Annotated in this window: 39 protein-coding genes (2 of these 39 only partly in view); 21 read left to right on the top strand and 18 right to left on the bottom strand. The window is 63.5% G+C overall.

Annotated elements, in window-relative coordinates; translation table 11 throughout:
* Positions 1-999, bottom strand: the 5' end (the start) of a protein-coding gene (locus MTP16_RS22130) for a two-component regulator propeller domain-containing protein (RefSeq protein ID WP_243514085.1). It extends 3,030 nt beyond the left edge of the window; the window shows 999 of its 4,029 coding nt (coding positions 1-999); its start codon is at positions 997-999; its stop codon lies off the left edge, out of view.
* A 255-nt stretch (positions 1,000-1,254) separates the two neighbouring features.
* On the opposite strand from MTP16_RS22130, the gene clpX reads away from it, so the two are divergent.
* A complete protein-coding gene (gene clpX / locus MTP16_RS22135) occupies positions 1,255-2,478 on the top strand; it encodes an ATP-dependent Clp protease ATP-binding subunit ClpX (RefSeq protein WP_243514088.1) in 1,224 nt (407 codons plus the stop codon).
* A 64-nt stretch (positions 2,479-2,542) separates the two neighbouring features.
* Here the strand turns inward: clpX and MTP16_RS22140 are convergent, their stop codons facing one another.
* The 6 genes from MTP16_RS22140 to MTP16_RS22165 form a co-directional block, all read right to left on the bottom strand.
* The gene (locus MTP16_RS22140; RefSeq protein WP_243514090.1) at positions 2,543-3,094 is read right to left on the bottom strand and encodes a hypothetical protein; all 552 of its coding nucleotides are present in this window, start codon (positions 3,092-3,094) and stop codon (positions 2,543-2,545) included.
* Between the two features lie 134 nt (positions 3,095-3,228).
* Entirely contained in the window at positions 3,229-6,954 is a 3,726-nt protein-coding gene (locus MTP16_RS22145; RefSeq protein WP_243520112.1) for an IPT/TIG domain-containing protein, read from the bottom strand.
* A 245-nt stretch (positions 6,955-7,199) separates the two neighbouring features.
* Positions 7,200-8,312 carry a lipid-A-disaccharide synthase gene (gene lpxB, locus MTP16_RS22150; RefSeq protein WP_243514092.1) on the bottom strand — a complete coding sequence of 371 codons (1,113 nt, stop codon included), beginning with the start codon at positions 8,310-8,312 and terminating at the stop codon, positions 7,200-7,202.
* A 130-nt stretch (positions 8,313-8,442) separates the two neighbouring features.
* Positions 8,443-8,859: a 6-pyruvoyl trahydropterin synthase family protein gene (locus tag MTP16_RS22155; RefSeq protein ID WP_243514094.1), complete on the bottom strand. Its 417-nt coding sequence runs from the start codon at positions 8,857-8,859 to the stop codon at positions 8,443-8,445.
* Positions 8,860-8,954: 95 nt separating this feature from the next.
* Positions 8,955-9,956: a FecCD family ABC transporter permease gene (locus MTP16_RS22160; RefSeq protein WP_243514096.1), complete on the bottom strand. Its 1,002-nt coding sequence runs from the start codon at positions 9,954-9,956 to the stop codon at positions 8,955-8,957.
* Positions 9,956-10,867, bottom strand: a complete 912-nt coding sequence (locus MTP16_RS22165; protein WP_243514107.1) for an ABC transporter substrate-binding protein — start codon at positions 10,865-10,867, stop codon at positions 9,956-9,958. The genes MTP16_RS22160 and MTP16_RS22165 overlap by 1 nt, the downstream gene beginning before the upstream one ends.
* Positions 10,868-11,027: 160 nt before the next feature.
* Here MTP16_RS22165 and rfaD point away from each other — a divergent pair, with 160 nt between their 5' ends.
* Positions 11,028-11,996, top strand: a complete 969-nt coding sequence (gene rfaD, locus MTP16_RS22170) for an ADP-glyceromanno-heptose 6-epimerase (protein WP_243514110.1) — start codon at positions 11,028-11,030, stop codon at positions 11,994-11,996.
* Between the two features lie 97 nt (positions 11,997-12,093).
* Positions 12,094-13,482, top strand: a complete 1,389-nt coding sequence (locus MTP16_RS22175; RefSeq protein WP_243514113.1) for an FAD/NAD(P)-binding protein — start codon at positions 12,094-12,096, stop codon at positions 13,480-13,482.
* Between the two features lie 112 nt (positions 13,483-13,594).
* On the opposite strand, the gene MTP16_RS22180 is transcribed toward MTP16_RS22175, so the two are convergent.
* Both MTP16_RS22180 and MTP16_RS22185 read right to left on the bottom strand, forming a co-directional pair.
* Positions 13,595-13,870 carry a hypothetical protein gene (locus MTP16_RS22180; protein WP_243514116.1) on the bottom strand — a complete coding sequence of 92 codons (276 nt, stop codon included), beginning with the start codon at positions 13,868-13,870 and terminating at the stop codon, positions 13,595-13,597.
* Between the two features lie 144 nt (positions 13,871-14,014).
* Positions 14,015-15,022: a zinc-binding dehydrogenase gene (locus MTP16_RS22185; protein WP_243514117.1), complete on the bottom strand. Its 1,008-nt coding sequence runs from the start codon at positions 15,020-15,022 to the stop codon at positions 14,015-14,017.
* Positions 15,023-15,244: 222 nt separating this feature from the next.
* On the opposite strand from MTP16_RS22185, the gene MTP16_RS22190 reads away from it, so the two are divergent.
* A complete protein-coding gene (locus MTP16_RS22190) occupies positions 15,245-15,661 on the top strand; it encodes a TerB family tellurite resistance protein (RefSeq protein ID WP_243514120.1) in 417 nt (138 codons plus the stop codon).
* Positions 15,662-15,673: 12 nt separating this feature from the next.
* On the opposite strand, the gene MTP16_RS22195 is transcribed toward MTP16_RS22190, so the two are convergent.
* Both MTP16_RS22195 and MTP16_RS22200 read right to left on the bottom strand, forming a co-directional pair.
* A complete protein-coding gene (locus MTP16_RS22195) occupies positions 15,674-16,534 on the bottom strand; it encodes a rhomboid family intramembrane serine protease (RefSeq protein ID WP_243514123.1) in 861 nt (286 codons plus the stop codon).
* 229 nt (positions 16,535-16,763) lie between these two features.
* A complete protein-coding gene (locus MTP16_RS22200) occupies positions 16,764-17,606 on the bottom strand; it encodes a hypothetical protein (protein ID WP_243514126.1) in 843 nt (280 codons plus the stop codon).
* A 147-nt stretch (positions 17,607-17,753) separates the two neighbouring features.
* On the opposite strand from MTP16_RS22200, the gene MTP16_RS22205 reads away from it, so the two are divergent.
* From MTP16_RS22205 to MTP16_RS22215, 3 genes are all read left to right on the top strand, one after another.
* On the top strand, positions 17,754-18,053 hold the full coding sequence (locus MTP16_RS22205; RefSeq protein WP_243514129.1) for a hypothetical protein: 300 nt from the start codon (positions 17,754-17,756) through the stop codon (positions 18,051-18,053).
* A gap of 168 nt (positions 18,054-18,221) precedes the next feature.
* Positions 18,222-20,030: a glycoside hydrolase family 10 protein gene (locus MTP16_RS22210; protein ID WP_243514131.1), complete on the top strand. Its 1,809-nt coding sequence runs from the start codon at positions 18,222-18,224 to the stop codon at positions 20,028-20,030.
* 155 nt (positions 20,031-20,185) lie between these two features.
* Complete coding sequence (locus MTP16_RS22215; protein WP_243514133.1) at positions 20,186-21,859, top strand: T9SS type A sorting domain-containing protein; 1,674 nt, start codon at positions 20,186-20,188, stop codon at positions 21,857-21,859.
* A gap of 164 nt (positions 21,860-22,023) precedes the next feature.
* On the opposite strand, the gene MTP16_RS22220 is transcribed toward MTP16_RS22215, so the two are convergent.
* The 3 genes from MTP16_RS22220 to MTP16_RS22230 are packed head-to-tail and all read right to left on the bottom strand — an operon-like array spanning position 22,024 to position 28,138.
* Positions 22,024-23,316 carry a hypothetical protein gene (locus MTP16_RS22220; protein WP_243514135.1) on the bottom strand — a complete coding sequence of 431 codons (1,293 nt, stop codon included), beginning with the start codon at positions 23,314-23,316 and terminating at the stop codon, positions 22,024-22,026.
* Positions 23,317-23,358: 42 nt separating this feature from the next.
* A complete protein-coding gene (locus MTP16_RS22225) occupies positions 23,359-24,930 on the bottom strand; it encodes a SusD/RagB family nutrient-binding outer membrane lipoprotein (RefSeq protein WP_243514136.1) in 1,572 nt (523 codons plus the stop codon).
* Between the two features lie 34 nt (positions 24,931-24,964).
* Entirely contained in the window at positions 24,965-28,138 is a 3,174-nt protein-coding gene (locus MTP16_RS22230; RefSeq protein WP_243514138.1) for a SusC/RagA family TonB-linked outer membrane protein, read from the bottom strand.
* A 383-nt stretch (positions 28,139-28,521) separates the two neighbouring features.
* On the opposite strand from MTP16_RS22230, the gene nagB reads away from it, so the two are divergent.
* The 6 genes from nagB (at position 28,522) to proC (ending at position 38,666) form a co-directional block, all read left to right on the top strand.
* Positions 28,522-30,459: a glucosamine-6-phosphate deaminase gene (nagB, locus tag MTP16_RS22235; protein WP_243514140.1), complete on the top strand. Its 1,938-nt coding sequence runs from the start codon at positions 28,522-28,524 to the stop codon at positions 30,457-30,459.
* A 96-nt stretch (positions 30,460-30,555) separates the two neighbouring features.
* Complete coding sequence (locus MTP16_RS22240; protein WP_243514143.1) at positions 30,556-33,750, top strand: SusC/RagA family TonB-linked outer membrane protein; 3,195 nt, start codon at positions 30,556-30,558, stop codon at positions 33,748-33,750.
* Between the two features lie 107 nt (positions 33,751-33,857).
* A complete protein-coding gene (locus MTP16_RS22245; protein WP_243514146.1) occupies positions 33,858-35,156 on the top strand; it encodes a RagB/SusD family nutrient uptake outer membrane protein in 1,299 nt (432 codons plus the stop codon).
* A 214-nt stretch (positions 35,157-35,370) separates the two neighbouring features.
* Positions 35,371-36,582 carry an anhydro-N-acetylmuramic acid kinase gene (locus MTP16_RS22250; RefSeq protein WP_243514150.1) on the top strand — a complete coding sequence of 404 codons (1,212 nt, stop codon included), beginning with the start codon at positions 35,371-35,373 and terminating at the stop codon, positions 36,580-36,582.
* Between the two features lie 47 nt (positions 36,583-36,629).
* Entirely contained in the window at positions 36,630-37,811 is a 1,182-nt protein-coding gene (locus MTP16_RS22255; protein WP_243514153.1) for an acyltransferase family protein, read from the top strand.
* Positions 37,812-37,865: 54 nt separating this feature from the next.
* On the top strand, positions 37,866-38,666 hold the full coding sequence (proC, locus tag MTP16_RS22260) for a pyrroline-5-carboxylate reductase (protein ID WP_243514162.1): 801 nt from the start codon (positions 37,866-37,868) through the stop codon (positions 38,664-38,666).
* 76 nt (positions 38,667-38,742) lie between these two features.
* Here the strand turns inward: proC and MTP16_RS22265 are convergent, their stop codons facing one another.
* Positions 38,743-39,345: an REP-associated tyrosine transposase gene (locus MTP16_RS22265; protein WP_243514168.1), complete on the bottom strand. Its 603-nt coding sequence runs from the start codon at positions 39,343-39,345 to the stop codon at positions 38,743-38,745.
* 91 nt (positions 39,346-39,436) lie between these two features.
* Complete coding sequence (locus tag MTP16_RS22270; protein ID WP_243514171.1) at positions 39,437-41,062, bottom strand: 3-(methylthio)propionyl-CoA ligase; 1,626 nt, start codon at positions 41,060-41,062, stop codon at positions 39,437-39,439.
* A gap of 154 nt (positions 41,063-41,216) precedes the next feature.
* Here MTP16_RS22270 and MTP16_RS22275 point away from each other — a divergent pair, with 154 nt between their 5' ends.
* Positions 41,217-42,422: a redoxin domain-containing protein gene (locus MTP16_RS22275; protein WP_243514174.1), complete on the top strand. Its 1,206-nt coding sequence runs from the start codon at positions 41,217-41,219 to the stop codon at positions 42,420-42,422.
* A gap of 14 nt (positions 42,423-42,436) precedes the next feature.
* Here MTP16_RS22275 and MTP16_RS22280 read toward each other — a convergent pair whose 3' ends face one another.
* Positions 42,437-43,120, bottom strand: a complete 684-nt coding sequence (locus MTP16_RS22280) for a hypothetical protein (protein WP_243514177.1) — start codon at positions 43,118-43,120, stop codon at positions 42,437-42,439.
* Positions 43,121-43,201: 81 nt separating this feature from the next.
* A complete protein-coding gene (locus MTP16_RS22285; protein ID WP_243514179.1) occupies positions 43,202-46,186 on the bottom strand; it encodes a glycoside hydrolase family 3 N-terminal domain-containing protein in 2,985 nt (994 codons plus the stop codon).
* Between the two features lie 458 nt (positions 46,187-46,644).
* Between MTP16_RS22285 and MTP16_RS22290 the strand changes: the two genes are divergently transcribed.
* From MTP16_RS22290 to MTP16_RS22320, 7 genes are all read left to right on the top strand, one after another.
* Complete coding sequence (locus tag MTP16_RS22290) at positions 46,645-48,045, top strand: T9SS type A sorting domain-containing protein (protein WP_243514182.1); 1,401 nt, start codon at positions 46,645-46,647, stop codon at positions 48,043-48,045.
* A gap of 120 nt (positions 48,046-48,165) precedes the next feature.
* Positions 48,166-48,732 (top strand): hypothetical protein, encoded by a 567-nt coding sequence (locus MTP16_RS22295; RefSeq protein ID WP_243514186.1) that lies wholly within the window; start codon positions 48,166-48,168, stop codon positions 48,730-48,732.
* A gap of 63 nt (positions 48,733-48,795) precedes the next feature.
* Positions 48,796-50,610, top strand: a complete 1,815-nt coding sequence (locus tag MTP16_RS22300; RefSeq protein ID WP_243514193.1) for a DUF885 domain-containing protein — start codon at positions 48,796-48,798, stop codon at positions 50,608-50,610.
* 269 nt (positions 50,611-50,879) lie between these two features.
* Complete coding sequence (locus MTP16_RS22305; protein WP_243514196.1) at positions 50,880-52,670, top strand: DUF885 domain-containing protein; 1,791 nt, start codon at positions 50,880-50,882, stop codon at positions 52,668-52,670.
* 105 nt (positions 52,671-52,775) lie between these two features.
* Complete coding sequence (locus MTP16_RS22310) at positions 52,776-54,398, top strand: serine hydrolase (RefSeq protein ID WP_243514199.1); 1,623 nt, start codon at positions 52,776-52,778, stop codon at positions 54,396-54,398.
* 133 nt (positions 54,399-54,531) lie between these two features.
* On the top strand, positions 54,532-56,727 hold the full coding sequence (locus tag MTP16_RS22315) for a M3 family metallopeptidase (RefSeq protein ID WP_243514200.1): 2,196 nt from the start codon (positions 54,532-54,534) through the stop codon (positions 56,725-56,727).
* 124 nt (positions 56,728-56,851) lie between these two features.
* A protein-coding gene (locus MTP16_RS22320) for a DUF885 domain-containing protein (protein ID WP_243514203.1) crosses the window boundary here: on the top strand, positions 56,852-57,671 show its 5' end (the start). It continues 1,037 nt past the right edge of the window; only the first 820 of its 1,857 coding nucleotides appear in the window; its start codon is at positions 56,852-56,854; its stop codon lies off the right edge, out of view.

The raw sequence follows: 57,671 nt of genomic DNA on the forward strand, positions 1-57,671 counted from the left end.
CGTCACCTCGTTGTCGGGCAGGCCTTCGGGCTTGCCGTATTGCTGAAACCGCTCATCAGCCGGGTGCTGGGAAATGCCGTCGTCGTACACAAACCAGATGTTGCCTTCCCGGTCTTCCAGCAGGTCGTTGTTCACGTTGCTGTCGAGAAAGCCGCGGCTGGCCCGGCAGCGGAAGCGGCTGGCCCCGGCCGGCAGCTGAGCCAGGCCCGCGGCGGTGGTGGCCCACACGTTGCCGGCGTGGTCCTGCACCACGCGCATGGCCGGGGCCGCGCACAGCCCCTCGGCCGGGCCGTAGCGGCGCACGCGCCAGGGCTGAGCGGCCGTTCCGGCCCCACTCAGGCGCACCAGCCCGTTGGGGGTGGCGCACCAAGTCAGGGTGTCGCTCACGCGCTGCACGTGGTTGATGGCCACATTTTGCACGTCGGGGGGCAGCGCCGGCGCGGAACCGCCGCGCGGGTCGAGCAGCATCAGGCCGACGGCGGTGCCTACCCACACCCGGCCGCCGGGCCCCGGCGCCACGCGTTGCACGGCGCGCGAGGGCAGTCCTTGGGCGGTGCCGTAGTGCGTCACGGTGGTATCGGCAGGGCCGCAGACGAGGCGAAACAGGCCGTCGCCGGGCGTGCCCACCCACACCACCTGGTTGCTGGCGGGCCACACGCAGGCCACGCTGGCCGGAATGCCCAGCCCGCGTGGGCGGCAGCGCCGCACCTGCCCGTCGGGCCGAATGAAGGACACGCCGCCGTAGCTGTGGCCCATCCACAGGGTGCCGTCGGGGGCCGCGGCCACGGCGCGCACATGGTTGTCGGGCAGGCCCTGGGCAGTGGTGCGGGTACGGAATTTCTGGCCGTCGAACACGCACACGCCGCCCTGGGTGCCAGCCCACAGGCGGCCCTGCCCGTCTTGGCAGATGGCGTACACCATGCTCTGCGGCAGGCCGTTGTCGAGGGTGTAGTCGCGCAGGGCCAGGGTTTGGGCCGCGGCCGCGTGGGCGCCAAGCAACCAAACGCTTAGCCCCAGTATCCTCCAGTGCGTGCGTTCCATATCCGACCGGCGTGTTGACGACCTAAGAATTTCACTACAAGGCATTACCTTGCCTATCCTGCAGCTTTAAATCTCTCGCAATATAGAGGCAACCACCTATTCAAACCTTTTGGTGATGGCACCATTTTTCTGGCTGCTGACGTTGGGCGTGTCGTATCTTTGAACTTGCTTGGGCGCAAGCCAGCCCCTCCCACCCTATTCTATTCTCTCTCCGTGGCCGAAATATCCTGTTCCTTTTGCAATAAGAGCAAGCGCGAAGTCGCCGTTATGATTTCGGGCATCAACGCCCACATTTGCGAAAAATGCGTGGGCCAGGCCCAGCACATCCTCGACGAAGAGGCCAAAGCCCAGGACGCCAGCCGCCAGCCCAAGTTCAACCTCATCAAGCCGCGCGCCATCAAGGAGCACCTCGACCAGTACGTGGTGGGCCAGGACGAAGCCAAGCGCGTGATGGCCGTGGCCGTGTACAACCACTACAAGCGCCTGATGCAGAAGCCCTCCGACGACGAGGTGCAGATTGAGAAGTCGAACATCATCATGGTGGGCGAAACCGGCACCGGCAAAACCTTCCTGGCCCGCATGCTGGCCAAAATCCTGCAGGTGCCCTTCTGCATCGCCGACGCTACCGTTCTCACCGAGGCCGGCTACGTGGGCGAAGACGTGGAAAGCATCCTCACCCGCCTGCTGCAAGCCGCCGACTACAACCTCGAAGCCGCCGAGCGCGGCATCGTGTACATCGACGAAATCGACAAGATTGCCCGCAAGAGCGACAACCCCAGCATCACGCGCGACGTGAGCGGCGAGGGCGTGCAACAGGCCCTGCTCAAGCTGCTGGAAGGCACTAACATCAACGTGCCCCCGCAAGGCGGACGCAAGCACCCCGAGCAAAAGATGATTTCGGTGAACACTGAGAACATCCTCTTCATCTGCGGCGGCGCCTTCTCGGGCATCGACCGCATCATCAAGAGCCGCCTGAACACCAAGCCCCTGGGCTTCGCCAAAACCAACCTCGAAGAGCAGGTCGACACGCAGAACTTCCTGCGCTACGTGTCGGCCCAGGACATCAAGAGCTTCGGCCTCATCCCCGAGCTCATTGGCCGCCTGCCCGTGCTCACCCACCTCAACCCCCTGGACAAAGACACGCTGCGCATGATTCTGACCGAGCCCAAAAACTCGCTCGTGCGCCAGTACAAGCGCCTGTTCGGCATGGAAAACATCGAACTCAGCTTCACCGAAGACGCCCTGGAGTACATCGTGGAGAAAGCCGACGAGTACCGCCTCGGCGCGCGCGGCCTGCGCTCCATCTGCGAGAGCATCATGACCGATGCCATGTTCGAAATGCCTTCGGAAGAAGACGCCAGCCACCTGCAAATCAACTTGAGCTACTGCCGTAGCAAGTTCGAGAAGTCGACCCTGCGCCACATGCGGGCGGCGTAGCAGCACTTCACCTTTTAGCCAAAGCAAAAGAGCGGCCCACCTGTGGGCCGCTCTTTTGCTTTGGCTAATATCCCCTGATTTTTAGCCAGGTAATCATTCGTTGGCTGGGACTGATAAAGCGGCCGGCTTTGTTTAGCCGCTTCACCATGTCTTGGTTGTCACAGGAACGAATCAGGAAATAATCATCCGTCAGGACACCGTCGCAAAAGTCCTGCTTGGCTCTCGACCAAGTTGCGAACTCAGTTTGGTCGATGAGCTTTTTGTCTTTAGTGTAAGTCCTGATTTGGAAAAAGTATTCCCGGTCCCCACCCGGTGTGTTGCTCAACACGTTGTCATACATCAGCACCAGCTTGGCAGAAAAGTTTTGCGTCACGATTAGCGAATCGTCATAAACGACATAGTCCCGAGCCCGCCACGTCCATTTTCTTTTTGTTTCCCGGTTGTAGTACTCAGTGGTGTCCATTGCTACCCGGTATTCCGCCGGACTGAGCAACTCCCGGAGCTGACGGGGGTTGGTAATTGGCAATAAGTTAGAATCTTCCACCAAATCCACAAGGCCCCGGTCGGGGCTGCAATCGATGGCAAGCAGATGCCCAGCACTGAAATATGCCCGCACAAGGCAAGCGCTGCAAAATAGCCCTACTCCCCAAAGCACGAGTCCTTTCCTACGCATAGCTTTGATAATAACTCATAAAAAAGCCCGTCAATTGACGGGCTTTTTTATTGAGCTGAAATGAATCAACGCGATTTCTACTCTACCACCACGCGCTGGATGCTGGGCGCGCGGCCCGGCGTCTGCACGCTCAACAGGTAAGTGCCCGAGGCCAGGCCGGCCGTGGGTACCTCGGTGCCGCTGCCGCCGAAGCTACGGGTGCTCACCACCTGGCCCAGCACGTTGTAGAGCGTGAGGGTGGCCGAAGCGGCCGGCACGGCCAGCTTCACGTGCAGGGCGCCTTTGCCCGCCACGGGGTTGGGCCACACGCTGAACTCGCTCTTGGCGGCGTTGGCGGTGGACGAAATCACCGTTACGGTGAACAGCGTGCCGTTGCTGGCGCCGCCGGGCGTGGTCACCACCACGTTGCCGGTGCTGGCGTTGGTGGGCACGGTGAAGGTGATGGTGGTGGCGTTTACCACGACCAGGTTGCTCACGTTCTGACCGTTGATGGTAACGGAAGTAGCGTTGGAGAAGTCCGTACCCGTTACAGTGACCGTGGTGCCCACCGGGCCGCTCACCGGGCTCAGGCTGGTAACAACCGGCGCGGGCGGCACGCAGCTCACATTCAGCGCGAACGCGCCGGTAGCCGTGCCGTAGCCGCCCACCATGACGTAATAGGTGGTGCCCAAGGTCGAGTTGAACGTAACGGCCGATGCAGTCGCACGGGCAGCGCAGTTGGCATCGTCGTTAGAACCCACGCAGATGAAGGTACCGCAGGCACCGCGATACACAAAGAGCTTGGTATCGAACCGGGTGGCCGTCGCGCAAGTCGAAACCGTGATGGCGCGGCCCGTTCCCACAATGCTGTAGAACACCCCGCCGCCGTCGACGGTCTCGCCGCCGCAGCTACCGGTCGGGTCGCTGGCGGTGGTGGCCCCTACGGTGGTACCGGTCACAGTCTGGCCGCAAGTGACGGCAATGGCATCGGCGCAGAGGTCGTTGGCCAGCACGGGCACCGTGAAGACAGTTGTCGAAGTACCGGGGCCGCCCAGAGCGGTTACGCCGATGAAGCCCGTAGTAGCGCCGGCGGGCACCGTCACTGTAATCTGCGTAGCTGAAACGACGGTGAACGTCGTCGCTGCTGTGCCGTTGAACGTCACCTGCGTGGCGCCCGTGAAGTTGGTGCCCGTAATGGTCACCACCGTGCCGGGTCGGCCGAAGGCGGGCGTGAACGAAGTAATGGTCGGCGCCGGAATCACCGTAAATACGGCGGTGGAAGCAGTCGTGCCCGTAGGCGCCGTCAGGCCAATGACGCCGGTAGTGGCACCGGCGGGCACGGTCACGGTAACCTGCGTAGCCGAGTTAACAGTTAAGGTCGTCGCTATCGTGCCGTTGAACGTCACCTGCGTAGCGCCCGTGAAGTTGGTGCCCGTGATGACCACCGTGCTACCCACCGCGCCGCTGGTGGGCGTGAAGCTGGTGATGGTGGGCGGGGCACCCACAATGAACGGCATGGCCGAAGTGGCCGTGCCCACCGGCGTGGTGATGGTGATGGCGCCCGTGGTGGTGCCAGCGGCTACCGTAGCCGTCAGCTGCGTGGCCGAGACCACCGTGAAGTTGGTCGCAGGCGTGCCGTTGAAGCTAACGGCCGTGGCGCCCGTGAAATTGGAACCCAAGATGGTTACCACCGTGCCGGCCAAGCCACCGCCCGGCGTGAAGCTGGTGATGGTAGGCCCTACCGCGGGCGGGGTGATGGTGAAGTTGGCGTTTGAGATGTCGAAGAAGTAGTTGTCGGCGGCTTCCACCATGATGCGCGCTTGGGTTTCGGCGGTAGCGGGGCTGGGAGCCACCACCACGGCCGAGCCGTTGTTGGGCACGTTCGCGGCGAGAACGGTGGGGTACGTCAGGCCGCCGTCGAGGCTGAGGCGGATGTTAACCAGCGTGCAGCTCACGGGGGCGGCCACGGTGTTGGCCACGTCCCAGGTCACGGTTTGGGCGGCGCCGCCAATCCAGCTCACGGCCGTATTGGGGGACTGCACCACGAAGGGGCCGGCCGCGCTGGTAACGCTCAGGCTCACCGTCGGGCTGTAGTCCACGCCGCCGATGGTACCCGCCGGGCCGACGTGCTCGTCGCGGGCCGTGCAGCGGAAGTTCAGCGAGCGGGTCACCGTGGGCAGGCGCTCACCAATAACGGTGGTGTTGTTCACCAGGTCCGTGATGCGCGGAAAGTAGCGGGTACCACTGGTGAGGGGCACAAACGAGCGGAACAGGGGCACGTTTGAATTGGCCACCTGGGCGGCGTTGGGGGCCTGCTGGGGGCCAAGGTCCAGCTCTTCCCACATGTAGGTTAAGGCGTCGTTCTCCGCGTCAGTGGCCGTGGCCGTCAGCTTAAAAGGCGTGCTAATGGGCAGGGTTTTGCCACTGGCGGGGGCCGTTACCACGGGCGCCGTGTTGCCGGTAGCCGAAGCGGTGCTGCAGGTCGTGCCATCAATGAAGGCCCGCATCTCCTGGTAGTTGCCCGTGTGGAAGGTCGGGTCCGAGTGGGGCTGCAGGTCATTGGCCGTGCCGCAGATGCCTGCATAGGCCATAATGGTCGTGCCCGAACCGGGCTCCCAGGCCGTGTTGGCGTTGCGGTTGCCGCCGCCGCAGCTGCCGGCATTGCCATTGAAGGGGTGGTTGCCGCTGAACTGGTGGCCCATTTCGTGAGCCACGTAGTCGATGTCGAAAGCATCGCCCACCGGGCTATTCGAACCGGTCAGCCCACGGGCTTTGCTCGTGCCGCACACCACGCCCAGGCCGGCAACGCCGCCGCCGCCCGTGCCCACCAAGTGGCCGATGTCGTAGTTGGCCGCGCCGATGATGGCGTTGACGTTGGTTTGGTTGGCCGGCAAGTCGCCACTGGTGTTGGCGTAAGGGTCGGTGGTTGCGTCGGTGTATATCAGCGAGCTGTTGTTGGCCACCAGCACCAGGCGCACGGCCAGTTCCTTCTCGTACACGCCCACCACGCGGTTTACGGTCGTGACAATGGCCGCCTGGGCCTGGGCCACCGTGCCCCCGTGGAACGTGGTGTACTCGCCGGTGGCCGCTACGGCCAGGCGGTAAGTGCGCAGCTGCGAACCACTGGCCTGCACCCGGGCGGCGGTGCCGGCCGTGGCGGCCGCTACGCGGGCGGCGCTGGCTTGCAGTTCGGCCTTGGTGGGCTCGAAGCCGCAGGTCATGGCCGGACCGGCGGCCTTGGCCGTCCGGTTCATGTCTGACTTATAGAAAGCCAGGTAGTGGCGCGTGTCGGTGCGCGTCACCGGGTCGATGTAAAAGCTTTTGCCGCCGGCGGCCAGCACCTGGCCGTGGAAGCCCTGCGGCGTCAGGTCAAGCCGCACCGAGGCCGAGGCGTCGTCGAGGCCCACGCCGGCGTAGGTTTTAACATTGGGGTACTGGGCCGCCAGGGCGGGCGCCATCACGGGGGCCTCGCGCACGGCAAAGCGGCCGGTGCTGCCGTTGGGCAGCGGCAGGGCTAGCACCAGCGGCGCGGCGCCCACCTGCGTTTCGGCCGGAGCGGTTGCCAGTGCGGTGCGCAGGCCGGCCACGTTCAGCGTCAGGGCCTGCGAATGGTAGAGCGCGGCCGACAGCGGCGACGCAGCCGCGGCTCCTTTGGCCTCGCCATCAGCCCGGAAGAAGTGCGGCGCGGCCTGCTGCGCCTGCGCCCCCAACGAAAGGCCCAACGACAGCAGCAGCGCGCTGCCAAGGCGACGGAGGCCCTGGCGGCCTGGGGAAGAAATGTCTAGCCGTTGGGTGTCCGGCCGGGACTGGTAACGATAGGTCATCAAAGGAAATTTAGGTGAGGTGGAGACAGTAAATATAACTTCCCTCCCCTGTTTATCCGATGAAAATCGACCAATGGCATCCGATTATCGGTCAGCAAGGGCGATTGAACGCGTTTTTTCTTCTGCGTGGCATAGCCACACCCGGCCCACGTTGCTGGATTAAAGCCAGGCCAAGAACCAAAACAGCCCGTCCTTGCACGGCAAGGACGGGCTGTTTTGGTGGCAGCAAGCGCGCTGCTCCGCTGCTACTTCGAGCGCAGGTATTGCACCATCAGCTCGGCGGTTTTTTTGGCGGCCTGCTGCTGACCGAGCTTTTCGCGCAGCTCGGCGTAGCCGGCCTGGATGCGGGCCTGGTAGTCGGCGTCGTTCAGCATGGTGCGCAGCTCGTCGAGCAGGTTACGGGCGTTGAATTCGCCCTGAATCAGCTCTTTCACCACTTCCCGGCCCGCAATCAGGTTCACCAGGGAGATGTAGGGCACCTTAATCACCATTTTGCCGATGGTATAGCTCAGCAGGCTGGTGCGGTAGCACACAATCTGGGGCACGCCAAACAGGGCGGTTTCGAGGGTGGCCGTGCCGCTCGTGACCAGGGCGGCCGCGGCGTGGCTGAGCAGGTCGAAGGTTTGGTCGAAGACGAACCGGATGCCGTTGCGGTGGAAGTGCTTGTAGTAGTTCGGGTCGAGGTTGGTGACGCCGGCCACCACGAACTGGTACTCCTGAAAGCCCGGCAGGATGGCAATCATCTCGTGCAGCATCTCCTCAATTTCCTGCTTGCGCGAGCCCGGCAGCACGGCAATGATGGGCCGGTTGGGGTCAAGGCGGTTGCGCTCGTGGAAATCAGGCGTGGGCTGGAACTCGGCCACGGCGTCAGCCGTGGGGTTGCCGGTGTAGTCCACCTCGTAGCCGAACTTCTGGTAGAACTCGCGCTCGAAAGGCAGGATGGCGAACATCTTGTCGACGTAGGCCTTCACCTTCTCGACGCGGCCCTGGTTCCAGGCCCAGATTTTGGGCGAGATGTAGTAGAACACCTTGATGCCGTGCTCCTTGGCAAACCGGGCCATGCGCAGGTTAAAACCCGCGTAGTCCACCAGTATCAGCACATCGGGCTTGAAGGTGAGGATGTCCTGCTGGCACTGCTTGAGGTAGCCGCGGAACTTGAGCACGCTGGTAGCAGCCTCCACAAAACCCATGATGGCCAGCTCCTTGTAGTGGCGCACCAGTTCGCCGCCCTCGGCTTCCATCAGGTCGCCGCCCCAGTAGCGGAACTGCGCGGCGGTGTCTTGCAGCTTGAGTTCGCGCATGAGGTGGGCGGCGTGGAAATCGCCCGACCGTTCGCCGGCTATTAAATAATACTTCACTGGAAGAGTGTTGAGTTTTGAATGTTGAGTTTTGAGTTAAGGGTTGACGCGCAGAGGTTGCAGTTGCGTCGGAATGATACCGCCGCTATCCATTCAACATTCAACACTCAACTCTCAACAGTCAAAACTTCTAGCCGCCGTAGTATTCCACGAAGTTGCGCGGCGTTTCGTAGAGTTTTACGCAGTGCAGCTTGGCGGGGGTGATGGCCGGCAGCTCGCGCTCGATGATTTGCCAGAAGGCGATGGCCAGGTTTTCGGTGCTGGCCATCTGGCCGGCCATGAAGGGCACGTCGAGGTTGAGGTTTTTGTGGTCGACCTGCTCGGTGATGTGCGTGCGCAGCAGGTCGGACAGGGCCTTTAGGTCGACCACGAAGCCGGTTTCGGGGTCGGGTTCGCCCTTCACCGTCACGATGAGGTCGTAGTTGTGGCCGTGCCAGTTGGTGTTGGCACAGGGGCCGAACACTTCGCGGTTGCGCTCCTCGCTCCACTTGGGGTTGTAGAGCTTGTGCGCGGCGTTGAAATGTTCCTGGCGGCTGATGTACATCATTCTTCTAAGCTTTTAGCTACTAGCTGATAGCCGTTAGCTTTCTCTGGCTTCCTCTTTGAAAAGAAGCCAACAGCTAACAGCCAATGGCTAATAGCTTAATTATTTTTCCGCAGCAAATATACGAAGAAGGGTACCCCGAACAGGGCCGTGACCAAGCCCACCGGCAGCCCGGCCGGCGGGTAGAGCAGCCGGGCCAGCAGGTCGCAGGCCAGCAAAAAACTGCCGCCCAGCACCGCGCAAAACAGCAGATTGAGCCGGCCCGTGGTGCCCAGCAGGCCGCGCGTGAGGTGCGGCACCAGCAGCCCCACGAAGCCCACCGGCCCGCACAGCGTCACCACGCCCCCCGTGAGGCCCGCCGCCAGCCCCACCAGCAACCAGCGCAGCCGCGCCACGGGCAGGCCCAACGCCGCGGCCCGCTCCTCGCCCAGCAGCAGCAGGTTCAAATCTTTTTGCAGGAAGCCCAGCACGAACAAGCTGATGGCCAGCGCCGCCGCCGGATACGGCAGCACGCTCCACCCGGCCCGCTCGAAACTACCAAACGCCCAGAACACCACGCTGCGCAGGCTGCCCTCGGGCGAGGCCAGGAAGGTGAGCAGGCTGCCCACAGCTGCCGCCAATGCTCCCACCGCCACGCCCGCCAGCAGCAGCGGTGCCGGCATGATGCGCCCGCGCCGGGTGCCCAGCGCCACCACCAGCAACGTGGCACCAAACGCGCCCGCCAGCGCCGCCACCGGCGGCAAATACACGCCCATTACCGTGAGAGAGGGCACCAGCACGTAGGAAGCAATGGCCCCCAGCGAGGCCCCCGAGGCCGTGCCCAATAAATAAGGGTCGGCCAGCGGGTTGGTGACGAGAGTTTGGAGCAGGTAGCCGCTCACGGCGAGGCTGGCGCCGGCCAGCAACGCCAGCAGCAGGCGCGGCAGCCGCAGTTGCACCAGCACCAGCTGGGCAGGGTCGGCGGGGTCGTAGTGCCGGAAGGTGTTCAGGATGAAGCCGTACGACGTGCTGTAGCTGCCCACGCGCAAGCCCAGCACCAGCAAGGCCAGCGTGAGCAGCAGGCCGGTTACCAGCCATAGCAGCGGGCGACGGGCAGACATCAGCGGGTAGCAGCTGACGCCGTGGAAGCCGGTTGCCTCAGCAGCCCCTGCAACTCGCGCACCGACTCGACCACACGCGGGCCCGGCCGCTCCATCAGGTTGCCGGTGATGGCGAAGACGCGGCGGGTTTTATAGGCATTGATGCGCTTCAGCTCAGGGTAATTCTTGAAAAACGTGCTGTCCAGCTTCTCGAAGCTGCCGCCAAGCAGCACGTCGGGGTTCAGCTTGAGGATGTACTCGCGCGTCAGGGCCGGGTAGGGCTGCGGGAAGGTTTCGGTCACGGCGTTTTGGCCGCCGGCGAGGCGGATTTCGTCGGTGAAGAGCGTGTTCTGGCCGTAGCAGTAAATAGGGTCCTGCCAGGTGATGGCCAGCACTTTTGGTGGGTTGGCGGGTTGGTGGGCGGGAGAGTTGACGAGGATTTTCATGCTTTGGCGGAGCGAGTCGGCCACGCGGTGGCCCTGCGCCTCGCGGCCGAGCAGGCGACCCAGCTCTTCCATGCCGGTGAAAACATCTTCCACTTTGCGAAAACGCATGTAGTACACCGGAATGCCCAGGTCCTGCAGGCGCTTGGCGTCATCGACGGAGGTGATGCCTTCGACGGTGAACACCACCTCGGGCTTGAGCGTGACGAGGCGCTCCAGGTCGAGCGGGTAGTTGTTGACGACGGGCTTGCTGAGCACGGCAACGGGGAAATTGTCCTGCGGGCAACGGGCCACGATGGTGGCGGTGTCGGCCACGGCGTAGAGCATTTCGGTCATGCTGGGGGCCAGTGCCAGCACGCGGCGCGGGTGTGCGGGCAGGGTGAGGGCCCGGCCCAGGCCATCGTGCACGGCCACGGGGGCGGCGGGTTTCGAATCGGACTGGCAACTTGCCAGCCACGCCAGCGGTAAAAGCAGCAACAGAAAACGCATGCGGCAAAGGTAGGCGTGCTACCCGGCGCGTGGCACTAGTATCCCGAAGCTCTGCTTCGGTTCGTTGAACAATTCGGACGCGAGCCGAAGCAGGAGCTTCGGGATACTCGTACCACAAGGCCCAGCAGTTTACCTTTGCCCCGTTCCAATTCCCCGCTCCATGATAGTAGTCACCGGCGCGGCCGGCTTCATTGCCAGCTGCCTTGTTTCCCGCCTCAACGCCGCCAATTTCAACGACATTGTGGTGGTGGACAATTTTTCCATCGAGAAGAAGCTGCCCAACATCGAAGGCAAGAAGCTGCGCGAGTACGTGGACCGCGAAACGTTCTTCGACTGGCTCGACGCCAACCACGAGCAGGTGGAATTCATCTTCCACCTCGGCGCCCGCACCGACACCACGGAGATGGACCCGGCCGTGTTTGACCTGCTCAACCTCAACTATTCCAAGCAAATGTGGCGGGCCTGCGTGCAGTACAACCTGCCGCTGGTGTACGCCTCCTCGGCCGCTACTTACGGCGACGGCACCTTGGGCTACACCGATACCGACGAGGCCCTGTTTCCGCTCTACCGCCCGCTGAACCCCTACGGTGACTCGAAAAACGACTTCGACAACTGGGCTCTGCAACAGGAAGAAAAGCCGTATTTCTGGGCCGGGCTGAAGTTTTTCAACGTGTACGGGCCCAACGAATATCACAAGGGCCGCATGGCCTCCGTGATATTTCACGCCTTCCATCAGATTCAGCAGACGGGCTCAATGATGCTGTTTAAGTCGCACCACCCCGACTACACCGACGGCGGCCAGATGCGCGACTTTGTGTACGTGAAGGACGTGGCGGAAGTGTGCTTTTTCCTACTGAACCACCGCACGCACTCCGGCATCTACAACCTGGGTAGCGGCCAGGCCCGCACCTTCCTCGATTTGGCCCTGAATACCTTCCAGGCCCTGGGCCGCACGGCCGACATCCGGTTTAAAGACACGCCCGAGGATATCCGCGACAAGTACCAGTACTTCACCGAGGCCGACATGAGCAAGCTCAAAAGCATCGGCTACGAGCAGCCGTTTACCCGGCTGGAAGACGGCATTCAAGACTACGTGCAGAACTACCTGCTGCCCGGGCGGTACCTGTAGAGACACATATTTGCGTCTCACCGGCGGTGTCGGCTGCCCTGCATTATTCAACGATTGAGACGCAAGCATGCGTCTCTACAATTCGCCCTCCCCGCCCGTGACCCAACCTGCCTTTCCCGTCATTACCGTAGTGGGCGGCGGCTTTGCGGGCACGGCGCTGGTGCTGCAGCTGCGGCAGCAACCGGCGCTGGCGGGGGCCGAAATTCACCTCGTCGAGCCACGCGAAGTGCCGGGCCCCGGCCTGGCCTACACCGCCCGGCGGCCCGAATACCTGCTGAACGTGCGCCCCGGCGGCCTGAGCCTTTACCCCGACGCGCCCGGACATTTTGCCAACTGGCTGAACACCCAGCCTGAAAGTGCCAGCGGCGCGCCCGAATTTGCTCCACGTGCCACCTACGGCCGCTACCTGCATGAGGAACTGGCCGCCGCTTTGGCTACCGGTCAGTCTGGTTTGCGCTGGCACCGCACCACAGCCCTTACGGCTTCGCTCCTGCCCTCGGGCCAGCGCCATGTGCTGCTGGCCGACGGCACCCAACTCCGCAGCGACTACGTGGTGCTGGCCCTGGGCAACTTCCCGCCCCCGCCCCCGGCCGGGCCCGACCACCGCTACCTGCACCACCCCGGCTACCACGCCGACCCCTGGGCTACCGGCAACCTTCGCCGCATCGGGCCCGACGACTCGGTGCTGCTCATCGGCTCGGGCCTGACGGCGGTGGACGTGCTGCTGGCCCTGCACCACGACGGACACCGCGCCCCCGTAACGGTGGTGGCCCGCCACGGCCGCTGGCCTAGCGCCCACGGCCCGGCGGCGGCCGGCTATTCTAATTTTTACCCCGAGTTGGCCGCCGAAACCACTGTGGCGGGCGTACTGCGCGTTTTCAAGCGGCACCTGCGGGCTGCCGCGGTGCAGGGCATCGACTGGCGGCCCGTGCTCGATGCGTTGCGGCCGGATTTGGGCCGCATCTGGGCGGCGTGGCCGCTAGTGGAGCAGCGCCGTTTTCTGCGGCACCTGGCGGGGGTGTGGGCGGTGGCCCGGCACCGCAGCCCGCCGCAAAATGCGGTTGCTTTAGCCAATCTAACCGCTAATGGCCTGGTACAGCTGCGGGTGGGCTCGGTGCGTGAAATATTGCCCGACGGCGACTTGCTACACGTACGAATAGGCGCGCGAAAGGGCCCCGGCGAGTGGCACACGGCCCAGCACGTGGTATGCTGCGCCGGCCCCCTGCTCGACTACGGCCGCATTGCCGACCCGCTGGTGATGAGCCTGCGCGACAAGGGCCACCTGGCCGCCGACCCGCTCGGCCTGGGCATGCAGACGGACCCGCACGGCGCCCTGCGCGGAGCCGATGGCCGGGTTTCTACCACGCTGTTCACCCTCGGCCCCAGCCGGCGGCCGGCTTATTTTGAATCGACGGCCGTGCCGGAAATTCGGCAGCAAGCGGCCGACCTGGCGCGGGAACTGGCCCGGCGGGTGGAAGGGCGGTAATTCGTGCTTCATCCCGTGCTGACGTTGCGCGCTTTTGATTCAAGCCCAAACGAGCGCAACGAAAAAGCCGCCCCAGATGGAGCGGCTTCTTGAACTGTGGCGGGCAATGAGCTTACGCGGCCAGCGCGGGGTACATGGGCAGCACCGGCGCTTCGGTAGCAGGAAAAGCGGGGCGAATGTCGGCTAGGCGGACAGGCGCCGGGGTGGCTTCGGCGGCGTCGTGGTGGCGCAGGGCGCGCATCAACAGGTAGCGGTATTTCTCGGCGTCGGCCAGGGCTTGCTCGATGGCTTGCACGGCGTCAGCGTGGCTGACCACCGGCTGCAGTTCGCGGCGCGGGCGGCGGGCTTCAAACACATGACCTTTGAGGTATTCGGCGGCAGATTTCATCAGAATAACGGGCCGGCACTTGGTTATCTACGGCTTGCTGTATTAACCAATTAACCGCTTTTTTCATTCCTTAGCAGCCTCTTTCCAGCCATATTATCCTCCTTGCAAATCAATGTTTTACAACAATTTTTCAAGCCAAAATAACTAGCCAATTTTCAGCACGATTTTGCCGAATTGGGCGCCGACCTCCATGCGGCGCAGGGCGGCTTCGCCCTTGGCCAGCGGGAATACTTCGTCGACCACGGGCACAATACTTTTCTCCGTTACCAAAGCCAGCATCGCGTCGAAATCCTCCGGCGAGCCCATGGTGGAACCCAAGATGCTGAGCTGCTTCCAGAAGACTTTGGCGGGCGGCAGGTTGGGGATGTTGCCCAGCGTGCCGCCGTAGAACACGATGCGGCCACCCGGCGCGGCCGCGTCGAGCAGAGGCAGAAATGCCGCCCCGGCGGCGCTGTCGATGATGACGTCGAATGGCCCGCCGGCCTGCTGGATGAGGGTTTTCGCCCAGTTTTCGGCCTTGTAGTTGATGCCGCCTTTGATGCCCAATCCCTTGGCCCGGGCAATTTTCTCGTCCGAGCCGGACGTCACCCACACCTCGGCCCCGCGCGCGGCGCAAAACTGCGCGGCCAGCATCGCCACGCCGCCGCCAATGCCCGTCACCAGCACCCGCTCGCCGGCCTGCACCTGGGCGCGAACAAAGGCAGCGCGGTAGGCCGTGAGGCCGCCCAGCGGCAGCGCCGCGCCTTGCTCGAAGCCGAGATGGGCAGGCAGGGGCCGGACGTACTCGGCGGGCAGGGTGAGGTATTCGGCGAAGGTGCCGGGGTCGGGCATGCCCCGCACCACGAAGTCGCGGGCCTGTACGCGGGGATTGTGGCCCCAACGCAGGCCGGGGTAGAGCAGCACGCGGGCGCCCACGGTCGGAGCATCGCCGGGCACATCGGGGCCGTGGGCGGCTACCTCGCCGGCGCCGTCGGCCCCCAGGGTGCAGGGCAGCCGAATGCCGGCATACTGCCCGGACTGGATGAACACGTCGCGGTGGTTGAGGGCAGCGGCGTGGAGCTTGACCAGGATTTCGCCCGGGCCGGGCGCGGGCGCAGGAATGTCCCGCAGGATGGCGGGCTGGTGAATGGCGTCGAGTTGGAGGGCTTGCATGGGTGGGTTTGGTTTTTGTGGGGGCAATGGTTGTTGGAACGTGCTCAGGGTCTCACGAGTAAAAAAGCGGCCGGCAGCAACAACTTGGCGCTGGGTGAAATGATGCGCTGTGGTGCTTAGAATAGCCAAGGCCCTCACCTAACCTTCCACGCAAGATATCGTTCAGGGCAAGCACCGGGCCGATTACCGCCCGGCAATTTCCTTTCTAACCCATCCAATCCCATGGCCGAAACGCACACCCTCGAAGAAGTACTGAACACGCCGCAAAAGAAGCTGGCCTTCTTCCAGAACCTGGTTTTGGTGGCGGCGGCCGATGGCCAGCTGAGCTCGGAGGAAAGCGACTTTCTGCTGCAAATCGGCAACCGCCTAGGGCTGACGGCCGACGAGGTGATGCCCATTGCCGACAACCTCAGCGTGCTCAGCTTCATCATGCCCGCCGATGGCCTGCAGCGCACGCTGGAGCTGCAAACCCTGGTGCAAATGATGCTGCAGGACGGCCAGCTCGACGCCCGCGAATACGGCCTGTGCCAGGAATACGCCACGCGCATCGGCTACGGCAAGGCCATCCTCGATGACATGGTGAGCCAGCTGGCCGGCGGCGCGCCCAACCCCTACCCCATGCCCCCCACCGTGAGCTAGCCCGGCCGCGGCCTACTCGTGCCTGGCCAAGCCGGCTATGGCCACCGGGCCAGCCACCAGCAGCCCCGTCACCAGGCCGCCGACGTGGGCGGCGTTGTCGATGTTGCCGGTGATACCCGAGAGCAGGTTGCTGAGCACCAGGTACAGCACCAGCCCCAGCATGGCGCGGCGGTCGGACTTGCCCAGCACCAGCCGCTTGCCAATAAGCAGCACCAGCAGCAGGCCGTAGAGGCCGAATATGGCGCCGCTGGCCCCTACCGAGTTCACGCCGTCGGTGTGCCACCACAGGCTGGCCAGCCCGCCGCCCACGCCGCAGGCAAGGTAGCCCAGCAGCAGGCGCACCGGCCCCAGCCGGTCTTCCACCAGCAGACCCAGCAGCCAGAGCGAGAACATATTGAGCAGCAGGTGCGAGAGGCCGGCGTGCACAAACAAGCAGGTGAGTAGCCGCCACGGCTGCCCGTGCAGGGTGAGGTCGGAAATGTTGGAACCCCAAATTACCAGCTGGTGCCCGGTGGGCTGGGAGGCCGACACGCCGCTGAGTACCATCAGCCCGAACACCAGCACGTTGAGGTCGAGCAACAGCGGCGTGGCCCAGAAGCGCCGCGACGGAATGAACAGCCCCCGTAGCAGCTGGCCAAGGAGCTGCGGCCAGGTTTCGGGCTCCTCGGCGGGCGGGGCCGGCGCGGGCGCCGGGGCCTCGGGCAGTAGCTCGCGCCGCTTCAGCTCGGCCACGGCGGCCGCGCCCACGGCGGGCGGGTAGCGGGCCGCGTTCTGGGCCAGGTACAAGAGCTCGGCTTCCGGCTTCTGGGCGAAAAGCTGGGCGGCCAAGGCGGCCGTGGAGCCGGGAGCAGCGGAGGGGGTGGCTTCTTCCATCAAAAACGGCACGCGCAAGGAGCGCGCCAGATGGTTACAACCGGCCACTTTGCCAGGTGTTCGGGGTTGGGTTTTAGGTGTTGGGGAGAACGGTCATCCTGAGCGTAGCGAAAGACTTTCATTACGCAAAAACTATTTGCAGCAAACCGGCCGGTGCGAATGTGATAAAGTCCTTCGCTACGCTCAGAATGACCGTTCTCCCCAACACCTAAAACCCAACACCTAATACCTAAAACTTCGCCGTCAGCACCGTGGCCTTGTAGGGTTTGCCGGTGACGGGCGAGGCGGGCAGCACGTCCTTCAGCCAATCCTGCACGTCGGCTTCGCGGGACACCAATTCTTTATCAGTGAGGAATTTTTTATCGGCCAGCAGGTCGGGAAATTGCTCCAGGATGTGCTGCTGGCTGCTGGCCGCCTCGCGCATGCGGTCATACATGCGGGCCATTTTGGGGCCGAAGCGGTAGCTGTACACGGCGCCTTTGTTGAAATCCGACCAGGTTTGGCGCACCACGGTGGTTTGCTCCGCGAACATGGGGCCGGCCTTCCCAGCGTGGGCCTGGCCGGTGAGGTATTCGGTTTGCATCTCGGCCGTCCAGAAGCGGCGGGCCAGCTCCCGAAACTGGCGCAGGGCCTGCGGGTCTTTCTTTTCGGCGGCCGGCAGGCGGGCCACCAGCTGGTCGGCCACGGCCGAGCCGTTGTAGGTGGGAATGGCCGAAGTGGGCACTTCCACCAGGCGCGGGGGCACGTGGGGCTTGGCCGGCGCGGCCACGGCCTTCACGCCCCCGCCGCGCTGCTTGGAGTAGTAGAAAAAGCCCATGCCCAGCAGCAGCACGGCGGCCAGCGCCAGGTTCAGCCAGTTCACGCTCCGGCCGGCGTTGGCCACGTCGGCGGGCGCGCTAAGGTCCACCTCAGCCGTCTCGGCCGGCGGTGCCACCAGTTGAACGCCCCGGCGGCGCAGCTCGCGCCGGGCCAAGTCAATCAAATCGGGTTGGTAGTACTCGGGGTGCTCGATGAAAAACCGCAGCTCGGCATCGGTTTTTTGGTGGTAGAAATCAGTGGAATAGTCGGACACGGCGGGTTGGAGAAGAAATGCGCTGGCAAGATGGCGACGGGCGGCCAATTTGCCAGCCCAACCGTAGCGCTTCCGGCCCGTACAGCCCTAAAACGGTGCCTTGCGCGCCCAATCGTCTCACTTTCCATCCTTTCAATCCTTTCCGCCATGCCCGCTCCCGAGCAAAACCCCACCGACCCGCGTCCCGACCAAGCCAGCACCGGCGGTCAAACCCCCAGCCAGGGCGTCGACCGTGACCAAAACGCCAGCGGCAACCCCGAGGCCGGCACCGCCGCCGACGGCGCCATTCCCACCAGCACCCAGCAGAACATGGGCGACGGCGCCGGCATCCGCGGCGACTACGGCGACGCCAGCCAAACCAACGGCCTCGAAGGCGGCCCCGATGAAACCGCCGACAACAGCGCCCCCGACCAGCCGAAAACCGACACGGAACTGACGGGCTCGTAAGAAAAACGTCTGTCATCCTGAGTGCCGCGAAGGACCTTTTCACGTCTGAATGCTCAAAGTTCAAACGTGGGAAGGTCCTTCGCGGCGTTTCATACGATGGAAATGACCCGCGCCCCGCGGCCCAATGCCGTAATTTGCGGCTTGTATTGCTGTCGTTGCATGTTGTTGATGTCTCGTTTTCTCGCCGCTGGCCGATTCCTTTTTCTCCTGTTGATGCTGAGCAGCGGCCCGTGGCCGGAGTCGCTTCGTGCTCGAACCACTGCTGAGCCGGCCGAAACGCTGCCCCCACCCAAACGCGAGCTGCGCGCCATGTGGATTGCCACCGTCGAGAACATCGACTGGCCCAACCAGCGCGGCGAAACGCCCGAGCAATACCGCCGCGACTACCGCCGCCTGCTCGACGCCGGCCAGAAAGCCGGACTCAACGCCGTATTCGTGCAAATCCGACCCGCTTCGGATGCCTTCTACAAATCGAACCTGGAGCCTTGGAGCAAATGGCTGACCGGTACCCAGGGCAAGGCCCCGGCCGGCGACGATGACCCCCTGCCCTTCCTCATCACGGAGGCCCACCGGCGTGGCATGGAGTTCCACGCCTGGTTCAACCCCTACCGCGCCAGCATGGACTCGGTGACGCGCCGCCTGGCGCCGAACCACCCATTTCGGCAGCACCCGGAGTGGTTTCTGCGCTTCACAGGCAAGCTCTTGTATAATCCTGGCCTGCCGGAAGTGCGCAATCACATCACCCGCGTGATTCTGGACGTGGTGCGGCGCTACGATATTGACGCCGTGCACTTCGACGACTACTTCTACCCCTACCCCGAGCCCGGCCAGGTGCTGCACGACGAAGCCGCCTTCCGCACCTACAACCCCGACAGCCTGAAGCTGGGCGACTGGCGCCGCCAGAACGTGGACATCCTGATTCGGGATTTGCACGACAGCATTCAGGTAGCCAAGCGCTGGGTGAAGTTCGGCATCTCGCCGTTTGGGGTGTGGATGAACAAGTCGAAGGACTTTCCGCAGGGCTCCGACACGCGCGCCGGGCAGCCCAGCTACTCCAACCTGTACGCCGACACGCGCGGCTGGCTGGAAAAAGGCTGGATTGACTACATCGTACCGCAGCTGTACTGGAGCACCAATTTCCGCCTCTGCCCCTACCCCGTGCTGGTGAAATGGTGGGCCGAAAACAAGTTCGACCGCCACCTCTACATCGGCCACGGCACCTACCGCATGCTGGAAAGCACGCGCTCCGACACCACCTGGCGCAACCCGCGCGAGCTGCCCCGCCAGATTCGCCTCAACCGCAGCTACGAGGGCGAGGTGGCCGGCAGCGTGTTCTTCTCGGCCAAATCGGTGCTGCGCAACCCCTTGCACACCACCGACACCCTCACGCAGGACCTGTTTCGCTACCCCGCCCTGGTGCCCGCCATGCCTTGGAAAGACGACCTGCCGCCCCTGCCCGTAGCCAACCTGCTGCTGCGCCGCACCGGCCCCGCCGTCACGCTAAGCTGGCAAAGTGGCCCGCCCGCCGCCGACGGCGACGCGGCCACTTACTACGTGCTCTACCGCTTCGGCGCCAACGAGCGCAGCACCCCCAACGACCCCAGCCGCATCTTGGCTTTGCCGCGCCCCGCCCCCGGCTTCCCCGCTACCTACACCGATACCACCGCCGTGCCCGGCCAGGCCTACGCATACTACGTCACGGCCGTCGACCGCCTGCACAATGAGAGCCGGCCCATGCGCGTCGTCACCACCGGCCAGGCCGGGCCCGAAATCGCCCAGGGCCAGGCGCCCGGCGGCACCAAGCCGGTGGCGTCAGCGCCAGCACCGACGCCCGCTGTTACCCAACCCGACCCGCGCTTCACCCTGCCCACCGGCGAAAGCCCGGACAAGGCCGCGCCGCTCCTCAAAGTGAAGGTGAAGGAAAAAGAGAAGCCCAAGAAGCGCGGCTTCTTCGGGCGGCTGTTTGGAGGAAAGTAAATGTTAGGGCCTCTCTTCGGGTTTGGCGTGGCTGAGGTCTAGGCGGAATTTGCAGCACGGGAAGAAACCGTAGTTTTCTGCATGAAGCATGAATACATTTGAGAGAACGTATTTATTGCGCTGTGAAATCTATGAAGTTCTTTTCCGCAGTACCCTTGACAGGCTTGCTAGCCCTGTTCTTTCTTGTCTTTCGCCTGCCGACGGCTGCTCAGACTCCCACGTGGCAATCGGCGCAGGCCGTGGCAGTGGCTACGAGAGCGGGCTCGTCGGTGACTGCAATAACCGTCGACGCGGTGGGCAACGTGTACCTAGCTGGAGTTTTTGCCACCACGGTGACCTTGGGCACCACCACGCTCACCAGCTTCGGGAGTGAGGACATATTCGTCGCTAAATTCAATCCGACCAGCAACCAATTTGTGTGGGCTCAAAGCGCCGGTGGCATGGCCCTAGACCAGCCCAACGACATAGTAGTCAGCGGCAATAGTGTGTATGTGGCCGGGATTTTTTACAGCACCACCGCTCGCTTTGGCGCTGTAACGCTGCCTCTTACAGGCACTTCTGGCGGGTTTATAGCCAAGCTTACGGACGCTGGTAACACCAGCAGTTTCACTTGGGTACAGCAGACCAGCGCGAGCTTCACGTCTTTGGTCGTTGCGCTGGCGGTGAGTGGCAGCAGCGTGTACGCGACGGGAAGTTCCGGCGGCGTTTCGGCCAGCTTCGGGGCCATTACCCTGACCTCTGCGGGCGGTTCAGACCTGTTCGTAGCCAAGCTCACGGATGCGGGCAGCACGGGCAGCTTTGTGTGGGTGCAGCAGGCTGGCGGGGCTGGCAGCTTAAATTTAGACCAAGGTAATGCGCTGGCAGTGAGCGGCAGCAACGTGTACGTGTCCGGGAGTTTCAGCGGCGCTTCGGCCAGCTTCGGGCCCATCACCCTGGCTTCTGCAGGGCAGTACGATGCGTTTGTGGCCAAGCTCACGGACGCGGGCAGCGCGGGCAGCTTCGTGTGGGCGCAACGCGCCGGTGGTGCGGGCTTGGATGAGGCCAAGGCCCTGGCCGTGAGTGGTAGCAACGTCTATGTATCCGGAACTTTGGCCAGCGCTACGGCCACTTTCGGGGCTATTACGCTGAATAACGCTGGTTCAAACGACGTCTTTGTGGCCAAGCTCACGGATGCGGGCAGCGCGGGCAATTTTGTCTGGGCGCAACAGGCCGGTGGAACTGGCGACGATTATACCCAAAGCCTAGCCATAAGTGGCAGCAGCCTTTATCTGGCGGGGTATTGCGCAAGCCCCACCATTAGCTTCGGTCCCACTACCCTGACCAATAGGGGGTCTTCAGGTACTTCCGATGTTTTCGTGGCGAAGCTCACGGACACGGGCAGCACGGGCGACTTTGTCTGGGCGCAGCAGGCCGGCGGCGCCGGCAGCGAAGGAGCCAGTGCAGTAGCCCTTAGTGGAGCTACTGTGTACATAACCGGGTCGTTTGGTAGCGCTACGGCCAGCTTTGGCCCTCTCACTCTCACCAATCCAATTCCCAACATCCAAGTCGGCTTTCTGGCATCCCTCAGTGATGCGTCCATTACGGCCACGGCTGCTGGCCAGGCATCGGCCTTAAGCGTGCTCTACCCCAATCCCGCCCATCAGACGGCCACCCTGCACCTGCCGGCCGGCAGCAAGCCTACGTCCCTTACGCTATTCGATGCGCAGGGCCGCTCCATGCGCCGCTACCCCGCGCCAGCCGCTGAAGCCTCCCTCGACTTACGCGGGCTGCCCGCCGGACTCTATTTGCTACGTGGCAGCGGACTGCTACAGCGCTTATTGGTCGAGTAGGGTGTCATCAAGAACGAAAGTCGGAATGCCGGCCACCACAAATACCGGTGCATAGAACTACCAAAGCTGCTTGATGTACGCATCTGCCTGCATAGTCAACACCACAAAAAAAGGACGCCCTCCGAGCCGGAAAGCGTCCTTTTGCTGTTTGCAACAACGGATTTCTACACTGCCTTAATATTTAGGCTCACCACCACATCTGTGGCCGAAGTGCGGTTGATGCCCGTTACCTGCACCACGGCGTACTGGTCGGTGCCGCGCAGCTTGAGGATGATGACGTCGCCCACCACGATGTTGTCAAGCGTGGTGACCTGCGCCGTGCTGGCGGCGTTGTTGTAGGTGTAGCGAAGGCTGTTGAACGTGGCCGCGGTATAGATGGCGGCCGTGGAGCGCACCATGCCCGTGCCCGGGCTGAGCGTACGGAACTGCACGGCGTTGCTGGCCGTGCTGCTAATCACCAGGTCCTTGGTAGCGGCCGGCGCAGCAGCGGCTACGGTGGCAAACGTGGTCAGGTCCAGCGCCGCCAGGTCGCCGCCGGTGGTGCCGGTGTAGGTGAGGGTGCGGGCGCGCACGGCGGCCAGCGGCGTGGTGGCGCTGAGGGTGATGGGCGCCGCCGTGACGGAGCTGGCCCGGAAGTTGGGCGTGCCCAGGTAGCGGCTCTTGGCTTCAAAACGGAACACTACGTCCTGCCCCGCCGTGCCGGTCGGCAGGGTCACGTTCACGTCCAACGGAAAAGCCGCTCCCGACTGCGTGCCGGTGGCAGCTGGCAGGCGCTGGCGGGCAAAGCGCCGCTCGGCTCCGGTACCCACGCGCACGTAGGTCACCAGGCTGTCGAGGTTGTTGAATAGCACTGAATTGGCTGCTGGGGGCGCGGCTGGCAGCTCGGGGTAGGCATTGATGCCGTTTTCATTGAACAGCAGGCTGAAGCGCACCACGTCGCCGGTCACCACCGGCGCATTGGCCGGGGCCGTCACGTTCGTGGCCGACACTACGCGCACCGTGGGCGTGGCCTCAGCTACCCGAATGGAAACGGCGCGGCTTTTGGTCAGCCCGTTCTGGCTCACCACCACGGCCGAGAAGCGCACGCGCGCCTTGTTGGGGGCAGCAGGAATCACCACGCGCACCACCAGCGTATCAACAAACTTGCGACGCGAGTAGGCGGCCTGGGCGGCAGGCAGTGTCTGCACCACAGTCGAATCCGGGGCCGGCTCGATGCGCTGAAAGATGCGGATTTCCTGAATGGGGGCGCTTTGGCCGCTGAACTGCAACTCCAGGGGTACGGTTTCGCCCACGGCGTATTTGGTGGCCGTGCCAAGCGAGTTGCTCAGCAAAGTGGGGTACCGGTCTTCGTCGCTGACGGTGTAGGGCGGGTCGTCGTTTTTGTCGCAGCCGGTGAGCAGCCCGCCCACCAGGGCCAGCAGGGGCACCAGCCGCAAAAAATATCGTTGGGTCATCATGAGGTCAGAAAAATAAACCAGTGAAAAAACAGCAGCCCGGGACTACTGGTCCCACCACACTTTTTGGGTGAAGAACTTGGAGTTGAGGCCGTTGATGCCATCCGGCCCGACCTGGGCCCGCAGATTGGCCGAGTTGTACTGCACCTCGGTGGTGGCGGGCAGCAGGCGGCGCGGAAACTTGCCGCCCGCATCGGAGTTGGCCCCCACGGGGAATACCAGGTTCGGGTAGATGACGGGGCTGAAGTCGTAGCGCCGCATGTCCGTCCACGATTCCGGGTTCAGGAACATGGCGATGTACTTCTGCTGCATGATGGCGCGGGGCACGTTGGGTGCGGCCGACGTGGAGAGGTCGGCCTCGGTCTGGGCCACGGCGCTGCTAGCCAGGTAAGTGTTGATTTGGGCCGTGGTGATGGTGGGGATGGCCGCCGGCACGTCGGGCGAGAGCGGCGTAGTGGTGCCGCCCACCCCAATCTTGGCCATGTGCGCCCGGATGCCTTCGCGGTAAGCCGCCAGCGCCACGCTCTTCTGTCCGTCCAAGAAAGCCGCCTCAGCCTTGATGAACTGCAGCTCGTGGTAAGTGATGACGTCCATGTAGCCCAGCTCGCGGGTGTAGAACGAGCGGTAGAAATCGGTGGGTGTGGTGGTGGGCTGGGGCCCGCCGCCCACGCCGGGGTCGGCGCCGGGGCTGGTGGCGGTGGCCATCACGGGCAGGCGCGGGTCCACCACGCCGGGGTAGGTGGCCCCGTTCAGAAACTTGATGAAGTTGGCGCCGAAGGTGGACGTGCTGAAGTTCAGACGGCCAGCGCCGGCCGAGAAGTAGTTGGTGGTGGGAGTGCCCGAGTTGACGGTGGGCACAAACTGCAGAATGCAGTCATCGGCCGACGTCAGAAAGCCCTTGCTGGCGTATTCCAGCACCTTTTTGGGCTCGTACTTGGCGCCCTTCTTGGTAAGGTGATTGGCCTGCCGCGCCTTCAGCGACCACGCCAGACGAATCCACTTCTGCACGTCGCCGCGGTACAGGATGTCGCCGCTGATGGCGGGCGTGGTGATGTAAAACGGCCGCTTGTTGTCGGAGGCCGGCTTGCTCATTTCCACAATGCCCTCGTCCAGCAGCTGCTGAATGTCGCCGTACAGCTGCTCCTGCGGGTCGTAGGCGGGGGTAAAGTTTTTCTCCCCCTGGAACGCCTCGCGGTAAGGAATGTCGCCGAGCATGTCGGTGGCGTGGCTCAGAATCAGGGCCATCATGATTTTGCCGGCGCCCACGTAGTAGGGCGAGCCCTCGTCCTGGGCCAGCTTTATCATGGGCGGAATGTTGCCGCCCACCAGAAAGTAGGTGTTGTTGAAGGTGGCCGAGCTGTTGGCGTTGGTCAGGAAATACTGGTCGGCCCCGCCGGCGCCGGCGCCGCGGGCGGCCACGTTCTGCGTGAAGAAGGCCACACGCTGCTCCGACCCATACTGAATGGCCAGCCCGTTGCTGATGATGCTGGGCAGCAGAAAGTTCGGGGTGGTTTCGGTGGGACTGTTGGGGTCGGTGTTCTTGTCGAGGAAGCTCTCGCAGCTTGTCAGCGCCGGGCTGGCCAGCGCCAGGCCCAACAGGATTAATAGCTTTTTCATATCATTCGAAGTTGAAAATCAGACAGTAATTGGCTTAGAACGTGGCGCGTAGGGCAATGTCGAGGCCGCGCGTGGCGGGCACCCCGCCGTAGTCGAAGCCGCCCGAGCCGCCGCCGCGCACCCCGGAGCCGGCCGCCGCCACCTCGGGGTCGATGCCCGAGTAGTTGGTGAAAAGCAGCAGGTTGCGGCCGGTCAGGCTCAGCTCCACGCCCTTCACCACGCCCGTGCCGCCGCCCAGCCACGCCTTGGGCAGGCCGTAGCTGAGCGTGACGTAGCGCAGGCGGGCCCAGTTCACGTCTTCCACAAACATGCCGCCGGCCGCGCCCAGCAGGTCGCGGTAGTAGCCCTGGGTGGCTTCCACGGCCCTGGTGTTGGGCACGTAGCTCACGGTGCCGCTGGCCGGGTCGGTCACGGCCACCACGCCTTCAATCACAATGGGCTTGTAGCGGTCCAGGGTCAGTTCGCTCTGGCCCAGGCGGGTGGCGTACTGCGCGTTGCCGTTATACACCACACCGCCCTTGCGGAAATCCCACAGGAAGGTCAGGCCCACGCCTTTATAGGTCAGGGTGTTGGTAATCTGGGTGGTGAAGTCGGGGGCGCGGTCGCCGAGGTAGTTGGTCAGCACGCCGTTCAACGAGGGGTAGCCGCTGGCGTTGATGAGCACCTGCCCGTCGGGGGCGCGCACCAGGTCGGAACCGGTGATGCCCGAGATGGGGCGACCGGGCAGGGCCGAGCCCAGCACGTAGTCGGTCACGCCGGCGTCGGACTGCGACACGATGTCGAGGCCCACCGGCAGCTCGCTGCGGTTGCGGTTGCGGAAGAAGTTGGCCGTCACGTCCCAGGTCAGGCCGTTGGCCTGTTTCACGGGCGTGCCGCTCACGCTCAGCTCCACGCCTTCGTTAATCACCGTGCCGCCATTCAGGTACTGCAGAATGAAGCCCGTGGCCTGGCTCACGCGCGGGGCAATGAGCTGGTCGGTGGTGGTTTGGCGGTACACGGCGCCATCAAAGCGCAGGCGGTTTTTGAGGAATTGCAGGTCCAGGCCCAGCTCGTAGCTGCGGGTTTGCTCGGGCTTGAGGATGGGGTTCGAGCCGTAGAAGCCGTTGCGGAAGCCCCCGCCGATGAACGTGTTGGTGGTCAGGGGCGACACCACACGGTAGGGGCCCGTGTCTTTGCCCACTTGGGCCACCGAGGCGCGCAGCTTGCCGTAGCTCAGCACGGGGTTGGCGTCGAGGTTGAGGGTGCGGGAAAACTCCCAGCCCACCGCCGCCGAGCCGTAGCCGAAGCCTTTGCCGAAAATCTTGTTCTCGTCGGGGCGCGGCAGGGTCGAGGACCGGTCGTAGCGGCCCGACAGCTCCAGCGTTACCTGGCGGAACAGGTCGAGGTTGATGCGGGCGAAGTTGCCGACGATGGCCCGGTTCGAAAAGCGTTGCAGCACGTTGCGCGTGGCGGGGGTCGTGTTGTTGATGCTTACGAACGTCGGGCTCTGGAAAACAGTGCCAATGAAGTCGTTGGCTTCGTTCTTATTCGCCTCGATGGCGTTGCCGAGCAGCAGCGTGCCCCGGATGTTCGGGGTGAACTCGTGCGTGAGCGTGGCCAGCAGGTTCGAGGTCAGGACCCGGTTGAAGTTCACGGTTTCGGCCAGGCCACCGTTCTCGTTCAGGGGCTGCGAGGTGCCCACGGCGCGCACCGAGCGGGTGCGCTCCTGATAGAAGTCGTTGCCCAGCACGTAGGTCAGGTTCAGCCACTGCGTCGGCTTGTAGGTGAGCGACACGTTGCTGATGAGGCGGTTGGTGCGGTCGCTCTGCGGGCTGCGCTCGGCGCTGAAGTAGGGGTTGTCGGGGTCGCCGCCCGCTGTGGCAGTGCCCAACAGGCGCCGGCGGCTGCCGTCGGCGTTGAGGTAGTTGCGGGCGTCGTCGTTGCGCGGCCAGTTTATCAAGCTCAGGAAAAAGCCACTGGGCTGCGCCGAATTGCCGAACAGGCCCTGCCCCTGAAACGGCCGCTGGCCGCCGGAATTGATGTAGTTGGCCGCGGCCGAGGCGCTGAGCTTGGGCGAGAACTGGGCCGTGCCCGAGAGCCGCACCGACGTCTTGTCGTAGTCGCTGTTGGGCACGGTGCCGCTCTGGGTGAGGTTGGAAGCCGACAAAAAGAAGGTGGCTTTCTCCGAGCCTCCCGACATGGTGAGGTAGTTCTGGAAAGCCTTGCCGGTCCGGAAAAAGTTGCCCAGGTTGTCGTACACCTCCTCGCCGTCGGCAAAGCGCGGTCCCCACGAGGTACGGGTGGTGGCGTCGAACACGCCCAGGTTGCCCTGCTTGTACTGGTCCTGCAGCTTGGGCAAGCGGTTGGCCTGGTCCAGCGAAAACTGCGTGCGGTAGGTGATGGCCGTGCGGCCGGCGGCGCCTTTTTTGGTGGTGATGATGACGGCGCCATTGCCGGCGCGCAGGCCGTAGAGAGACGACGCCGCCGGGCCCTTCAGCACCGTGATGGAGGCCACGTCTTCGGGGTTGATGTCGGAGGCGCGGTTGGGCGTGGCCGACGAGCGGCCCAGGATGCCATTGAGCCCCGAACCGCCGCCCGGCACCGACGATTCGGCAAACGAGGAGTTGTCCATAATCACGCCGTCGATGACGAACAGCGGCTGGTTGTCGCCGTCGAGCGAGTTGCCTCCCCGGATGACGATGCTCGCGCCTTCGCCCGGCGCCCCGCCCGAGCTGGTGATGGCCACGCCGGCGATTTTGCCCTGCAAGGCGTTCACGATGTTGGGCTGGCGGGTGTCAATCAGCTCGGCCCCGCTCACTTGCTGGGCGGCGTAGTTCACCTCGCGCCGCTCCTGCTTGATGCCCAGCGAAGTGACAATGACTTCGTCGAGGGCGGCGGTGCTTTCTTTCAGGGCCACGTCCACAGTGCCGTCGGCGCCCACGGTACGCTCCTGCGAGGTGTAGCCGATGAAGCTGAACACCAGCGTGGCGCCCGGCGCGGCTTGCACGGCGTAGCGGCCGTCGGCGCCGGTGGTGCTGCCGGTGGTGGTGGTGCCTTTCACCAGCACCGTCACGCCCGGGAGCGGGGTTTGGTCGGTGCCCGAGGTGACGATGCCCGTGATGGTGCGGGCCGGCGTAGTGGCACCCGCCGGGCTGGCCGTCTGGGCCCAGCTGACGGAAGCCGGCGCTAGGCCCAGCGTCAGCAGGAATAGCCAGTAAGGTTTTTTCATGAGAAGAAATGATTGATGGGAAATGACAGGGAAAGACGGGGGTTGCGATGCGGAGAGGTAAGCCGTCAGGAGCCAGCCGATTTTGGCAGTTCGGCGGGCTTAAAGCCCACCATAGGCATCAAGAACCCAAGGGTTTACAGCTGGGCCGCGCCGGGCAGATGCTTGAGTGGTGGAAAAGGAGGGTTCAAATTTGCGAAATATTCAGGCAATATTCACCCAAACGTTTGCGGAAATTGGAAATAGCTGATATTCGTCACAATTCAATTATTTTAGAATACAACTCCTGGAAACACGGCTTTTATCCACCGCAAGCTTTGATTAGCACCGGGTTTTCCCCAATTTTCCGCCGTTCATACCGATTCTTCTGCTTTTCCACCCTGCTCATGAATTCCACCCCCGCCGCCCTGCCCGCCTCCGCCGACGCCCACCTGCCCGTCAGCATCTACGCCGATTCGGAAGTGGCTTCGGCCGCCGTAGCAGCCCAGATTGCCGACCTTATTCGCGCCCGTGCCGCCGAGGGCCGGCCCTGCGTGCTGGGACTGGCCACGGGCTCCTCGCCCACCCGCGTGTACGAGGAGCTGGTGCGCCTGCACCGCGAAGAGGGCCTGAGCTTTCAGAACGTTATCAGCTTCAACCTCGACGAGTATTACCCCATGCAGCCCGACTCGCTGCAGAGCTACGTGCGCTTCATGCGGGAGTACCTGTTCGACCACGTCGATATCAAGCCGGAGAACGTGCACATCCCCGACGGCACCGTGCCGCCCGAGCAGGTAGCCGAGTACTGCCGCCGCTACGAGGAACAGATTCAGGCAGCCGGCGGCATCGATTTGCAGCTGCTGGGCATCGGGCGCACGGGGCACATCGGCTTCAACGAGCCCGGCTCCGGCCCCGCCTCTCGCACCCGGATGATTACGCTGGACCACGTGACGCGCACCGACGCCGCTTCCGACTTCTACGGCGAGGAAAACGTGCCGCGCCGGGCCCTTACCATGGGCGTGGGCACCATTCTGGAAGCCCGGCAGATTGTGCTCATGGCCTGGGGCGAAGGCAAGGCCGCCGTGGTGAAACGCATGGTGGAAGGCGAGGTAACCGACACGGTGCCGGCCACTTACTTGCAGCGCCACCCCGCCGTGCAGGTGGTGCTGGATGAGGCCGCCGGCGCCGAGCTCACGCCCCGCAAAACGCCCTGGCTGCTGCACCTGCCCTGCAACTGGCAAGACGCCGCCTTGGTGCGCAAGGCCGTGACCTGGCTGGCCCGCACCGTGGGCAAGCCCATTCTCAAGCTGACGGAGGAAGCCTACAACGAAAACGGCCTCTCGGAACTGTTGGCGCAGTCGGGCCCGGCCTACGACATCAACATTCGCGTGTTCAACGAGTTGCAGCACACCATCACCGGCTGGCCCGGCGGCAAGCCCAATGCCGACGACACTTACCGGCCGGAGCGCGCCGAGCCGTTTCCGAAGCGCGTGCTCATTTTCAGCCCGCACCCCGACGACGACGTGATTTCGATGGGCGGCACCCTGCTGCGCCTCGTGGACCAGGGCCACGAGGTGCACGTGGCCTACCAGACTTCCGGCAACATTGCCGTGTTCGACGATGAGGCTATTCGCTTCGCTGACTTCGTGGCCGACTACGACCAGGCCTTTCATTTTTCCAGCGGCGAGCCGGCCGACAACCTCTACCACCGCGTGGCCGATTTCCTACGGCGCAAGCAGCCCGGCCAGGTCGATTCAGAAGAAGTGCAGCAGATTAAGGGCCTTATCCGCAGCGGCGAGGCCAAAAGCGCCCTGCGCTACGCCGGCCTCGACCCCGACGAGCGCGCCCACTTCCAGAACCTACCCTTCTACGAAACCGGCCGCGTACGCAAAAAGCCGCTCGGCGACGAAGACATTCGCCTCACGATGGAGCTGCTGAACCGCATCCAGCCCCAGCAGATTTACGCCGCCGGCGACCTGAGCGACCCGCACGGCACGCACCGCGTGTGCCTGGCGGCCATTTTTGAGAGCATCCACCGCCTCAAAGCTTCGGGCACGGCGTGGCTGGATGACTGCTGGGTGTGGCTCTACCGCGGCGCCTGGCAGGAATGGGACATCGACCAGATTGAGATGGCCGTGCCCCTCTCCCCGGCCGAGCTCACGCGCAAGCGCCGCGCCATCTTCAAGCACCAAAGCCAGAAGGACCGGCCCCTCTTCCCCGGTGCCGACCAGCGCGAGTTCTGGCAGCGCAGCGAGGCCCGGAACCGCACCACGGCCAAGATTTACGACGAGTTGGGGCTGCCGGAGTATGAAGGCATTGAAGCCTTCGTGCGCTGGGAGTTTTAATAAAAGCCCGTCGTGCTGCGTGCTGCATGACGGGCTTATTTATTCGATTTCTACCATACCCTAATACCTTTTTCCCACCACTAACCCTTTTTCTGTATGCCAAACACTTACCGAGACGAGCTGGCCCGACACTTGAGCGGGCTGCTGTTTTTCCTCCTGCTTGCGGGCCCGCTGCTGGCCCAAACCCAGCGCTACACCCTGCAAGGCCGGGTGAACGACGCGGCCGGCCAGGGCCTGCCGGGCGCTACGGTGCTGCTGAACGGCACCACCATGGGCGCCTCCACAGACGCTAATGGGGGCTACTCGCTCACGGCCACAGTGGCGCCGGGTAGCTACACGCTCACGTTTTCGCTGGTGGGCTACAAGGCTGAGACGCGCCCGTTGACGCTGGGCGCCGCCGAAACCGTGACCACCGATGTGGCCCTGGCCGAAGCCCAGCAGAAGCTGGACGAAGTGGTGGTAGTGGGCTCGACCGTGACCGTGAACCGGCGCGAGTTGGGCAACGCCATCAGCACCATTCAGGGCTCGGAGCTGACGCAGAGCGGCTCGGGCGGGGTGCTGAACTCGCTGCAGGGCAAGGTGCCCGGCGCGCAGATTACCCAGAACTCGGGCGACCCGGCGGGCTCCATCTCGGTGCGTTTGCGGGGCATTCACACCCTGGCCGGCTCGTCGGACCCGCTGTATGTGATTGACGGCGTGATAGTGAGCAACGCCAGCACCAACGTGTCGCAGCTGGCCTTGACCAACGACGTGGGCGTAGCCAACGTGGGCCAGAACCGCCTGGCCGACCTCAACCCCAACGACATTGCCAGCCTCAACGTCATCAACGGGGCGGCGGCGGCGGCCATCTACGGCTCGCGGGCGGCCAACGGCGTGGTGCTCATCACCACCAAGCGCGGGGTAGCGGGTGCGCCGCGCGTGAGCGTGAGCACCAGCGTGATGATGAACGAGCTGCGCAAATCGGTGCCGGTGAACACCTACGGCAAGCAGTTCGGCTTTGCGGGGCTGCGCCTCTACACCATCGGCGGCATCTCGGCGGGCCAGATTACGGCCAACCCCGGCACCACAACAACCAACATCAACCGCGCCAACGTGAACACGCCGCTGGCCAGCAACCTGGTGGATGTGCCGCGCTACAATTACTTCGACCAGATTTTTCGGCGCGGCTACGGCACCGACAACAGTGTGTCGATTTCGGGCGGCTCGGAGCGCACGCAGTACTACCTCTCGGCCGGCTATCTGAAGAACGAAGGCATCATCAAGGGCACCGATTTCACGCGCTACAACCTGCGGGCTCGCGTGGACCAGCGCCTGACGGACTGGCTAAAGGTGTCGGGCGGGCTGACGTACAGCAACAGCTTCTCGAACGAGAAAGCCAACGGCAACGTGTTCTACAGCCCCATCAACTCGGTGAACATCACCAACAACATCTACGACATCACCCAGCGCGACGCCAACGGCAACCTGCTGGCCGTGGAGCCCACCCGCGTAAACCCGCTCTCCACCATTGAGGACATGAAGTTTACGCAGGGCGTGAACCGCACCATCAGCGACGTGCAGCTGAGCCTGACGCCTTTCAAGAACTTCTCGCTTGACTACATCATCGGGGCCGACGCCTACTCGCAGGTGGGCCAGGGATACATCCGGCCCTACCCCTACCAGGCCACGGCCGGCCTGCCGGCGGCCCGCTACCCGCTGGGCTACGCCTCCAACGCCAACAATGTGGCCCTGCAGTTGAACTCCGACCTGAACGCGGCCTACGAGATTTCCTTCACCGAAGACCTGAAGCTGAACCTGCGTGCCGGCTACAACTACCAGTACAGCCAGCAGGAAATCACGGCCACCCAAGGCCAGAACCTGGCGCCCTTCATCACCACCGTGAGCGGGGCCAGCAGCACCACCGTCACCTCTACCTACGACACCGACCGGTTTTCGCTGAGCGGCTACTACGGGCAGGCCACAGTAAGCTTCCGCAACCTGGCCTTCCTGACCGGGGCGCTGCGCCGCGACCAAGCCACCAAATTCTCGCCCTCGCAAACCAACCAGGTTTATCCGAAAATCAGCGCCTCGCTGGTGGTGTCGGATTTGGCGTTCTGGCAGAACGCGGCTTACGCCAACGCCTTCAACACGCTGAAGCTGCGGGCCAGCTACGGCGAGGCCGGCAACCTGGCCATCTTGCCCACTTACACCCGTTTCTACCCGTTCAATCCGGTGGGCTACCTGGGCAAGAACACCCTCACGCCCAGCACCCAGCTGGCCACGCCCGACGTGCGCCCCGAGCGCAACGCCGAGCTGGAATTTGGGGCCGACCTGGGCTTTTTGAAGGACCGCATCGGGCTGGGCATCACGGTGTATAACCAGCAAATCAAGGACCTGCTGCTGCGGCGCAACCTGGCGCCGTCGGCGGGCGGCTCGGCCATCTTCAACAACGTGGGCACCATGGAAAACCGCGGCGTGGAACTGCAGCTGACGGTGGTGCCGGTGAAAACCGAGAACTTCACCTGGGACGTGACGGCGCTCTATAACCGCAACCGCAACAAGGTGCTGGACCTGCCCGGCTCGAACGGCAGCACCCAAACCATCTCGGTAGACAACGCGGCCGGCGCGCCGGTGTACTTGCTGGCCGGGCAGCCGGCGGGCGTATTCTACGGCTCGGGCTACGCCCGCAACCCCGACGGCTCGCTGCTGCTCACGCCCCAGGGCTTCCCGCAGGACGAGCGCACCAGCGGGCAGGGCGTGGGCGCCACCACCTTCACCCCCGCCCGCGAAGCCAACGGCCAGCCCAGCTACGCCGCCGGCACGGCCATTGCCAACGTCATCATCGGCGACCCCAACCCGAAGTGGACGGGCTCGCTGAGCACCAACCTGACCTATAAGAAGCTCAGCCTGCACCTGCTGGCCGACGCCGTGCAGGGCAACAGCGTGTTCAACGCCGACAAGCGCACGCGCCAGGGCGTGGGCCTGGGCGATTTGGCCGAGCAGGAGCTGCGCGGTACGCTGCCCCGGGGCTACATCTTCGCCATCTACAACACCCAGGAATTCCGCGTCGATGACGGCTCGTTCGTGAAGCTGCGCGAGGCGGCGCTGAGCTACACGCTGCCCACGCTCAGCAAGTACATCAGCAACCTGACCGTGTCGGTGGTGGGCCGCAACCTGTATTCGTGGGACAATTACAACGGCTTCGACCCCGAAACCAGCGCCGGCGGCTCCAATGACCTGCTGCGCGCCATCGACTTTGGCAACGTGCCCATTCCGCGCACCTACCAGCTCAAGCTGGCGGCGTCGTTCTAGCGCGTAGCGTGGACTCTGTAAGTCCGCGCCCTCCCGAACGAACCATCCGGAACACCCCTGCGCGGACTCCCAGAGTCCACGCTACACCTCTCCAGACTTCATTCCCAATGAAAAAATATATCACCCTAGCCGCCCTGCTGGCCTTGTCGCTCGGCAGCTGCAACAAAGAATACCTGAACCCCAGCGCGGCCCTGCAGCCGCAGGTCGTGACCTCGTCCGACGGGTTGATTACGCTTTGCAACGGCCTGCAGTACCGCTACAGCGCGGGCGGCCTGCTGAGCGTCGTTTACAACGCGGTGGCGGCCGGCGGGCTAACCACCCGCGAGCTCACCATCCTGAACGTGGGCAACATCGAAGAGTATAACGTGAGCCTGGGCGGCGGCAGCGTCACCAACGCCAACGGCGTGGTGCGCAACCTCTGGACGCAGGCCAACCTGGTGAAAGCCAACGCCGACCTGGTGCTGACCAACGCGGGCAACGCCCCCGAGGCGGGCACCCGCAGCGGCATCGTGGCCTACGCCAGCATTTTCCGGGCTTTGTCGCTGGGCACGCTGGCGCAGTTTTTCGAGCAGGTGCCGCTGGCGGTGCAGGAAAACGCGCCCTTCGTGCCTCGCGTGCAGGCCCTGCAAAACGCCGTGGCCCAACTCGAAACCGCCGCCACCCAAGTGGCCGCTACCCCCGTTTCGGCCGATTTCAACAGCAAGATTGTGCCCGGCCTCGACCTGCCCAACACCCTGCAGGCCCTCATTGCGCGCTACAGCCTGGAAGCCGGCGACTACGACAAAGCCATTGCCGCCGCCGGCCGCGTGGACCTCACCAAACGCTCGGTGTTCAACTACGACGACAACACCCGCAACCCCATTTTTGAGGTGGCCTTCGGCAACCGCAACGTGTTCGAGCCCTTCAACGCCAACCTAGGCCTGACCGGCACGCTGGCTCCCAACGCCGCCGACCGCCGCCTGCCGTTCTTCATTCGCACCAACCCTACGGCCACCCAGAACCTGGGCACCGGTTTCTTCACGGCCAACAATGCCCCCATTCCGGTGTACGTGCCCGGCGAGATGCTCCTGATTCGGGCCGAAGCCTACGCCCGCAAAGGCGACGTGCCCAACGCCATTATTGAGCTGAACCGGGTGCTCACCAAGACGCCAGCCAACGACGTGTTTGGCCTCGGAGCCAGCCTGCCCGCTTACAGTGGCCCCGCCACCGCGGCCGATGTGCTGACCGAAATCTACCGCAACCGCAGCATCGAGCTGGCCTTCCAGGGCTTCCGGCTGGCCGACAGCCGCCGCTTCGGCCGCCCCGCCGCCGGCACCACCGGCGCCGAGCGCAACCGCAACTTCCTGCCCTACCCCCGTACAGAACGCGAAAACAACTCCCAAACGCCCGGCGACCCGGTGCTTTAGGGTGTAGAGGGTAATAGAGCTCTAAAGAAAAAGGACGTCCTGCTGAGCGCAATCGAAGCATCTCTACCGCGCAACTAATCCAAACGAAAGGAATTAGCCGCGCGGTAGAGATGCTTCGATTGCGCTCAGCAGGACGTTCTTTTGTGTTCACCTTTTTTCGCCTAACTACCTAAAACTCCTACCCTCCCACCCCCATACCCTCCTCCCCTAAATAATGAACGCCCACCTCGCCCGCCTCTGCCACCTGGCCGCCCAGCCCAGCCGCCGCATCATCGGGCTCATGTCGGGTACTTCGCTCGATGGGCTGGATGTGGCTCTGTGCCGCCTCACGGGTCACGGCCCCGGCACGCGGCTGGAGCTGGAGCAATTCCGCACCGTGCCGTATGATGAGGACACGAAAGGCCGCATCCGCCAGGTTTTTGCGCGCGACACGGTGAGCCTGGAGTACCTCACGCTGCTGAACCCGTGGCTGGGCCAACTGCACGCAGCCATGATTCTGGACTGCCTGCAGGCCTGGGGCATCAGTCCGCAGGAGGTCGACCTCATTGCCAGCCACGGCCAGACCATCTACCACGCCCCGCGCCACCAGCACCAGCGCGCTGACTTCGACTTAAACGCTACCCTGCAGCTCGGCGACGGCGACCACGTGGCCGTACACACGGGCATCATCACGCTCAGCGACTTCCGCCAGAAGCACATCGCGGCCGGCGGCGAAGGCGCCCCCCTGGCCGCCTACGGCGACTTTTTGCTGCTGAGTAGCCCCGATGAGGAGCGGCTGCTGCTCAACCTCGGCGGCATTGCCAACTTCACCTACCTGCCCCGCGCCGACGGCGACGCCACCGCCGCCTTCAGCACCGACACCGGCCCCGGCAACACCCTGCTCGATGCCACCGTGCGCGCCCACTTCCCCGACTTGGCCTACGATGAAGACGGCCGCCTGGCCCTGGCCGGCCGGGTGCACGAGGGCCTGCTGGCCGCCCTGCTCGACCATCCATTTTTCGCCGCGCCCCTGCCCAAAACCACCGGCCCCGAACTGTTCAGTGCCGCTTACCTAGCCGAAGCCCAGCAGCGCAGTGCCACCGAAGCCCTGAGCCTTGAAGACATCTTAGCCACGCTGGCCGAGCTGAGCGCTGTGGGGGTGGCCCGGGCCATGCAGGCTGCCTTTCCCGACCGGCCGGCGCCCGCGGCGGTGTACGCCAGCGGCGGCGGCGCCCACAACCCGGCCCTGCTGGCCGCTTTGCAGCGGCAGCTGCCGGCGGCTCGCTTCGCCACCACCGATGTTTTGGGCGTATCCGGCGATGCCAAAGAGGCCATTCTGTTTGCGGTATTGGCCAACGAGGCCGTGGCGGGCCAGCCCGTGGCTATAGGGGCGGGGCGGCAGCGGGTGCCGGCCGTAGGTATGGGCAAAGTATCGTTTCCAGGGTGAGGCGCTGCGTGACGTTCTTTAGCTCCTCAAACTTCTCATTCCCACCCATGAATACGACCACCCAAGCCGCCGTCGACACCACCGGCACCCGGCCGCTGGCCGAGGCCTCGCAGCCCGGCCGCCTCATCAGCCTCGACGTGTTTCGGGGCCTCACGGTGATGGCCATGATACTGGTGAACAACCCCGGCGACTGGGGCCATATCTACCCGCCGCTGGAGCACGCCGAATGGAACGGCTGCACGCCCACGGACCTGATTTTCCCGTTTTTCCTATTTATCGTGGGCGTGAGCCTGGTGTATGCGCTCGATGGCGTAAAGCAGCGGGGCGGCCCGCAGGGTGCGGTGCTGGGGCGGGTGCTGCGCCGGGCGGGCGTGCTGTTTGGGCTGGGCCTGCTGCTGTCGTTGTATCCGAAATTCGATTTTTCGGCGGTGCGCATTATGGGCGTGTTGCAGCGCATTGCGCTAGTGTTTCTGGGGTGCAGCTTCATTTTCCTGAAAACCAGCTGGCGCACGCAGGCCTGGCTGATTGTGGGCTTCCTCATCGGCTACGCGGTGCTGATGCAGCTGGTGCCGGTGCCCGGCTTCGGCCCTGCCAACCTAGAGCCCGCCACCAACCTCGGCGCCTGGCTTGACCGCACCGTTTTCAGCGAAGCCCACCTCTGGAAGCAAAGCAAAACCTGGGACCCCGAAGGCCTGCTTGGCACCCTGCCCGCCTTGGGCACCGGCCTGTTGGGCGGCCTCACGGCCCAATGGTTGCGCCGCAAAGACCAGGAGCCGGCCGCCAAAGTGGCTTGGCTGTTCGTTGCGGCTGGCGCGCTTATCGTTCTCGGGCTATGCTGGGCGCCGTGGTTCCCCATCAACAAAGCGCTGTGGAGCAGCTCCTACGTGCTCTACACCGGCGGGCTGGCCATGGCTGGCCTAGCCGCGCTCTACTGGTTGTGCGACGTGCAGGGCTACCGCCGCTGGACGCGCCCGGCGCTGGTGTACGGCGTGAATGCCATTCTGGTATTTTGCCTCTCGGCCCTGCTTTCGCGCACGTTCGGGCTGTTCAAACTGGCGCTGCCCGGCGGCAAAACCGGCGGGCTGAAGGAGTGGCTGTACGAATGGGGCATTGCGCCTTTTTTCCAGGACCCGCGCACGGCCTCGCTGGTGGGCGCGGTCACGCTCATCATTATCTGGTATTTCATTTTGAGTTGGATGTACAAGAAGGGCGTGGTGCTGAAGGTGTGAGCGGTGTTGCTCAGCATGACGTTCTTTGGGGCACTAAAAAACGACTTTTGCTCCATGAAAATCCTCATCATCGGCGGCGGCAACATGGGCCTGACTTATGCCCGCAGCTTTGCCCGCACCCACGTCACGTCCCGGCTCGACCTGCGTTTGCTGGCCCGCTCGCCCGAGCGGGTGCCGGCCCTGGCCGCCCACGAGGTAGGCACCGTGTGGGGCACCCCGCAGGAGTGCGTGCCCGGCGCCGATATCCTCATTCTGGCCGTGAAGCCGCAGGACTCGGCCGCGCTGTTCGACACCATTGCAGGACTGGTGCAGCCGCAGCAGCTGGTGCTCAGCATCATGGCCGGCGTGCGCATTGCCACCATCCGGGAGGCGCTGGGCACGCCCAAAGTCATCCGGGCCATGCCCAACCTACCGGCCCAGATTGGCATGGGCATGACAGCTTTCACCGGCACCGATGAGGTGACGCGCGCCGAGCTGGTGCAGGTGCAAAACCTGCTCAGCACCACCGGCAAAACCGTGTACGTGGAGCAGGAAAGCGCCATTGATGCGAGCACGGCCATCTCGGGCAGCGGCCCGGCCTACGTGTACTACTGCATGGGCGCCCTCATGGACGCCGCCGCCCACATGGGCTTCTCGCCCGCCGAAGCCGAGTTGCTGGTGAGCCAGACCTTCCGCGGCGCCGTGGAGCTCTACTCCCAATCGGGCCTGAGCTGCCAGGACTGGATTGCCAAGGTGGCCTCCAAAGGTGGCACCACCGAGGCGGCGCTCAAGGCTTTCGGGGCGGGCGCAGTGCGCGAGGGCCTGATGGCCGGCGCTGGCGCGGCGCGGGACCGGGCCGAGGAGCTGGGAAAATAGTACCACCAAGCTGTGCTTGGTGCTGCGTTGCCGGTTGCCCAACTTCACCAAACGGCGCCAAGCGCAGCTTGGGGTGCTAAGCTTCGTGCCAGTAGCTATAAGGCCACTGCTGCCAATCTGCCGCCAGACCCGCTTTCACGGGGTTATTGAGTGTGTAAGCAATGGTGGCCGCCAACTCGCGGGCATTGCGAATGCGGTGGTCGTAGCTTTCGCGTTGCCACACCCGGCCCTCACTGCTCCGCAGGCGGTTGAGGTGGCGGGCCGTATGGCTTTTCAATCGTTGCAGGGTGCGGGCCAGCGGCGCAGTGGCATCCACCGGCAGGTGCACTATCAGGTGCACGTGATTGGGCATCAAACAATAACTCAACAGGTCGTAGCCGACACCATCGGCAAAATGCAGAGCCGCCTGTACTATGGCGGCTTCGGCAGGCTTGGTGAGGTAGCAAGGGCCGTAGTTGGCGCGGTCGAGCACGGCATCGAACGTAGTGAAAAAGCCTTTCCGCTCGCCGGGATTGACGGCAGCCGACGGATTGGCTTCGCGCAACCGTAACTCTCGCTCTTCGATTAGCTGCAGCACCACTTTGCGCGGCAGTGAGCCGGCTAACCGAAAGGTGATGAAATAGGATTCGCCCGGAGCCAACCGGTGAGGCAGAAAGCGCTGGTAGTGCGTAAGCTCCATAAGTTCTTTATGCAGCGCGTGGATTGTTGTGGGCTGAAACCGGAGTTGGTCGGGGCTAAATACGTCGGCACCCAAGCACAGCTTGGGGGTACTACGCCACCGAATACCCCGCGAAGTCCTTCCGCAGCTGTGTTTTCAGGATTTTGCCCGTGGCCGTATGCGGCAGGGCATCCACAAACTCCACCGCGTCGGGCTCCCAGAACTTGGCCACCTTGCCCCGGAAGAAGCCGAGCATCTCTTCCCGCGAAACGTCCATGCCCGGGCGGAGCACCACTACCAGCAATGGCCGCTCGCTCCACCGGCCGCTGGGCACGCCGATGACGGCGGCCTCGGCCACGGCGGGATGGGCCACGGCCAGGTTCTCCAGGTCAATGCTGGAAATCCACTCGCCGCCCGACTTGATGACGTCCTTCGAGCGGTCGGTTATTTGCATGAAGCCCTCGGCATCAATGGTGGCCACGTCGCCGGTACGGAACCAGCCGTCGGCCGTGAGCTCGCCGGGCGTGGGCGTGCGGAAGTACTCGCGCACCACCCAAGGGCCCCGCACCAGCAGGTCGCCGAAGGCCACGCCGTTGTGCGGCAGTTCCTGACCGTCGTCGCCCACAATCTTCATATCGACGCCGAATACCACCCGGCCCTGCTTGGCCAGGGTGGCGGCTTTTTGCTCGGCGGGCAGCGCCAGCTGGTTGGCCTTGAGGCGGCTGGCAGTGCCCAGGGGACTGATTTCCGTCATGCCCCAGGCGTGGGTGATGGTCACGTTCAGCTCCTCCACAAAAGCCTTCATCAAAGCCGGCGGGCAGCTGGAGCCGCCCACCACCGTGCGCCGCAGCGTGCTGAACTGCCGCTGGCCTTCGCGCATGAACTGCAGCAGCGCCAGGCAGATGGTGGGCACCCCGGCCGAGAACGTGACGCCCTCCGTTTCCATCAGCTCAAACAAGCTCGCGCTGTCCATGCCCGCGCCGGGCAACACCAGCTTGGCCCCGTTGAGCGGGGCCGCGTAGGGCAAGCCCCAGGCGTTGACGTGGAACATGGGTACTACAGGTATAATCACATCAAGGGCCGAGCAGCCCAGCGAATCGGGCAAGGAGATGCCCAGCGCGTGTAGCACCGTGGAGCGGTGCGAGTAAAGCACGCCCTTGGGCTGGTCGGTGGTGCCGGAGGTGTAGCAGAGCGAGCAGGCCGTGTTCTCGTCGAAGCTGGGCCACTCGTAGTCGGCCGTTTCGGCGGCCAGCAGGTCTTCGTAGCTGCACAGGCCGGGCAGGGCCGACTGCACCGGCAGGTGCTCGGGGCCGGCCAGCAGCACCCATTTTTCCACGGTGGGGCACACCGGTGCCAGCCGCTCCACCAGCGGCAAAAAGGTTAAGTCGAAGAACAGCAGCCGGTCCTCGGCGTGGTTGATGATGTAGACGAGCTGCTCCGGAAACAGGCGCGGGTTGATGGTGTGGCACACCGCCCCGATGCCCGCCACGCCAAAATACAACTCAAAATGCCGGTGCGTGTTCCAGGCCAGCGTGCCCACCCGGTCGCCGTTTTCGATGCCGAGCTTCAGCAGGGCCTGGGCCAGCTGCTGGCTGCGGCGGTTGGCGGCGGCGTAGGTGTAGCGGTGGATGCCGCCCTCGGGCAGCCGCGACACAATTTCGGTGTCGGCATGCCACTTGGCGGCGTGCTCGATGATTGTGGCCACGCGCAGCGGCTGCGCCATCATTAGTCCTAGCATAACAGGGCGGGGTGGGAATGAGAGTAGGCCTGTAAGGTAGCAGCAGGGGCCGATAAATGCCAGCCGGAAGCTATTTTCGGCCGGCCCGGTTACGTTTCGCTAAGCCGGGCGGTAGTCGGGCCATAGCTGGCTGCTGCCCCCTATCTTTCGCTCCATGCGCGTCCTTCGTTTTGCTACCCTCGCTGCCCTGCTTGCCGGCCCGGCCGTTGCGCAAACGCCCCTAAAAGTGGGCGACACCCTCCCCGATTTCGTGCTGCCGCGGGTGGTGAACCGGGCGGGCGGCACCTTCGCCTCCGCAGAGGCCAAGGGCAAGGTGCTGGTGCTGGAATTCTGGAGCACCACCTGCAGCCCCTGCATCCCGGCCCTGCAGCGGCTGGCCGACCTGCAGCAGCGCCATCCGGCCGAGGTGCAGGTGGTGGGCATCTCGACCGATTCGGAAGCGCGCCTGCTGAAGTTCCTGGCCAAGCGGCCCGTGGCCCTGCCACTGGCCTCGGCCCCCGCCCCCGGGCAGGACGTCAACCGCTGGTTTCCGCACCAGATTATTTCGCACACCGTGGTGGTCGATAAGAACCGGCGCGTGGTGGCCATCACTTCGCCCGAGCAGTTGACGGATGCGGCGCTGCTGGCCGTGGCCGCCGGCCGCCCCGTGCATCTCAAGCCCAAGCAAGACGTCCTCAACACCGACCCGATGAGCTACTTCCCGGTCGATACGGCCACGCGCTACGCCGTGAGCGTGCGGCCGTTCATCCAGGGCTTACCGGGCATGATGCGGCCCGAGCGCCAGGGCCCGCTGGCCCGGCGCCGCCTCACGGCCATCAACCTCGATTATACTTCGCTGTTCCAAATCGCCTACGAAACCAGCTACTTCCGCATTCAGAACCAGCTGCCCGACAGCCTGCGGCAGTACGACGACCTCTCCAAAGTCTGCCTTGATTTCATTGTGCCGCCCGGACAGGAGGCCCGCCTCAAACTACTGATGCGCGAGGCCCTGCGCCAGTACCTGCCGGTGCAGGCCACCTGGGCGCCTGCCACCAAACCTGCCTACGTGCTGCGCCGCCTGAAAAACGCCCCGCCCCTGCCAGCTTCTACCAAGCCCGAGCAGCTCAGCTACGGCGGCGGCGAATTTGCCATGCAGGGCAGCGCCCTCGAAAGCCTGCGCGCCTACCTCGAAAACGAGCTGCAGCGGCCCGTGGTGGATGAAACCGGCCTGAGCGGCCATTACGACGTAGCCTTTGCTACAGAGGGCGAGGACATAAAAGGCTCGCTCGTGGCGGCGCTGGCCAAGCTGGGCCTTGAAGTGGTGGAAGCCCCCCGCCAGATTCAGATGCTGCGCCTCACGCCAGTTCCCTTCGCCAATTAGGGCGGCCCTCCCGATTACGGCAGTCGGTACCAAAGCGTACCTCCTTCGAGAAAGGCCACGACGCCCACGCCCTTGGCGTAGTACAGCCGCCGAATGGGCTTGGTCCGGGGCGTGGGCACAGCGGCATATGGGCTGTTCGATACCTGAATAACCGGGCCGTAGCTTACACCGCCCACCCGCAAGCTGGGCAAAACCCGAGCCGTGGTATCAGGCAGTGCTTTGCCGGCAATGGCTTCCTGCACGGGCAGGTTGTTGTAAAACCCAAAATCCCAATAAAGCTGAGTCCGAACGACTACCGGCCCGGCGCCATGGTTGTCGTCAAGGCTCATCTCTAGCAAAGTACCTCCCTGGGTCATGGGAATGGAATCGGGCCGGCCCGGCGTGCTGCTCGAAGAGCGCACGTAACGCACAGTATCGGTGCGCAGGACGTCCACCCTAATTTGTTGTAGCCTCGACGGCGTTGGGCCTGCCAACACGGGAATGCCTCCGCAGTTGCAGAGCTCAACGATGCGGTCGTCGACCTCCGTAATGGAGAACGTGCGCACCTTGCTGCTACGCGCCTGCCCAAACCGGAGCACGTCGCCCACATGATAGGGCTGCCACGCCATTTGTTCAGCAGACAGGCGGTACTCGGGCGTTTCTTTTTTGCCGCAGCCCGCCAAGGCTAACAGCAGTAAGGCAGCGGCGGTAGAACGCATGGGATAATGAATTAATGGAAAGGCACATTAGCAAGGTAAGCACGTTGCAGCAATGCGTTAGCCAACATTCATCGCCCGCGCTTACCGCGCTGCCTCAATGGCCAGCTGCAGCAAGGAGCTGCGCACGCTCAAGTCGCCCAGCTTGTTATTGCGCCGCGTGGGGTGCACCCGGTTGGTGAGCAGAATGACCACCAAATCCTTTTCCGGCTCTACCCAGAAGTAGGTGCCCGTAAAGCCCGTGTGCCCGTAGCTGCGTTGCGAGGCCGATTTGGCCGAGTTCACTGTGGGGTTGGCCGCGGGGCGGTCGAAGGCCAGGGCGCGGCGGTTGTCGGGGCAGAACTGGCAGCGCGTCCACTCGTCCATAATGGTTTTGTCGAAGAGCTGCTGGCCGCCGTAGCGTCCGCCCCAGGCATAGGTCTGGGCCAGCTTGGCCACATCGTTGGCATCGCCAAACAGGCCGGCGTGGCCCGAGAGGCCGCCCAGCAGGGCCGCGCCCTCGTCGTGTACGGTGCCGTGCAGCAGCTGCCGCCGGAAGGCCGAATCGACTTCGGTGGGCACGATGCGCTTGCGTGGAAAGCGGTTGGTGGGCCGAAAGCCCAGCGTGGTGGCGCCCAGTGGCCGGTACACCTGCTGCTGCAAGTAGCTGTCAAACGTTTGCCCCGTCCTAGCCTTCACCAGCTCGGGGTAGAGAATAAACGACAAGTCGGAATACACGTAGCCCGGTTTGTCATTCAGCGGCGACTCGCCAATCTCCTTATAGATGCGGGCCGGCAAGTCCTTGCGCGCCCACAGCCCGGCCGCCACCGGTAGCGGAAACCGCGCCGACGAGTCGGCCCGGAAATAGCGGCGGCGCAGCTCGCCGTTTTTCTTGCGCAGCTCCTGCCAAAACGGAATCCAGGCTTTAAGCCGGGCCTGGTGGGCCAGCACGTCGCGCATCTTCAAATCGGCCTTGTTGGTGCCGCGCAGGAAGCCAAAATAATTGCCCATCGCGCTGTCGGGGCTGAATTTGCCCTGGCCCTGCAGCTTCAGCAGCGCCGGCGTGGCGGCCATCAGCTTTGTCATCGAAGCCAGGTCGTAGAGGTCGTCATTTTTCACCGGCCGCGGCACGGAAGGAGAAGTGAGAAGCGGGGAGCGGGGAGCATCTTTTTCCTTCGATTTCCCGCTTCGCGCTTCCCGCTCCCCGCTTTCAAAGCCTGCATACGTCTGGTTGCCGTAGCTTTTGCGCAGCACCACCGTGCCGCGCCGGGCAATGAGCACCTGCCCGCCCGGGAACGCCTGCGCCGCCAGCGCCCGGCCCACCAGGCTGTCCACCCGGGCTTCGAGGCGCGGGTCCATGCCCACGTCTTCGGGGTTGGCGTAGCGCAGGCGGAAACCCGAGGCCGTGCGCAGCCCGAAGCCGCGCGGGTACCGGTCGCTCACCGTCACGGGCAGGCGGCCGCTGGCCCCGATGCCGCCAAAAATGGCCTGGGCGGCCAGATTCTGCGCATTCGGGCTTTCCTGATAGGCCAGCACCACGGCAGCGGCCCGGTCGAGGTCGCGCACTTTGGCCACGGCGTAGGCCGAGCCGAACACACTGAGCACCAGTGTTTGCCTCTGGTTTACCAATTCGCGCAGCAGCAGGTTGGTTTCGGGCGTAATGCCGAAGCTGGTGGCAGGCAGGCGGCCCAGGTTCTGGAGCGAGACCAGTATCAGGTTGTAGGGCTTGAGCGCCGTGCGCAGCTGGGCCAGCTCGTCGAGCGTGGGGGTGGCCGCGGCACGGAAGTGGGCCGTGGGCGCGTAGTCGGCCACGGCCCGCTGGAAGTCGGTGGTGTCGGGACTGGTGCTACCCAGCACCAGCGTGGCCACGCGCAGGGTGTCGAGGCGCTGCAGCGGCAGCAGGCTTTTTTGGTTGCGCAGCAGCGTGATGCTCAGCTCGGTGAGGCGGTGGCTGAGGTACTGGGCGTGTGGCGCGTTGAGGTCTTCGTACAGGTTTTGGAGCTTGATGGGGCGGTAGCGGTTCAGGCCGGCCCACTGCTTGAGGGCCAGCACGCGGCGGCAGTGCACGTCGATTTCCTGCTGGGTGAGGCGGCCGCTGTCCACGGCTGCGCGCACCATGCGCAGGGCCAGCGGAATATTCTTGCTGAACTCCAAAATGTCGTTGCCGGCGATGAGGGCGCGCACATCGGCCTCGCCGGGCGCAAACATCGACGTGACGCCCTTCATGTTCATGGCATCGGTAAAAATCAGGCCCTTAAAGCCCATTTCCTGGCGCAGCAGCCCTTCGATGATGGGCCTGGAGAGCGTGCTGGGCCCGGGCACGGTGTCGAGGGCGGGCACGTTGAGGTGGGCCACCATCATGCCGCCCAGGCCACCCGCCACCAGGCTGCGAAAGGGCGGCAGCTCAAGCGAATCGAGCCGGCGGCGGTCGACGCGAACGGTGGGCAGGGCCAGGTGCGAGTCGGCGTCCACGTCGCCGTGGCCGGGGAAGTGCTTGGCCACGGCCAGCACGCCGGCGTCCTGCATGCCGCGCATGTACTGGCGGCCGTCGCGGGCCACGGCCGCCGGGTTTTCGCCCCAGCTCCGGAAGCCAATGACCGGGTTGGCGGGGTTGTTATTCACGTCGACCACCGGCGCGAAGTTGACGTGCATGCCGAGCCGCTTGAACTGGTAGGCCACCTCGCGGCCCATGTCGTAGAGCAGCGTGGTGTCGGTTTCGCCGCCCAGGCTCATTTGGTAGGGAAATTTCACCATGCTGTCGAGGCGCATGCCCACGCCCCATTCACCGTCCATTGCCACCAGCAGCGGCACTTTGGCCTGGCTCTGGTAGCGGTTCAGCAGCTTGGCCTGCCGCACCGGCCCGCCCTGAAAGAAAATGAGCCCGCCGATGCCATACCGCTGGATGAGCGTAGAAATCGAGTCTTCGTCGATGCGCTTGCGGTTGGAATACGCGGCCACCATAAACAGCTGCGCGGCCCGTTGGTCGGGCGTGAGCGTGCGCATCACGCTGTCGACCCAAGGCGAGTGCAGGTAGCGGTTGAAAGCGGGGGCTTTGGCAGTAGAACGGGGCTCGGCGGCAGCCCTGCGCATGGTGGCGCGGTTGACCGCAGTTTTTTTGGCGGAAGCCGATGGCTGGCGGTTGTGGGCTTTGGGCTTAGCCGGAGATTGTTGACCACTAGAAATGGAGCCAGGCCGATGCTGCGCACCTGCCCATAGCGACAGTGCCAACAGGCTGCAAAATAGCAGCAGATTCTTGAGATGCGACAAAAGTTGGAATGGGATGTTTACACGAAAGTAGCTCTCGTAGCCGGCATCCGCTCATCCCCCCCAGGAATTGAAGCCTCCGACAAATAAACACATTGATTTACTGATGTTTGCAGTGCACAACCAAGCCAAATTATCCATTCCAGAAGCTACCCTAACGCATAAAGCAATGTATGAACATTATTTGATTGCCGAAAATAATACAAACGCATATTATTATTAATCAATTATTTGCAAGTAATATTGAGCCGCTATTTCAAATATGGACAGGTATAATTGTTCAGATGAATAAGCTAGACTTATGTACCTTGCAATTGTTTTGCAAAGTTTTTATTGAATTTTTTTTAATTCTAGGTAAACTTCTTAGCTTCAAATTTTTTGACTCTTCCAGAGTCTTTTTTTGCAGAATTTCCCGCAATACCCCCTTTTTACGCATGAATACTCACTTACTTTCTTTCGCTCTGCGCCCTGGCTTCCAGGAAGCTATTCTATTTAGCACGACCGCCTTGCTACTTAGCTCATCTGTCGCAGTTGCCCAAACATCATCCAAAACCCAAGGCTTCAACGCTGCATACACCGCCCCCGCTACAGGGAGCGTGCTGGGCTTTTCTACGGATGCCAACGGTGCTTATTTTAATAACTCGACAACTGCTGCTTCCGCCGGTAGTTTCGGAACCTATGGCGTTATTAACGGTAGTAACGGTCTTACAGGCACCGCGACAACAGTAAATTTCGACCCCCAAATTTTCCAAAAAAGCTCTGCTGGCAACCTGTTTTCTTTCGAAGTAGGAAGCCTTGGAAATGCTTCGTTAAATCCGGCGTACAGTGACGGGTTTACGGGGGGCAGTACCTTTGTGGTGAACTTTACGTTGACAAATGCCATCACTGGGGCGATATCAACTGCTACTATCACCATCAATTCAACAAATGGTGCAAACAGTGGACCGTTGTTTCTGGCCGGCAATAGCACTACCTCCCCAATAATCGCGGCCGTTACGGGAGTCAGCGGCCAAAATACGGCTGTCGCAACGTCTACGATATCAAGGGTTGATATTACGCTTCCCAATTTTGCTGACAGAACCACCGTAGCTGCTTCCATCACTATTAATACGTCCAGAAGAAATATTCTTGTTTTGGACAACGTCACCATTTCTTCCAGCTTGCCCCTGCCCGTCGAACTCTCCCGCTTTGGAGCCACGGCCAAAGGCAAAGCCGTGAACCTGAACTGGGCCACCGCCAGTGAGAAAAACAATGACCGTTTCGACGTGCAGCGCAGCGCCACAGGCGAAGCTTTTGAAACTATTGGCAGTGTGAAGGGCAACGGCAACAGCACGGTAGCCCACGAATACTCCTTTGTGGACAAACAGCCCCTCACCGGTCTGGCCTACTACCGCCTGAAGCAAGTGGATAACGACGGCACCATTGCCTACTCGCCTGTGGCCGTCGCGAAAGGCCCGCGCACCGAAGCAATGGCCTTCCCCAATCCGAGCGAAGGGCAAATCACGTTGGCCGCCGACCTAGGCCCGGTTACCTACCGCGTGTACAACAATCTGGGGCAGAGCATTCTGCACGGCCAGGCTACCGGTGGCGAGCGCCTGAATGTATCCGGCCTACCCAAAGGCCCCTTCTTCTTGGAGCTGACCAGCTCTAACGGCCGCACTATCCAGCGCCTGATGCACGAATAGCGCCCGCCGGACTCCTCCTGTTTGTAATAGCCCTGCTTTCTTCGGTGAAAGCAGGGCTATTTTTTGCATTCTCACGTACTTCCGGTATTAACCGGAAGTTCTCACTTTTCGCTCTGCCTTATGCACCTATCTTATTTCCGACCCTATATCTGGATGCAACTGGCAGTGGCCTGCGGTGGCCTGCTGATAAGTGCCTGCAGCAGCAACGCACCCCTGGAACAGTCGAGCGGCGGCTCAACCCGGGCCACCACCGTGCAGCTCGACACCACGGCCACGCTGCCCACCGAGACCTGCCGCCTGCTCACGCCCCGCGAGGTGGGCGACCTCACCGGGCAGCCCGTGCAGCAGCAGGCCGGCGGCGAGGCCTGTCGTTTTGTGCAGGCCGACCAGCCCAACAGCCCCGATGCCGTGGTGGTGGTTTCGTACCGGCCGGCCTCGGCCTTCGGCATCGTGCAAACCGGCAACCGCCTGAAGCGGCGCAACATATTGGCTGTGAGTGGACTGGGGCACGAGGCGTATTACGATGACTCGCATGGCGACTTGTACGTGGGCCTGCCCGACCGCACGCTGGTTATCGGCCTGCCGCGGGCCGACCGCGGCTACTCGCGCTGGCAGGTAGCCAAGGCGCTGGGCCGGCTGGCCATGGCGCGCCTGGCGGCGCCGTCTGCGCCGGTGCCAGTCCAGTAGCGCGGGGCGTACGGGGCTAGGGAGCGGTTTCGTAGCTTGCGGCACATTCCCGTTCCTTAACCAATGAAGAAAATTGCCCTCGCCGGCCTGGTGGCCGTGGCGCTCACTACGGCCTGCAACCAAACCAAAACCTCGGAAAACGCCACTGCCGCCAACGGTACGACAGCCGCCGATTCCACCAAAGGCATAAACGGCCTGTTTGCCAGCTTCTGGGAGCGGCAGTCGCGGCTCGACCCGCTCTCGGCCACGGCGCAGGGCGACAACCGCTACAACCACCTGCTGCCCAACGACCAGACGCAGGCCTTTCGCGATACACTCAGCACGTTTTACCAAGACTACCTGACCCGGCTGGGCAAGTTCGACCGCGCCAAGCTGGACGAGAACGATAAAATCAGCTACGACATCTTTCAGTACGACCTGAAGCAGCGGGTGGCGGGGCTGAAGCTGAACACCTGGATGATTCCGTTTCAGCAATTCTGGGGGCTGCCCATCAGCATGGGGCAGTACGGCTCGGGGCAGGGCAACCAGCCATTTAAGACCGTGCAGGACTACGATAACTGGCTGGGCCGCGTGCAGGGCTTCACGGTGTGGGCCGACTCGGCCATCGGCAACTTCCGGCGCGGCATGAAGGCCGGGGTGGTGCTGCCGAAGGCCTTGGTGGTGAAGATGCTGCCGCAGATGCGCGCCGCCGACATGCAGGTGACGGACCCGACCAAGTCGCTGTTCTACGGGCCGATAAATACTTTCCCGAAGGACTTTTCCGACGCCGACAAGCAGCGCCTGACCGAGGCGTATAAGAAGGCGATTCTGACCCAGGTGGTGCCCACTTACAAGAAGATGGGCGACTTTCTGGCCAATGAATACCTGCCCAAGTCGCGCGCCACCAGCGGCATCAACGCCGTGCCGGGCGGGCCGGAAATCTACCGCTACTACGTGGGCTACTGGACCACCACGGAGAAAACACCGGCCGAAATCCACGCCCTGGGCCTGCGCGAGGTGGCCCGCCTGCGCGCCGAGATGGAGCGCATGAAAACCGAGCTGGGCTTCAAGGGTACGCTGCGCCAGTTCTTTGAGAGCCTGAAAACCAACCCCAAGGCCATGCCCTTCAAGACGGCCGAGGAAGTGCTGGCCGGTTTTCGGAAGATTCAGGCCACCATCGACCCGAACCTGAAAAAGATGTTCGGCCGCACGCCCAAAACGCCGTTTGAGATTCGGCGCACCGAGGCGTTCCGCGAAGCCTCGGCTTCCGCCGAGTACAACCAGGGCTCGCCGGACGGCACGCGGCCGGGCATTTTCTACGTGCCGCTGCCCAAGCCCGCCGAGTACAACGTGACGCAGGGCATGGAGTCGCTGTTTCTGCACGAGGCCATTCCGGGCCACCACTACCAGATTTCCCTGCAGCAGGAAAACACCAGCCTGCCTAAGTTCCGCCAGTTTGCCGGCTACGGCGCCATGACCGAAGGCTGGGCCCTCTACTGCGAAAGCCTGGGCAAGGAGCTGGGCCTCTACAAAGACCCCTACCAGTACATTGGCGCGCTGAGCGACGAGATGCTGCGCGCCGTGCGCCTGGTAGTGGACACCGGCCTGCACACCGGCCAGATGACCCGCGAGCAAGCCATTGACTACATGCTCGATAACACGCCCGACAACCGCGAAAACGACACGGCTGCCATCGAGCGCTACATGGCCATTCCGGGCCAGGCGCTGGCCTACAAAATCGGCCAATTGAAAATCCAGGAACTGCGCGCGCGCTACGAAAAGCAGCTGGGCAGCAAGTTCTCCCTCAGCAACTTCCACGACGAGCTGCTGAAGGACGGCGTGATGCCGCTGAGCGTGCTCGAAACCAAGATGAACGCCTGGGCGGCGAAGCAGAAGTGAGAAGTGAGAAGTGAGAAGTGAGAAGTGAGAAGTGAGAAAAGGAACGTCACGCAGAGCGCAGCGAAGCATGTTTGCCTCAATACTAATTAGTTACTTGCGCGGTATAGATGCTTCGCTTGCGCTCTGCATGACGTTCTAGATTCAACATCTAAATAGAACCCTAACCCCACGCTGGAACCAATCAGCGTGGGGTTTGTGCTATATAGAAGTGGTATCAACACGGCCCTGCGGGGCGAACGGGCGTAGATTGCGGGCTTATTCAGGTTTTGATGCGGAAGTTGGTTTTCGTTTTGCTGGTAGCGCTGGGGCTGTTTGCCCGGCCGGCCCTGGCCCAGGCGCCCCCGGCGAGCCGGGCCAGCGCGGCGTCGGTGCTGTTGGCCAACCTGTTCAATGCCTATTGGGAAGACCGCGCCCGGCTGTTTCCGCTGGCGGCCATGGCCCAGGGCGACAACCGCTACAACGACCGCCTGCCCAACGACCAGACGCACGCCTTCCGGCAGCAGCAGCAGCGCCTTTGCCGCCGCTACCTCAACGACCTGCTCAACATTGACCGGGCCCGCCTCCCGGCCGAAGACAAGCTCAGCTACGACATTTTCCAGTACGAAATGCGCACCCGCCTCGACGGGCTGAGGCTGAACACCTGGATGATGCCCATGGACCCGTTTTTCAGCGTGCCCAACGCCCTGGCGATGCTGGGCACGGGCACCGGGGCCCAACCCTTCCGCACCGTGCGCGACTACGACAACTGGCTGGCGCGGGTGGACCGGTTTCCGGTGTGGGCCGACTCGGCCGTGGCCAACTTCCGGTTGGGCATGAAGGCGGCCGTGGTGTTGCCGCGCGCGGTGGTGCAGCGCATGGTGCCCCAGTTGCAGGCCCAGGTAACCTCCGATGTGATTCGTAGCCCTTTCTACGGACCGGCGCTGCATTTCCCGCCCGGCTTTTCCGATGCCGACAAGGTGCGGCTGGCGGCCGCCTACCAGCAGGCCATTGCCACCGACCTGGTACCGACCTACCGCCGGCTGGCCGATTTTCTGCTGAACGAATACCTGCCCCAGACCCGCAGCAGCACCGGCCTGAGCGACGTGCCCGGCGGCGCCGAGATGTACCGCTACAACGTGCGCCTGATGACCACCACCGACCGCACGCCCGACGCCATCTACCAAACCGGGCTGGCCGAGGTGAAGCGCATCCGGGCCGAGATGGAGGCCATCCGGCGGCGCGTGGGCTACCGGGGCACCCTAGCGGGCTTTTTTAATTACCTGAGCACCAACGCCAAATTCACGCCATACCAAACGCCCGAGCAAGTGCTCAATGCCTTTCGTGGCATTCAGGCCCGCGTGGCCCCCAACCTGACCAAGCTGTTTGGGCAGGTGCCTAGGTCGCCGTTTGAAATTCGGGAAACCGAAAAGTTTCGCGAAGCCGCGGCCACGGCCGAGTACAACCGCGGGTCCCCGGACGGCTCGCGGCCGGGCATTTTCTACGTGTCCATCCCCGACGCCACCCGGTTTGCCACCACCTCGGGCATGGAGTCGCTGTTTCTGCACGAGGCCATTCCGGGCCACCACTACCAGATTTCCCTGCAGCAGGAAAACGCCGCCCTGCCCAAGTTCCGCCGCTTTGCTGTGTACCCCGCGTTCAGCGAGGGCTGGGGCTTGTACTGCGAATCGTTGGGCCGCGAGTTGGGCCTCTACGCCGACCCCTACCAGCGCATGGGCGCGCTGGGCGATGAGATGCACCGCGCCCTGCGCCTGGTGGTGGACGTGGGCCTGCACGCCAAAGGCATGACGCCCGAGCAGGCCGTGGCCTACCTCATCGCCAACGAGCCCATCAGCGAGCCGGATGCCACCGCCGAGGTGGAGCGCTACCTGGCCCTGCCCGGCCAGGCCCTGGCTTACAAGACAGGCCAGCTCAAACTGCGCGAGCTGCGCGCCCGCTACGAACAACAGTTGGGCACCAAATTCAACCTGCGCGCCTTCCACGATGAGATTCTGTCAGGCGGCGCCATGCCCCTGGCCATCCTGGAGCGCCGCATGGACGCCTGGGCCGTGCGCCAACGGTAGGCGGGCTGGCGGCCTTGCAGTGGAATAGAACGAGATATAGCTGGAATTGAATTGCCAGGATTACATTGCCAGCCAATTCTTCTTTTAAGCTAAATTTTGTTTTGAATGACTTCATTCTTTATTCCTCTTGGCCGCCTTACCGCCGTACTCGGCTTGGTATTGGCCATCACCCTCAACCCACCCACGACCTGTGCCCAAGTAGCCTTGCCCGTCACTACCCCGCTCGACGTAGCGGCCGTGGATGCTGTGGTGGCCCGTGCGCTCAAAGACTTGAATGTGCCCGGCATCGCCGTGGCCGTGGTAAAGGACGGGCAGGTGGTGCTGGCCAAGGGCTACGGCGTCAGCTCGCTGGCCACCAAAGCGCCGATGAATGCCAACACCCTATTCGGCATCGCGTCCAACAGCAAGGCGTTCACGGCCGCTGCCCTGGGCCTGCTGGTGGACGAGGGCAAGCTGCGCTGGGACGACAAGGTGACCGACTACATCCCCGAGTTCCGGATGTATGACCCCTACGTGACGGCCGAGTTCACGGTGCGCGACCTGCTGTGCCACCGCAGCGGCTTGGGCCTGGGCGCCGGCGACCTGATGATGTTCCCCGATTCCAGCGACTTTACGGTGAAGGACGTGATTCATAATCTGCGCTATTTCAAGCCGGTGTCGTCGTTTCGGAGCAAGTTCGACTACGACAACAACCTTTATGTGGTGGCGGGCGAAGTGGTGAAGCGCATATCCGGACAGTCCTGGGCCGAGTTTGTGGAGGCCCGCCTGCTGAAGCCGCTGGGCATGAAGCGCAGCGCGGCAGGTTTTGCCCGCTTGGCCAACCCCACGAACGTGAGCGAAGGCTACGCGCGGGTAAACAACCAGACGGAGGTGGTGGCCCGCTACGTGAACCCGCTGACTGGTCCCGCCGGGGGCATCTACTCCAGCGTAACCGACCTGAGCCAATGGGCCCTGATGCTGCTTGGTGGGTCCGGGGCCCCGGCCCCGCTGCTGAAACCCGCCACCCAACGCGAGCTCTGGACGCCGCAAACCGTTGCGCCGCCTACCTACTTTACAACGGGCTACAATACCCACTTTTCGGCTTACGGCTTGGGGTGGTTTTTGCAGGACGCATGCGGCTATAAAGTAGTGTTGCACAATGGTTTTGTGCCGGGCCAGGTAACAATGGTGACGCTGCTGCCTGAGTTGCGCCTGGGAATCATCGTACTCACCAACCAAGAGTCGGGGGCCTATGCAGCCATTACCAGAACCATCGAAGACCATTACCTAGGCGTAAAGAACGTCGACCGCGTGCAGGAAATACTGGACCGCCTGAAGAATCGCGCCACCGGTGCTGACCAAATCACTGCAGACGCTTATAAGCAAGTAGCCCTGGCCCAGAAAGCCGCGCCGAAAAAAGCCGACTACAGCGCCTACGTGGGCCGCTACCACGATGCCTGGCTGGGCGACGTGAACGTGTACCAGCAAGGCCCGCAGTTGTGGCTGCGCGCGGTGCGGGCGCCGCGCCTGGTGGGCCAGGTGCTGCCCTACCGTGGCAGTACTCACGTGGTGCGCTGGAAGTCGCGCACCTTTAACGCCGACGCCTTCGCCACCTTCACCCTCGACGACCAGGGCCGCGCCTCTGGCCTGAAGATGAAGCCTATTTCGCCCGCCACCGATTTCAGCTACGACTTTCAGGACCTCGATTTTAAGCGCGTGGCGGAGCCCACGGCGGGCGCCGGCCAATAAACGGCTTTATCTTCAACGGCAATTCCCGCTTCTGATTTCAATTCCCACGATGTTGCGTTCTTCTTTTTCCCGGCGGCCGGTTGGCTTTTTGGCGATGCTTGGCCTGTCCAGCCTATTTCTTACGGCTCCTGCCATGGCCCAAGCCACTGCTTCGGTTGCGGGTGCGCCCGTTTCAGCCCGCGCTGCCGGCCCCTCGCCCCTACTCGCGCTCTGGAGCGGCCCGCACGGCGGCGTGCCCGCGTTCGACAAGGTGAAAGTGGCCGATTTCAAGCCAGCTTTGGAAGCCGCAATGGCCGAAAAAATGGCCGAAATCAACGCCATTGCCAATAACCCGGCGGCCCCCACGTTCGAGAACACCCTTGCCGCCATGGAGCGCAGCGGGCAAACCCTGGCACGGGTTTCGACCATTTACGACATCTGGAGCAGCGCGCTGAACGATGCCACCTTCAGCGCCATTGAAACCGAGATGGCGCCCAAGCTGGCCGCCTTCAACGACCAGATTACCCAGAACCCGGCCTTGTTCCAGCGCATTCAGGCTGTTTATCAACAGCAGTTGAAAACCAAGGCCAAGCTGCCCAATGAGGCATATCGGCTGACGGAGGTGCGCTACAAGGAGTTTGTGCAGGCGGGCGCCAAGCTGGCGGGCCCGGCCAAGGCGCGGGTGTCGGCCATCAACCAGGAGCTGGCGGGGCTGTTCACCAAGTTTTCGCAGAACGTGCTGGCTGACGAGGGCGACGACGTGCTGGTGCTGAAAACCGAGCAGGACCTGGGCGGCCTGCCGGCTTCGCTGGTGGACGCGGCCAAAACCACGGCCGGTACCCGCAAGATTGCGGCGGCGGGCGTCATCACCAATACGCGCTCCAGCATCGACCCGTTTCTAACCTACTCCGACCAGCGTGAACTGCGTGAGAAGGCCTGGCGCATGTTCACGAACCGCGGCGACAACGGCGGCCCGCACGACAACAACGCCGTCATCACCCAGATTCTGCAGCTGCGGGCCGAGCGGGCCAAGTTGCTGGGCTACCCCACCCACGCCCACCTGCGCCTCGACAACACCATGGCCAAAACCCCGGAAGCCGCCATGCAGCTGATGGAGCAGGTGTGGAAGCCCGCCGTGGCTCGCGAGCACGAAGAAGTGGCCGACATGCTGGCGCTGGCCAAAAAGGAAGGCGCCCCGGCCAACTTCACCTTCGAGCCTTGGGACTACCGCTATTATGCCGAGAAGGTGCGTAAGGCCCGCTACGACCTCGACCAGAACGAGGTGAAGCAGTATTTGCAGCTCGATAAGATGCGCGAGGGCATGTTTTGGATGGCCGGCGAGCTGTTCAACTTCAGCTTCGTGCCCGTGACCGATGTGCCCGTGTACCACCCCGACGTGCGGGTGTGGCAGGTGAACGACAAAACCACCGGCCAGCAGGTGGGCCTCTGGTACTTCGACCCCTACGCCCGGCCCGGCAAAACCTCGGGTGCCTGGATGAACGCCTACCGCAACCAGCAGCGCATAGACGGTAAGAACGTAACCACCATTGTGTCGAACAACTCCAACTTCGTGAAGGGCAAGCCCGGCGAGCCCGTGCTCATTTCCTGGACCGACGCCACCACGCTGTTTCACGAGTTTGGCCACGCCCTGCACGGGCTGTCGAGCAACGTGACCTACCCCACTCTTTCGGGGACCAACGTGGCGAACGACTACGCGGAATTTCCGTCGCAACTGCTTGAGAACTGGCTGGCTACGCCCGAGGTGCTCAACCGCTTCGCCCTGCACTACCAGACCGGCCAGCCCATCCCGCAGGCGCTGGTGGACCGCATCAAAAAAGCCAGCTCCTTCAACGAAGGCTTTGGTACGACCGAGGCCGTATCGAGCGCGCTCATCGACATGAAGCTGCACCTGGCGGGCAGCCAGAAAATTGACCCCGACAAGTTTGAGCGCGAAACCCTGGCCGGCCTGGGCATGCCCCACGAGCTGGTGATGCGCCACCGCACGCCGCAGTTCACGCACGTTTTTTCGGGCGACGGTTACTCGGCGGGCTACTATTCCTACCTGTGGTCGGTGGTGCTGGCGGCTGATGCCTTCAGCGCCTTCACCGAAGCGGGCGGCCCCTACGATAAGGCCGTGGCGGCACGCCTGCGCAAATACGTCTTCACGGTGGGCAACACTGTGGACCCGGCCGCCGGCTACCGCGCCTTCCGCGGCCGCGACCCAAAAATCGACGCCTTGATGAAGCAGCGCGGCTTCCCCCTGCCGGCCGCCCAGGCCACGCCGGGCAAAGCGTCGGCTGGCAAAGTCCAGTCCAAAGCGGCCCCGCAAGCAACTGGCAAGCGTAAGTAGCGTCCTTGCCGCGCGTGCCCATGTTTCAGGAAAGCCCCGGCCACGGGGCTTTCTTTTTTACGCCACTGCCAGCGTCACACGTTCAGTATCTTGGGTCGACAAACTGGCCTGTTAAGTAGATTTCATGCGAAAACTTGTATTGCAAACCCTGGCAGCTGGCGCGCTGCTGGCAACCGCTCCGCTCAGCCCCTTGCTGGCCCAGAAAGCCACAGGAAAGGGCAAAGCAGCCCCGGCCAAAGTAGAAACCACGGCCTCGGCGGCGACCTCGGCGCCGCTGCATGCCCTGTTTGCGGCTTACTGGGAAGACAATGCCCGGCTGTTTCCGCTGGAGGCCACGGCCGAGGGCGACAACCGCTACAACGACCAGCTGCCCAATGACCAGACCCGGGCTTTCCGGCAGCAGGAACGGCAGTTTTACCAGCAGTACCTGACGCGGGTGCAGCAGCTGGACCGCCGCAAGCTTTCGGCCGAAGACCAGGTGAGCTACGACGTGTTCCGGTACCAATTGGAAATGGCGTTGGAAGGCCTGCAGCAACCGTTCTGGATGATGCCCTTCGGCCAGACGGGCGGGCTGCCGCAACTGCTGGCCCAATACGGGTCGGGCACGGGCGCGCAGCCCTTCAAAACGACCAAAGACTACGACAACTGGCTGGGCCGCGTGCACGGCTTCACCGCCTGGACCGACTCGGCCATTGCTAATTTCCGGGCGGGGATGCGCACCGGCGTGGTGCTGCCCAAGGTACTGGTGGTGAAGATGATTCCGCAGTTGGAGGCCATGGTGGTGGCCGACGCCGGCAAGAGCATGTTCTACGGCCCCATTGCCAAGCTGCCCGAGGCCGTGCCCGCCGCCGACCGGGCGCGGCTGACCACGGCCTACCAGCAAGCCGTTCTGACCGAGCTGGTGCCGGCTTACCAGAAGCTGGCCACTTTCCTGAAAAACGAAT

Source organism: Hymenobacter monticola, from assembly GCF_022811645.1.
GTDB lineage: Bacteria > Bacteroidota > Bacteroidia > Cytophagales > Hymenobacteraceae > Hymenobacter > Hymenobacter monticola.

Coding starts and splice junctions, on each gene's coding strand:
- MTP16_RS22300 (WP_243514193.1), top strand. CDS start 48,796: ATGAAGAAAATTGCCCTCGCCGGCCTGGTGGCCGTGGCGCTCACTACG.
- MTP16_RS22305 (WP_243514196.1), top strand. CDS start 50,880: ATGCGGAAGTTGGTTTTCGTTTTGCTGGTAGCGCTGGGGCTGTTTGCC.
- MTP16_RS22310 (WP_243514199.1), top strand. CDS start 52,776: ATGACTTCATTCTTTATTCCTCTTGGCCGCCTTACCGCCGTACTCGGC.
- MTP16_RS22160 (WP_243514096.1), bottom strand. CDS start 9,956: ATGTCTGCCCGTCGCCCGCTGCTATGGCTGGTAACCGGCCTGCTGCTC.
- MTP16_RS22255 (WP_243514153.1), top strand. CDS start 36,630: ATGAATACGACCACCCAAGCCGCCGTCGACACCACCGGCACCCGGCCG.
- MTP16_RS22220 (WP_243514135.1), bottom strand. CDS start 23,316: ATGATGACCCAACGATATTTTTTGCGGCTGGTGCCCCTGCTGGCCCTG.
- MTP16_RS22210 (WP_243514131.1), top strand. CDS start 18,222: ATGTCTCGTTTTCTCGCCGCTGGCCGATTCCTTTTTCTCCTGTTGATG.
- MTP16_RS22155 (WP_243514094.1), bottom strand. CDS start 8,859: ATGATGTACATCAGCCGCCAGGAACATTTCAACGCCGCGCACAAGCTC.
- MTP16_RS22145 (WP_243520112.1), bottom strand. CDS start 6,954: ATGACCTATCGTTACCAGTCCCGGCCGGACACCCAACGGCTAGACATT.
- MTP16_RS22230 (WP_243514138.1), bottom strand. CDS start 28,138: ATGAAAAAACCTTACTGGCTATTCCTGCTGACGCTGGGCCTAGCGCCG.
- MTP16_RS22190 (WP_243514120.1), top strand. CDS start 15,245: ATGGCCGAAACGCACACCCTCGAAGAAGTACTGAACACGCCGCAAAAG.
- MTP16_RS22245 (WP_243514146.1), top strand. CDS start 33,858: ATGAAAAAATATATCACCCTAGCCGCCCTGCTGGCCTTGTCGCTCGGC.
- MTP16_RS22275 (WP_243514174.1), top strand. CDS start 41,217: ATGCGCGTCCTTCGTTTTGCTACCCTCGCTGCCCTGCTTGCCGGCCCG.
- MTP16_RS22180 (WP_243514116.1), bottom strand. CDS start 13,870: ATGAAATCTGCCGCCGAATACCTCAAAGGTCATGTGTTTGAAGCCCGC.
- MTP16_RS22250 (WP_243514150.1), top strand. CDS start 35,371: ATGAACGCCCACCTCGCCCGCCTCTGCCACCTGGCCGCCCAGCCCAGC.
- MTP16_RS22205 (WP_243514129.1), top strand. CDS start 17,754: ATGCCCGCTCCCGAGCAAAACCCCACCGACCCGCGTCCCGACCAAGCC.
- MTP16_RS22295 (WP_243514186.1), top strand. CDS start 48,166: ATGCACCTATCTTATTTCCGACCCTATATCTGGATGCAACTGGCAGTG.
- MTP16_RS22240 (WP_243514143.1), top strand. CDS start 30,556: ATGCCAAACACTTACCGAGACGAGCTGGCCCGACACTTGAGCGGGCTG.
- MTP16_RS22265 (WP_243514168.1), bottom strand. CDS start 39,345: ATGGAGCTTACGCACTACCAGCGCTTTCTGCCTCACCGGTTGGCTCCG.
- MTP16_RS22225 (WP_243514136.1), bottom strand. CDS start 24,930: ATGAAAAAGCTATTAATCCTGTTGGGCCTGGCGCTGGCCAGCCCGGCG.
- MTP16_RS22165 (WP_243514107.1), bottom strand. CDS start 10,867: ATGCGTTTTCTGTTGCTGCTTTTACCGCTGGCGTGGCTGGCAAGTTGC.
- MTP16_RS22280 (WP_243514177.1), bottom strand. CDS start 43,120: ATGCGTTCTACCGCCGCTGCCTTACTGCTGTTAGCCTTGGCGGGCTGC.
- MTP16_RS22270 (WP_243514171.1), bottom strand. CDS start 41,062: ATGCTAGGACTAATGATGGCGCAGCCGCTGCGCGTGGCCACAATCATC.
- MTP16_RS22285 (WP_243514179.1), bottom strand. CDS start 46,186: ATGCGCAGGGCTGCCGCCGAGCCCCGTTCTACTGCCAAAGCCCCCGCT.
- nagB (WP_243514140.1), top strand. CDS start 28,522: ATGAATTCCACCCCCGCCGCCCTGCCCGCCTCCGCCGACGCCCACCTG.
- proC (WP_243514162.1), top strand. CDS start 37,866: ATGAAAATCCTCATCATCGGCGGCGGCAACATGGGCCTGACTTATGCC.
- MTP16_RS22290 (WP_243514182.1), top strand. CDS start 46,645: ATGAATAAGCTAGACTTATGTACCTTGCAATTGTTTTGCAAAGTTTTT.
- MTP16_RS22195 (WP_243514123.1), bottom strand. CDS start 16,534: ATGGAAGAAGCCACCCCCTCCGCTGCTCCCGGCTCCACGGCCGCCTTG.
- MTP16_RS22185 (WP_243514117.1), bottom strand. CDS start 15,022: ATGCAAGCCCTCCAACTCGACGCCATTCACCAGCCCGCCATCCTGCGG.
- MTP16_RS22315 (WP_243514200.1), top strand. CDS start 54,532: ATGGCCCAAGCCACTGCTTCGGTTGCGGGTGCGCCCGTTTCAGCCCGC.
- rfaD (WP_243514110.1), top strand. CDS start 11,028: ATGATAGTAGTCACCGGCGCGGCCGGCTTCATTGCCAGCTGCCTTGTT.